The organism is Providencia sp., assembly GCF_052096715.1.
GTDB lineage: Bacteria > Pseudomonadota > Gammaproteobacteria > Enterobacterales > Enterobacteriaceae > Providencia.
The window spans coordinates 115,343-158,859 of the sequence record NZ_JBQDNB010000009.1 but is presented as its reverse complement, the minus strand read 5'-3'; the positions used below and the strand labels follow the sequence as shown (position 1 = coordinate 158,859).

The following is a 43,517-nucleotide window of genomic DNA, read 5'->3' as shown; positions in this document are numbered from 1 at the left end:
CCCAAACTTGGTCTGGTTCCGTGACGGCAAATTGACGTCCGAGATGATTCGGTATTTCAACGTGCTCCTGAGTCGCTTTTTTGTATCGATGCTTCGGTGTTTGACAACTCACTAAACCAAGTGATTTCATCAGTTTAGTTGCACGATAGCGCGTTAAAGGAACCTGTTTTGTTTTTGATACAATGTCAGCAATAGTACGAGCACCAGCAGAACCGTGACTGCTTTCATGAGCTTCTCGAACAAGAGCCCGAAGCCGTATTTGTTCCACTGACGGTCTCTTTGAGCGATGACGCCAGTATTGATAGCTACTGCGATGAACACTGAACACGTTACACAGTTGTTTAATACTAAAGCGCCGGCTGAGTTTCTCGATCAGCGAGAATTGTTCAGAGAGTCCGACATCACCAGCGCTGTAGCCTTTTTTAAGATCTCATTATGCTCTTCAAGTTGCGCGATTTTCTTTTTTAATTCACGGATTTCAACCTGCTCAGGCGTCATGGGTGACGCTTTCGGTGAAATGCCCTTGCGTTCTAGCTTGAGTTGCCGAACCCATTTGTCCATGGTTGATTTACCGACGCCCATGGCGTTGGCAGCTTCGACTACGGAATAATTTTGGTCAAGCACAAGTTGAGCCGCTTCAAGTTTGAATTCAGCACTGAAAAGTCGTCTTATACGTTTTGCCATCATTGTCACCTATCTGTTTATGAGGTGATGATATCACCTCTGACTTGGTGACCAAATTAACTATGCCACTACACTCTACGACAATCCGTGATTACGATGAAAGTACAGAAGAAACTATTCTAAAGAAAATCAAATGGCCCGATAAAGTTAAAAACCTTGAACTCTTAGGTAAACACGTCAAGGTTCAAGCATTTAAAGAGCAAATTGAGGCTAAGATTGAAGCAACACATAACATCATGCCGGTTCCTGCATGTGACAATGTAGACGATTGGGAAAAAGTCGCTCAGCATCAGCAAGGTGAGGTATTAGGTGGATGAATTACAATGTAGTTTGGAAGCCTTTGCCCGGCTCGCAGTCGTTATCATTGAGTTGTAATAGCGGCATTCCTCATGAACCAGATACACATTGGGATTCAGGCTCAAAATCTTGGGAGTTTAATGGTGTTAGGGTTAATACAGACTTAGCCCCTAACTCGCTCTCTTCAGAAGTAAAAGAGGCGCTTAAAAATAATATTTGTATAGTTTGCGGTGAAAAAAACTGTCCATATATTAAAGATAATAAAAACTATAAAGAATTAATAGACTCAATCAATAGGGGAGACAAAGCGGAAGCAAATAAGATTTATACTAAGCATTACGCTCAGTTTAGAAATACAAAGAAATCTACACTTGAGGATCGGAATAATAAAGCTAAAACTGCAAGAGCGCGTCAGGGAGCATGTGGATATTCGGGACCATTTCAATCTAAAAAAGCATTAGCGACACCAGGTCAATGGAGTGAATGGACTGAATTATTTACTAGTTTTCCAAATGAAATAACTAAAACTTCAGATACATATACTGTGAATTTTAACCTCTCATCTAATCTAGAGTCTTCATTTGATGTTGAAATTAAATATCCAACCTCTAGTGGTGTTAAGGTCGTGAATACTATGGGGCTAGGAGCTTACTTAATTGAAGCAACAGGTGGGGGGGGCTTCTTTTATTAGAGTCAAATCGCATTCAATACCTGTTGCTGTTACATTTGATTATCCAAAAAATCAAATTAAACAGGGTGGGTACAATTGTACCTGCCTTAATTTAAATTATTATAATGTTGAATTATATCCAAGGTTACTTTTTCATTTGGTAATAACATTCGATAGCCAGATTCTGAATTTATGCTACTTGCAATGTGAGTTTTTGAAATTATTTGTTTCTTAAAATACGTTGTGACATCTTCATTTACATGCGTTGTAAACAAGGTGTTCAATTTTTCAGCGCAATTAGGTGTTTTATTTAATTGGATATAAATTAATGTATTACTTGATTCATTGTTGAGTTGTTTCAACTCAGAAATACAATCTTTGGTAAGCGAGTAAGATTCATTTTTGAAAACGTATGTAATATCATTATGTTCCATATTTTTCGCACATCCTATAAGTGCATAAGGAATTATACAAAGTAGAATATATTTATTCATATATTTTTATTAACCTCATTGTTTATATGCGTATCAGTTATTCTAGAATTTTTATGTGAAATAATAATCTATTATGATTTTGTTTAATAGAAAAATGACATTTATAAGCGCTATTAACAAAAAAATTATTTTATATTTGAGCTTTAAGGAAAGAAAATAAGAGTTCTTATGGCGAAATTATGGCTTAAATCTAGGGTTTTTTAGTGTTTTATTTATGATATAGCATGCAAAAGCTTACATCATTAGATTCGAAATTATGCGAGTACTGTCGTTAGTAACATTAAAGCTATCTTATGATACTGAGTAATATGGTGATGTTTTTGATGACTAGTTCGAACTTAAAAAACGTCGAATTGCATAAGCTAAAGCGAACGCTCAGTAGTTATCGTTGTATGTGTGTATAGTTTATTGCCACTTAAAATGATCTTTACAGCTAAAACGCTTTCAATATTCTGTATAAAAACAAAGTCATGTTTGTTTTAATAAAGAATTCAATGATGAATATAAAGTAAGAAAGGGAATAGCATGAGTCAGAAGTATTTTAGAGACATGGGTAACTATGAACGTTTACTTATTTTACTTTCTGCTGCCGAAAGAGCAAAAGAAGAATTCGATGATGGGAAAATAACTGAGAATCAGATTTCAGAACGGATAAGCTTAAACCTAAATATCACAGACTATCAACCTGCTTATGCTGCATTGGCGATATAGAAAGAGATAAGTTCTCATAACCCACTCCGGTGGGTTTTTTATTGCACTAAGTGAGGTGTTACTCTAACATTCATTGGACTTAAGCTAAACTTATTAAGGCAATGGAATGAATAAATTACTAGCGTGCTTTTTGAGCATATCGATTTTAAGTTCTACTGGGTGTGTAACTGCGGCAGTTTGGGATTCGAACGCAGCAAAAGAGACCAAAACAAGGGTGAGTGTTGATTTAAAAGATAATATTGTATCGGCTTTTGAATATAAAGATATTAGTGTTAAAAATAAACTAACTAATCAAAAAATAAAAGATATTGAGCTTCCTACTTCAGGTTATGGTTTTTTAGGTGATAAATATATTTATATACTGACTAATGGCTCTGCTGAATTAATGAAATTAAATGAGTTGGTTAAAGTAATTCCATTGTCAGCATTTAATAACCCTGAGGGAGTTATTAGAATAGAGATAAAGCCAGATGAGCGCAGAGAAGGACTAGTAAAATTTAATGACAATTACTTTGTTTATATTGATAAAAAGTACACGTTAAGCCCAGAGCAAGAGAAAAGCCTCAAGGATATTGGTTTTAGTGAGAGGCGATTTGATAATGATAAGTCATGGGTTAAAACAATCCCAATAAGTGGCTATTTATTCGATAGAAATGGAATAACTCTTCCATCAGCATCTAATGCCAAGCTACACCAACCATATAAGGTTGAGTTTTATACTACAGAGGAATATAAATCACTTAGCGCAGGCAAATTGGCTGGTAATGTCATGATTACACCATTTACTATTGCTGCTGATATTATTGCTACGCCAATACTACTTATACTGTATGCAAATTATGTCAATAAGTAGTGAAAAATAGCAAAAACATTGATTAGGTCGCTCATGCGACCTTTTTGTTTGCTTCAATTTGCACTCTCGCTAAGCTAACATAATCTAAACTAATTGATGGGATTTTAGACGTAATACTATATGCTTTATAATACTTAGCCATTGGGTCAAGTGATGTTATAGGTGAGTTGAATGGGGATATATTGCAATATGGGGTTGTATGTTTTTTGTATAGATCCTCTGTAAATTTAATTGCAACACCTTCTTCTAATCTTTGGATATCGACCTTATAATGAGTATGGTATTAAAAATCAATGTGTTAGGTGGGTTATTTTATTGTGGTGTTACGTCACATGGGTTGGGTTGAAGCGGCTGACTTAATCGTTAAAGGTATGGAAGGCGCAATCGCGGCTAAAACTGTAACTTACGATTTCGAGCGTCAATTAGAAGGCGCTAAACTACTGAAATGTAGCGAATTTGGCGACGCAATGATTAAACACATGTAATTTATTACGTGGTGTGATTAATAACGGGAGCCTAAAAACTCCCGTTTTATTTTGTCTAGAAAAATTCTTCTGCAAAACCCCACCAAAACTTCTCCCCAAAATAGGCTAAGAAATAAGCGAGCTAAATTGCAATCACTTGCCATTTTTTTCCACGATCATCATTATACTTATCAGTCATTTTTTGCGATTTATGATCCATATAAAGTGCTATAGCTGTGAATGAAATAAACGAAAAAAAGAATGCAATAGAAAGAGCATATCCTAAGTCAGCCATAATAGATGAATTCCTTTCTAATCGATGTTGTAAGCGCTATACATAAGTTAAATATCTATAGCCATCGATTAGCTGCTGGTGTGTTTTCATTTGTGAAAAAAGCGATACAGGAAATTGGACATCTAGGGTAAAAGAAAGCCCTTCATAGAAGGGCATATTTAATGGAATGTACAAATAGTAATTATTATAGTGTTGCGAGTTATCCATAACTTGCAGTGAGATAGTATCACCAGTTATTACTTAATCCAAATCGGAGTATTAGTTGTGAGCGATGCTCAGCATTGTAACTTACAATTTTAAACGTCAGCTGGAAGGCTCTAAATTACTGAAATTTAGCGAGCTTAGCGACGAAATGATTAAGCACATGTAATTTATTACCTGTTTGTATTACAAATTAACACTGTGGGTGTTCTCTATGATGGTTTTTTTGACTATTGCTATTGCACATTTTATTGCTTTGATAAGCCCTGGGCCAGACTTTTTACTGATAATAAAAAGTACCCTGAATAATACAAAGCGAGTTGCATTTGGTGTTATTTCTGGGATTGTTGTCGCAAATGCGATCTACATAGCTCTATGTATGGCGGGGGTTGGCGCTATATTGGCGCAGTCAATTACGACAATGATTATTATAAAGTTATTTGGTGGATTATTCTTAATATATATCGCATGGCAGGCTCTACGAGCAAAGAAGCAGGATTATGCCTTTTTGATGGCTAATGCAAAAGAATCTAAAAATGAATATATTCAGAGCTCATTCAGCAGAGAATTTATGGTTGGGCTGTCATCAGGCTTACTTAACCCTAAAAATTTATTATTCTATTTAAGTCTATTTACTGTTGTGCTCGATAGTCAGGATAACTCAACTCTGTTTAAAGTCGGTATCGCCGTTTGGATGGTTTTGGCTGTATTGGTCTGGGATAGTCTTGTTATGTACATTTTAACTAGGCCGGTGATTCGTAATCAATTTAGCCGCTGTGCTTATTGGATTGATAAAGTTGCTGGTGTCATCTTAGGTATTATAGGGCTGAAAATTGTGCATTTAGCGTTTAAAGAGACCGCATACTTAAGGTTATTTTTGAATAATAAATAAAATCATTTAAGAGACTCGTAGCGACAGATGTAGAATAACTAGCGATAGAAAAGGTTGGGAATGTAGATATACAAAATTAATATAAATATATTATTTTTATATATTGCAATTTATGAAGTTCAGGAGTAGTAGTTATGTTAATACCTTCTTGAAAAGATGTTTGGTAACCTAGGAGGCATTGCATGCATACTGATAATATAATTTCCCAAGTAGTAGGATGTAACATTAAAAAACTAAGGAAGGACGCAGGCTATACAATTAAACAGCTTGCACAATTAATTAATAAAAGTGAACAACAGTTACATCGATATGAAAGAGGGATAAGTAAAATTGATGTAGATACATTAACAGCTGTATTGAAGGTACTAGATGTTAATATAGCGGACTTTTTTACTCAATTAACAGGGGATGAAATAAATGTTGATTCAACAGGACCTATATTCGTGACTCAAAATAAGTATTTAAATGCCAAGCTAGTCTTCGAAGTTGAGACGGCGGGTATTAACTACTAATCGTGATCGATAGCGCCAGTTGCAATAGTTGGCGCTACCTTTAAAATTTTTTATCAAAATATTCTACAGTTTCAGTTTTTGTGCCGCAGGCTGTTAATTGCAATTCTCCGATATCTCTTGAAGCATTTTTCTCAAAGTTCAAATAATTAATTTTTATTTATCAGATGCTGAATAAGATCTTTGTAAGGTTGATTAAATCCAAAAGGTTGCATTGGATTTGTTTAATTGAATTACTTAATAGCCTCAACTACTTTTTTAGTTGTAGAGGTTTTCTTTTCAATACTATCTTTTTTTTCAAAACTATCATTTTTGATTTTTTTTGAATCAATATCTAAGGCATTATCAATTTTATTCGTTGTTTGTGTTTTAACTGCTTTTTGAGTGTCACAATTACCAGAAATGCCGATTTTTTGATCGAGCATTTTATTTCGAGCTGCTTTTTTAAAATCACATTCAGCAAATGTGTATGTCGATAGTGCAAGTAATGAGATTAACAATCCTACTTTTTTCATAAAAAATATCCGACAGAATAAAAAGGAGATGATAAGTTAAAATTGATATAAAACAAGAAAGTAAATGTTACAGAGTTTTGTTTTTTTAAGATTTTGTCAGTTTATCATATTGTAAGTAAATATACCTAAATGAGTATATTGAAAAGATGAATGATTGTTTATCTGTCAGCTCACATGTGCAGTTACTTATATAAAAACCATACAGCCGTTATTTTGCAGTTTCTCTATAATTTTTGGCTTCTGGGTGAAATTGTTCCATCGTAAGTCGAGCTTGGCTAGCTGTGGCAAATTAATCAGGCTATCAGGTAAAGATGTAAGTTTATTTGCACGTAAATCTAAGTATTGGATGGGTAACATTTCACCTATTGACTCAGGTAATGTAGTTAATTTATTGAATCTAAGATTTATTGTTGTGACGTTTTTTAGTTTAGATATATTTGAAGTGATTTCTTGAATTTTGTTATTATTTAAATCCAAAACTCTAACTTCTTTTAAGTTAGCGATATCATCAGGAATTTCTGTGATCAAGTTATTCATTAAATGTATTTCTCGAGCATTTATAAGTTCTGTTACAGAGCCAGAGATATCCGTTATCTGATTGTTATATAACCTCAATTCTCTCACATTCTTTAATGCAGATAACCAATGAGGTAGTTGTTGTAATTTATTATCAGTTGCATTGAAATATAATAAATTTTGTAGTGCAGAAAAAGAGTCAAGGTAAGTAATTAATGCCATTATCACTGATATAAAGAAATTTTAATTGATGAAGCTTACCTATTTCATTGGGAAAGTGCTTGATGTTGTTATGCCCCAGATCAAGCATTTCTAGATGTTTTAAGTTTTCTATTATTGCGGGAATCCTAGTTAATTGATTACAGGATAGGTTTAAGACTTTTAAATTTTTACATTGACTCAAATGCGATGGAAACAGCGTTAGCATATTGTTATAAGCACTTATTACAGTATATAAAAATGGTGACTCAATGCATGAATCTATTTCTATATGACTCCCTGAGTCTAAATTTAACTCAGATTTTGATGTTGAGTGCTAGTGTAACATACATATTCCTTTTTATCCTATTGCATCGAGTATATATGGTAGGTTACTTCATGAATTTTAAGAAGCTAATAATTTAGCAAAGCAAATTAAAACGGATATTTATTATGCGATAGCTTAGCTTAAAACATAAGATAAATTAATGTCATTTTATTCAGATGCTCCTACAAATTAATGGGTCGTATACTATGTGTAGGTGTATAACTACGTAGAATTTAAGCGTGAAATAAAGTAATAACCTAAGACTGTCTTTAATCAATATTTAAAATGCCAACAAAGATAAAATGTATTGAATATAGGTTAAGGTCATAGTTATACTGGTGTGCATTTGTACAGTATTCATAATTATATGAGGGAACAACAATGTTAAAAGTTATTGCAGAGGATTTTATTAAAACTGAGGCATTAGATATTGTGCGACCACTTTATGCAGAACTGGTGGCAGCAACGAAGCGAGAGCCATTATGCATCAGTTATGATTTATATATTGATCAAAAAATTCCGGGACATTTTATTTTTATTGAAGAATGGCCAAATCAAGAAGCGCTTGATATCCATTGTGCTTCTGAGCATTTCAAACGTTTGGTCCCGATGATTAATCAATATAAAAATGCAGAACCACGGTTTCTTTTGATGAATAGTTTTGACAAGTAATTGTTGATGAGTCACTTTTACTGACATATAGCTAAAGTAGGGGAGAAAGTGAATTTATTTCAATTTTCTCTCTTTATGCATAAGCGTCGATGTCTTTTAGTAAGATAAAGCTAATTTGAACGCTATTTAGTTAAATTTATATCCGCGACTAATTAATCATCAGTTGAACCCTATATAAGTTAGTAAATTAGCTTATATAGGGTATTTTAGTTGCTATATTTTAACTTGGAAAAGTAAGTTGCAATCCAGCGCCGACTTCTTTTACAGGGGCGTATTTGGCTAAATGAATTTTGGCATCGAGATCTGTACAGTGGCACGGGTGAATATGGTCTAAATCTTGTTGATTAAAATAATTTCCGGTCAAGTTTAAAACTTCATCTGATGCTTTCTGTAAATGGAAGCCGCCTATAACAGTTACAATTTTATCTATATTCGTTATTTCTTTTGCATATTCAACGATATTACAAATACCTGAATGTGAGCAACCTGTGATAATGATCAGTCCTTCTGATGTTGTTATTACAAGGGCCGTATCATCCAATACATAGTCATCTATACTGTTATTATTCTGATCTATAGTCGTTCCAATCGGTTCTTTTCCTTCAAAACTATTATTTCGTGGAATTTGCCCTAAGAAAATGACATTGTCGGATATAGGATAAGGTTTCGTGGCCTCAATACACTCAAAATACGCTGAAAGTATATTTTTAGTTGTATTAGTGCCAATGATTTTTGCTTGATAATTTTTTGGACGTAGCGCATCAGGGTGATAAATTAATGACTTTTTTTGTTTTAATTCAATATTTCTGCGGTCAAAATGTTGAAGCAAATGGCTTAGGCCCCAAGTGTGGTCATTATGGCCATGTGAAAGGGCTAAGTCGGTTATATTCGCAAGATCTATATTGAGTATTTGAGCATTATTAATGAAAATATCTGAATAGCCTGTATCAAATAGTATTTTTTTACCATCGGCTTCGATGTAATAGCATACTCCAGGTTCGCCACAGAAATAGCTATCTATTAGTGTATTATTATCAACAAGCACAGTTATTTTTAGCGTCATGTTTTGCTCATACGGTTAAAATTTGAATAATTATTAATGTTATATCAGATAAAATATTAAAAATATTCAATACAATTTAAATAAAAAATCAGATAAGACTAGCTATGTTTAATATGGATGAATTCGACACTTTATATGTGAAAATAGCTAGATATCAGTATGAAATATCGATATCTAGCTATCAGTATAATTCCTTAAGCTAAGGCTTTTACTTTAGATTGATGGTTTTCTTTTGATTCATCTTCAGATTTTTTTTCAAGATGAAAAATAGAAATCACGTTTTCTAATAAATTTGATTGAGACTCAAGAGCTATCAATGAGGTTTGTAATTCTCTCGTCATTGTTGCATTTGCTTGTGTAGTATTATCGAGCTCATTAATGGCTAAATGGATTTGACCTACACCATGAGTTTGTTCATTCGAGGCTAGTGCAATATTTTGGATCATTTCATTAATATTGGATGTATCTTGTGCAATAGATACAATATTATCGTTAGCGTCAGCGGCAAGTTGGAAGCAATGGCTAATTTTATCATTGGAGTTATTGATCAATAATTTGATTTCTTTTGATGCTTGAGTGCAACTAATTGATAATTCGCGAACCTCATTAGCAACAACGGCAAACCCTTTTCCGTGTTCACCAACGCGAGCAGCTTCAACCGCTGCATTTAGTGCTAATAGGTTGGTTTGAAAGGCAATATTATCAATTGTTGAGGTTATTTTGCTAATTTCTTTGGAGAAATCAATAATCTCATCCATATTTTCAACAACATCTGAAATAAGCGCATTACTTTTTTCAATGGTAACACTGGTTTCAGTCATTAATTGGCATGATTTATGGGTGTGAGCGGTATTAAGTTTAAATGATGAGTCGAGTTCTTCCACACTTGCTGCAGTTTCAACAATTGCAGCAGCTTGCTGATCTGCTCGAATAGAGAGATCTTGATTCATCTGGGTAATATCGTTGAGTTCAATTCTTATATGATGGGTATTTGAGTGAATGTTTTTCACAATATCAATAAGTTTACTTTGCATATCAGAGACATGTTGTTTAAGTGATTTTATTTCTGCTAATCCTTTATTATCAAAATTATGATATAAAATTCCTTGGCTTACTTTTTCAATGCCCTCAATGACTTGGTTTAATGGGCGAACAAAGAAGTATTGCAATATAAAACGAATAAATAAGGTCACAACAGTGACGACTAAAAGAATAATAATCATGCCGATAATGCTTTGTCTATAAAGTTGTTCACTAGCGACAGCAATTTGATGATAGTTGTTATTTAATTGCTGATGATAATAATTATAATTTTTTTCAAAGGAATCTTGAAATGCCTGAGTGGGTTGGTTTAAAAAATCATAAGTCTTTCCTTGAGTTAAAAACACCGAGAGCTCATTAAGTGCGGCATAAAGTTCTTTATAGGATTTTTCTAGTTCGGTAAATGTTGCGTTATCTTTATATTGTGAAACGGAAGAGAAAACTTGCCAATGCTCATCTGTTTTAATCATCTTTTTATGATAAAACTGAATTAAACTATCGATGTCAGTATTGGACGTTTGCATTTTATTAATAATAAGTAAATGTCTTGAACTGGCTCGATTAAGTGTATTACGTGCTTGTAATAGCGATTGCCATGTTTCATTCAGTTGAGATTGTTCATTATAAATAGTGTCGAGTTGGTCGAGTGTCGATTGATACTGTTTTAAATAACTGAAAAAAAACCAGCATGACGAGAGCAACAAAGCAATGAGAAGCCCAGAAATAAACCAAACAAGTGTTGTCGTTTTAAGATTCGAAAATGAGAATCGAGCTGATCGAAGTTTTAAATGCTTTGAATTATCAGATATCATTAATTATTTCCTTTCATACCATCGAGTAGCATGTTCTGAATACATACAAATTAAAGACTTATAAACATAACCTTGCTAATCACCTTTAATAGGTAGATTAAAAAGTTATATGCAGTCGCGCGAAAGCATCAGGCGTAGGGACCAATTAAAGGTATCGGCATTAAAGATGGATACTTTATAGTCAATAATATGAGTTATGTCATAAAATTGGCTATAAATAGAAGTTTTCAAAGTTGTTATATTTTTAAACTCAAAAAATGGTAGGAATTATTGTGACTTATTGCTATCCATGAGGCTTTTAATTTTACAGCATTGAGTGATAATGAAAGTATAATTTTAGGGCTTTATCTGAGTATTTTATGTTATCTCTATTATTGAAGTGTCTTATCGGCGCCTTAGCAGTATTTTTTATTGCACTACTTTCTCGTAGCAAAGTCTACTATATAGCAGGGCTTGTTCCCTTGTTTCCAACCTTTGCGCTTATCGCTCATGTGATTGTTGTTCAAGAGCAGGGAGCAGATGCATTAAAAAAAACAGCACTGTTTGGTTTATGGTCTCTCATCCCTTATGCAATGTATTTGCTAACCGTCTATTTATTTGCAACAAAATTACCTGCCTGGACTTGCTTAAGTATTGCAACATTGGTGTGGGTCGTTACCGCTATCATTTTGGTTTATATATGGCAGCTGGTACAGTAAACTTGGATGATAATAGGCGTTAACTCTATTAATAAAAACCGATAATTATTGATTCATTTTTCTTGTCGCAAATTGTTACAAATTAACTATAATAAGTAACAATGTTTCCATTTAGTTTTATTGTGAAAAAATGCTATTAAGATCATTAGTTTTAATTCTTGTCGCTGGTTGTGCATATATCGCCGGTATCATGACAGAAGTCTCGTTAGAATCAGAATATGATACTGAGAGTAAAGTAAAAAGCTCAGTTGAAGACTTTCTTGCGTACCCTGGTGCGGCAAATTATAAGAATGTTAAATACTATGTTCTTACCAAAAGCGAAGAAGGCGAAGAAACGGGATATTATTGTGGTGAAGTTTTCGGTTTTGAACATGAACTTCCCCATGGTTATAAACGATTTATTATTAGGTTACATAAGAATCGAATGGGTAAGGTTATGGTTTCCATTCCTTTTGTCGAAAAAATTGATGATATCATTCCAGCAGAACAGTTTGAGTCAGTTTGGAACCGGTATTGCCATCGCTCTTAATTTGAACATCTAGACTGAAATTTATTCATCAGTCTAGATGTTACGTATTAGCCTATTTTTATCGCTAACGTTGCTAGGAATGTTGGTAGATAATTATCAATAACAAACCGTGGTGTTGGTTGCCAGTCTTCTAAAAAACCTGCAATATTAAAGCCCACGTTTATTTGTCCTCCAATTAAGTCCGTTAATGAATGTCCAAACACAAACGCTTCTTGTTTCTGATGTTTCTGAGCGATTTGTTCTGAAGATAGAGCATCTAATTCAGAGAAAGGCATTTTAAAACGAGGCTTAATAATATCTTGCTCTTCTGGCTTTTTTTCACGGTCATCAACGAATACTATAGGATTAAAAAAGCTGGCTAAGAGTTTTCCATTAGTTTTTAAAACTCTGTGGCATTCCTGCCAGACAGGATTAACATCGGGAATATAAAGATTAGAAATTGGATGAAATATTAAATCAAATGTTTCATTGGTGAAGGCGTGAAGAGAGCGCATATCCCCTTGAACTATTTCGAGTTCAAGATTATCTCTAACTGCAACGAGCCTGTCTTGTTCTAATTGTTTGGTAGACAGGTCAAATACAGTCACTATTGCACCAGCTGCTGCTAATATAGGGGCTTGTTGGCCACCAGCCGAGGCTAAGCATAAAATTCGTTTGCCTTTGATATCACCTAGCCACTCTTTAGGTAATGGTGTTGGTGTTAAATGGATATTCCAATTTCCTTGTTTGGCTTCTGAAATTGTTTTTGTATCAACAGGGGTAGACCATATTTGCTGTGATTCAGCTTGTTTATCCCATGCTTTTTGGTTCGCAGTAATAAAATCAGACATAAAGTGTACCCTCAAATATATTAATAAGTGAAAGTATAACTAATGCCGAGTAAAATTAAAATAAAGTGTACTCAAAAGTACAAAGTAGTGTGGTGTTCAATAAAACTATATTGGTAATTTTTATTTTAAAATGCTTTGATTAATGACTTTGAACTAATAAATATTCAGTATCGTTATAGTTAAATTTGGCTATTTCAATCATGCCTAATTTATGATGTGCCTGTATTGATCTTAGATTATCCGTATTAATAAAAGCGACAGCTTTACCTGTATTTCGGGTGCAAATATATTGATATAGTGGCTCTAGAATATTCTGCCCTCTAAACTTTTTATCAATGCAGACTGGGCCATAAAACCAGTTATGGTTTATGACTGATGGGTATTCTGTCATGATTAAATGCGCGATTGGCGGTAGGGCTGAACTCATTAAGCTGAAACTAAATAGAACCCCGATAATTTTATTGTCTAATCGGGCAACTACGACGCTTAATGAATGAGTAAACATCGCTTCTACTTTAGGTAGGGGGAACTCACCTAATAGGCCACCATGTTGTGATTGTGAGTTGGCTTGTAGGAGTTGAGCAACTTCATTGCAATCTGTTTTTGTCATCAATTGATAGTTTATAATCATTATTTTTCCTATTCAGTTGTTTATTTGGATAAACATTAGGTTAGGCTAAAGTGTATATTAAGACAAATAATGCATGTTTAAATTATGAATTTTTATTCAATGTAGTCGATTGACATCATATTGTAATAGCTCATCATTAATCGCATAATAACGTACATATTTATCTCTTCGTTAACTAGAAAAATGCTAACTAAATTATATCCGATTCTACTGCTGATTATTTCTAATGTATTTATGATGTTTGCTTGGTATGGGCATTTGAAATTTACAACTAAACCTTTGTATAGCGTTATTTTTTTTAGTTGGCTTATTGCATTGATTGAATATTGCTTTGCGGTACCTGCAAATCGCCTAGGACATCAGTATTATAGCGCGGCTGAATTAAAAACGATGCAAGAAGTGATAACATTATGTGTATTTGCTGTATTTTCAGTGCTTTATTTAGGTGAAAGTATCACTATAAACCATATCATTGGATTTATTTTGATTATGGCTGGCGCATTTTTTATTTTTAAAGGTCCTTTTTAAGTGAGTATTATTCCCCTGACTTAACAGGGGAATAAAGAACTAATTAAACCCAGCCTTTTTCTCTAAATTGCTTTAAAACAACCACAAACTGTTCCATTTCTTCAGGGGTTCCGAGAGTTAATCGATTCCAACCGACTGCGGGAGGAAACTCTCTTCCTACCATAATGTGCGCATCAGCCATGCGTTGCTTATACGTTTTTACATCCCCTTTAACTTTATGGAATATGAAGTTAGCTTGAGATGGTGCATATTCTAGATTGAGTTCATCTAATGCTTTCTCTACAATTTTTCTAGAGAGGTTATTAGACTTAAGACTATAAGCAATGAATGGTTTATCGTTTAAAGAGGCAATAGCGGCGATGGCACCAGCGGTATTGGTGTTATCGATAGAGACAAATTCGTCAACAGTCGCAATAACATCAGGTGATGCAATACCATAACCTACACGTAATCCTGCTAAAGCAAATATTTTAGAGAAAGTGCGGGTGACAATTAGATTATTTTGTCCTTGTTTAACGAGTTCAATTGCACTAACAAAGTTAGGATCTTCGACTAATTCAGCATAAGCCTCATCGACAATGAAAAATTGTTTATCTGATACTTTAGTCATCCACTTATTAAGCTGACTATGTGGGGTGATCATAGCGGTTGGGTTATTCGGATTACAGATATAAATAATTGTTAAGCCATTAAAATCATTTGCTAGTTGCTCCATCTTATCAAGATCAAAAGAAAGATCTGATTTTAATGGAACTTTAGTGATCTCAATACCAAGCGGTAGGGAGTATAGCTCGGCATAGTTAAAGGTTGGATCTGGCGTTACTAGCTGTATTTTAAGATTATTTTTTCTAGCTTTGTTCGCAAGCATTGCAACAGTTGCTTGGATTGTTTCAGATGAGCCATTACCTATTGTGACATGCTTATCAGATAACCGATATAATTCGCCCAAATGCGTTATTAATTCAGAGCGGGCATCGTCAGGATAACGAAAAGAACCGGGTAATGCGGCAATAATCGCTTGTTTTGCATTCGCTGACATACCCAGTGAATTTTCATTGAAATTAAGTAGCAATGGATGCTTTTCATCGATGATAAATGGTGATTTATTTTGAGCAACTGCTTGATTTATTACTGAATTTAAAGCTAATCCGCCGGCAATAAGTGAGCTTGATTTTAAAAATGAACGACGATCCATAGTGATTCCATATAATTATTATTTGTAAAGCAATTAGCTTACTTCAAAAAAAATTATTGTAAATATTTATATGAAAAAAATGATTATTTATTCATTTTTCTTTACGAGAAACTGCGGTGAGCGATACCAATTTCACTAGTGGAATAACTTTATTTTAAGATTAACCTTTTTGCTAATCGATGCAAATTAGCTGTATCTATTTCTAATTCGCGCGCGCTGGCAGACCAATTAAAATGATTTTGCTCCAAGGATTGAGTAATTATTTTTCGTTGGAAATCTTCGGTGGCATCACGCAGGTTTTTGATAATGGGTACTGGCATATCTTTAGGTATCACTGAGCTACTATGATTAGTGTTATCAAAAGTAAAATGTTGAGGTTGTAAAATAATATCACCTCTACTACTTGATGCACGGGCTAATACAATGGCACGATGAATGGCATGTTCAAGTTCGCGTACATTACCGGGCCATGAATAGAATACTCGAATGATGGCAGATGCAATTGCGCAAGGTATCAATGAAGCTGACCCTAATGTATCAGTCAAGATTTTTAATATTGCACGTAGTGACAAAAATGATGTTTTAACGCATGTATTTCGTTCTAAAGGAGCCCTAGTAGGCTCATCTACAATGAATAATGTCATGATGCCCAAAATTGCAGGCATGCTTGAAGAGCTAACTGGTTTACGTTTTTGTAATAAAAAAGCTGCTGCATTTGGGAGTTATGGTTGGAATGGTGGCGCGGTTGATCGGGTTCAAACACGTTTAATGGATGCAGGTTTTGAAACTTCATTATCACTAAAAGCAAAGTGGCGACCAGATACAAATTCACTCGATGAATGTCGCGAATATGGACGAGAAATTGCTCGCAAATGGGCGCTAGTACCATTAGCTGTATAGGGATCTTTAATTAACTCGAGATTAAAAAAAATTTATAAAGGATATTAAAATGAAATTAAGAGAAAAATCGCTAGGGCAAATAGTACTTTCAATTCCAAGATCTTCAGCCTTATTTCGTCAGTATGATATTGATTTTTGTTGTGGTGGAAAACAAACACTAGGTAGAACAGTAGAAAAAAAAGGATTAGATATTGAACTGCTAGAAAATCAATTACTAGAACTCTCTGAAGATACTTTAGAAAAAGATTGGCGAGAAGCACCACTTAGCGAAATTATTGATTTTATTATTGTTCGTTATCATGATCGTCATAGAGCGCAATTGCCTGAATTAATTATTCAGGCAGAGAAAGTGGAGCGCGTACATGCTAATAAATTGGCAGTGCCTAAGGGACTAACCAAATATTTAGAGGCGCTTTATGAAGAGCTTAGTAGTCATATGATGAAAGAAGAGCGTATTTTATTTCCAATGATAAAAAATGGGTTGGGAGCTAATGCTGCTGCGCCAATTAGTGTGATGGAGCAAGAGCATGATGATGCAGGTGATATTTTAGAAATAATTAAAAAAATCACTAATAATGTTACGCCGCCAGCAGAGGCCTGTACTACATGGAAGGTATTATATAATGGAATCAACGAGCTAATTGATGATTTAATGATTCATATTAACTTGGAGAATAACTTACTTTTCCCTAGAGCGCTTGCCGGAGAATAAGTGGGTATCTTAATTCTCTTGTTTAATTTTAATACTATGACTTTTAGTCTGATGAATTCTATTACTGACTAGTTTTCGCGACTGGATATTTTTATCAAAAGTAAAATACCCAGTCGCTTAATCATGTCATTTAGTTATATAGCAGAGAAAATAAAGATAAATTGGGTTAATGGCCAATCATTTTGGCATTAGGTATGATATGAAACCAATAATTATCTGGAACAGGGCTTTCCCAAACTCCTGTGTAGGCTGCAAATCCAATTGTGATAAATAGAATCGTCAGAGTTAACGTTGACATAATGATACCTGATAGGACTATTGAGCGTTTTTTAGTTGGTAATGGCAATGAAAAACTTAATGTTGAAGAGACTGGACAAGATTCAACACAGGTCATACAACCTGTACATTCTATGGTTCTTACTTTTATTAGTTTATCGACAGGGATACGGGAAGGGCAATTTTTTGCACATTTTCCGCAATCAATGCAACTTTCTACATTTCGATGTATTTTGAAAGGGGAAAGTAATGAAAATAGCCCTAACAGCGCGCCATAAGGGCAGAGATAACGGCACCATGCGTTATGGATAAATAAGCTAATAACAATAAGTATGATGACGCTAATCAGTGAAACGCCGCTAATATATCGGAAGAAATCAAGCATTTTAACATCGATGATGATGCCGTAGGGTGACATGAGAAAATATTGGATCATCTGTGCAGGCATTGATAGCGCAATATACAAAAAGAAGCCAAGCAGTAAATATTTAAGACTACGTAAAGAGATATCTAACCAACGTGGAAGATTGAATTGAAAGCGAAATATTTTTTTGCCTAAATTCCCAATGAGCTCTGATATAGTACCAATCGGGCACATCCACGAACAAAATGCCTTTTTAAGAATTAGGCTAATTGTAATTAAAGCGACTAGTAGAAGCATTGAAGCCGCATGAATTGGGGGGAGTACACCTGTTTCTAGCGTATATTTTAAGTTCATCAAACCGGCAATGGGTAACCAACCTTCAATACCACCAGGACGAGACATAAAAAAAGTTGTACCACCAGACTCGTAATAACGAACCCAGTAGTAAAAAGTGACACCAATGTAAATATTAATGGCAAGTAGCAATAGTTGTGTTGCTTTACGCCAAGTAGAAGCATTTCGCCAGTCATTCCAAGGTAGTTTACCTCCAATAGTATCAGGACGGCGTTTGTACCTTTGGTGTGTTTTCTCTGTCATTCCTATCTATCTATCTCTTTAACATGTATTTTAAATACCCTAATTCTATGTCAGTTCTTTATCGCGAATATTGATTTATATCTGGCTAGTCTAATTTGTTATTTAATTATTGTTGGAATGAGTGGGTATGAGCAAAGGGTATTGTTTTATGAAAGAGTCTAAAGCATAGATTCTGAAAGAGGTAACGCGATGGGACTATTATTTTAGATAGATTTTATTTGGGAATGGTCGTGTTATTAAGTTTTATTAGTGTCTCACTAGACTGAAAATAAATATTTTAATCTGACAGAATAAGTTAAAGGGCAGCTTTTGCTGCCCTAAATAAGTTATTAATTTTGTGTTTGTGCATTTGGCGTGATTTCAATAACAGAAACTCGTACTTGGTATTGCTTCCCATTTTCACCTTTAGGCACATTAGCAGTAATCTTTTTTAAGGCTTCTTCCGGTTGTGTGGTTTGAACGGTGGTTGAATATTGCATCATTCCACGATGGCGGCCTGAATAATTGGAATGACGGTTATTATCGCAAGGTCTATTATCATATTGTTGCCCATTTTGAGATGAGCCTCTATGCCATGAGCCATCATCGTTCCTATAGCCATCACCATGATATGCTAAAGTTGAAAAGCTGACGGCCATTAAACTAGCTGTAATAATCAGAGGTTTTAAGATATTCATAATTTATTCCTTTTTATATCTGTTGATTATTATTTTGGCAGCTAAATTTAATAATTCAATTTACTTTACCTAAATAAATGAATAAATCATAATTGGGACTATTTTTATCCATTATTTATTCACAATGAAAATTTTCTGTTAATAAATTTAATTTTAAGTTAACGAAATAATAATTCCATCATGTTGATTATTATGTTTACATCCTTTTTTATTATTGACTATCAGAAAAAAACTTTGCTAATTTACTTAATGAAATAATTGATGCCACAGCAATATCTTTATTATAATCATCACATAGATTTATCAGTCTATTAATTGCATCTTGTTGTTCAATAGAGCATTTGTAGTCACCTAATGCATTGATAGCAGCGATTTTAACATCATTATTTGCACCATAGGTTAATTCTACTAAATTTTTTACGATTTTTTCTTTCATGTAATTAATAATTTAAGTATGAGAGTAGAGATTTATAGTATAAAACTATCGTTAAAAATAAAAAATGTTTTTTTTATCAATGATTGACTGATTAATATAGTGGTGACCAATTATATTTATATTAATAATTATATTTAGTAACATAGTTAATCTGATTTATTGTCAAGAGCGGGTATAAATTGACAGATAAGGTAGAAGCGGGTGGATTAATGGCTCATTTTGTTCATCATCAAAGGGGTGATACTATTATAATTTAGGCCATTTCTCATTCTGCAAGAAGGACTGAACGTTGAAACGAATAAAAACTAAGCTGCTAATCGTTGTATTGTTGGCGTTAGGTACATTTTCTTACCAATATTTTACCAGTATTGGTGATTCTGATATTAAAAAAGCTGCACAACAACGCGTTGAGAAAAAACTCGCTTCAACAGAGTCTGTTATATTTGATAATGTGAAAATAGCACAAAAAAACCAGTATAAGGAAGGGGAAAGTTATCGGGTTTGCGGGTTATACCGACTTGCTTCACAAACTGAATTTTTACCTTTTGTGGCAAATATTGATGTGCAGTCTGGGGCATTTTCAGAGCATGACCAATTATTGGTGAGTGAAACGCCAGAAATCAAATTAGCAATCGATAATTTATGTCAGGATACTGATAAAAAATCATAAATTTATATACCAAACATGAAAATAGTGCCCTGAGTATTTTGGGCACTATTTTTATATGTTTAATTAAGGCTTATTTAAAAGTAATTCAGTTTGAATTTTGCATGCTGAAATTGAATCATTTAGAGATGTCATGAAATCTGCTTTATTGGCAAATTGAGATTTGTTCGCGCGTACAGTATCTATAGCTGTTGCTAAATTTTGGCGTAGATCTGTTTCGAGAGTTTCTAATTTGGCTAAATCAACCTTTTCGCTTTTTAAGCGTTCAATTGTATTACGGGTTAATTCACTACTGCTTTTATCCGTGCTGTATGCTTCACTTAGCGTTTGACCTGTAATATCGCAATAATCGCTTGCCAATTCGCTTATATTTAGTGGGGCATTGCTTGCTATAGCAAGGGCAGGAGTTAGGCATAAAGCCAGTAATAAACGCTTCATAGTAATACCTCTAGTTTGTACTCAATGAATGTTAACTTTAAATGATAACGATAAACTACTATAGCAGAATAGCCCTAAAAGGGGGTAGGAAGAGGATTTTTAGCATGATTTCATAAAAAAAAGCCAGTATAAATACTGGCTGCCATAATTAGCAAAAGCAATGTAATGAAAATTACGTTATATACTTTATCATACAGCGAATGAAAATACAGATAATTTATGAGGTCTCTTGAGAAGTTAAAGGAAAATATGATTTTGATCAGCGATGGACACTATCGTTGGATACTAACGTGGGGCTTATTAGGGTTGGCGAATAGAGAAGAATTGTCGTACGTTTCTTAAAAGGTAGCCAAATTGCCCTCATGAAAGAGTTTGCAAGAATTTGGCTACGATATTGGAATTACGCTTTTGACCAGTAGCCATGCTTTAATACGTCTTCGACTAACTCATGCAAAACGATATGTGCTTCTTTGTCATCATGAAAACCACTTGTTGTAAAGGTTGTTGGTCCGCAATCATGAGTCACTTTTAAATTACTACTTGGATAGACTTCTAATACTCTGGCTTTCAACTCAGCAGTGAAAAGGTCATAAGCTTTTTCGGTCAGTTTTGAAACGGAGTCATCTGAAACTTTAATGTTAATTTCCATTTTTTAACCCTTTATCTAAAAACTAAATTTTACTCAGTGTATTGTTATCATTAGTTATAAGCAATAATCTTATTTAGATGATACAAAAAAGAATAATAAATATAGAGTTGGGGTTTTAATATTAACTTTAATTTTTGTTTCTAATTTTAATAATAGTTCTTAACTGAATTTAAATAATTTATTTAGTGTGAAGTTAGTGCTTTAATTAAAATGAAAAACTAATTTATTACTTATTTTTTTTGAATATGAAAGCTATGAGTTAGTTAAAGTTATTAATCATACTTGTTATTTGATTAAAAAAATAGCTAAAAATCAAACGTTTGATTTTTGTCGTGCGTGTGAAGGCTGTTGGTTATGTAGATATTTGAAAATTAAGTATTTTTTTCTTTATCTTTGCGGGGTTATGTTATATTTAATTAAAAGTTAAGAAATTAGTTTAATAATAAAAACAAAAATCAATTTACAAGAAAGATAAAAGAATATAATTTCGACCCCTTGCTGAAGGATGGTGTTTTTTATTTTTAATTTAAAGTTGCATTCATGGTTTATGCGTTTTAGATATTGGCTAATATGGAGCGAAATAATTATCAACTAGATATTTTATTAGTTGATTCAATAAAAAAGGAGCGTAATTTGATAGAATATATAAACTCACTGAGTAATATTATTTGGGGGTCATTGCTTATTTATTTATTACTTGGAGCAGGCCTGTACTTCACGATTAGATCTGGATTTATTCAAATAAGACACTTTAGCCATATGTTTGGTGTTTTAAAAAACAGTAAAAAGTCAGATAAAGCAGGTATTTCTTCATTTCAAGCACTTTGCACGAGCCTTGCGGCTAGGGTGGGAACGGGCAATTTAACTGGCGTTGCTATTGCACTTACTGTGGGTGGACCAGGTGCAATTTTTTGGATGTGGGTTGTTGCATTACTTGGCATGGCAACTTCTTTCGTTGAGTGTACTTTGGCTCAGCTATATAAAACTAAAGATGATCAGGGAAATTATCGAGGCGGGCCTTCGTATTATATGCAAAAAGGCTTAAACCAAAGATGGATGGGGGTATTGTTTTCTATATTTCTTATTATTGCATTTGGATTAGTGTTCAATGCTGTTCAAGCTAATTCAATCGCGCAAGCAACTGCAGTGGCATTTGATTTTAACCCGCTTTACGTTGGAATAGGCTTGGTTTTTTTAAGTGGGATTGTTATTTTTGGCGGATTAAAATCAATTGCCAAAGTTGCTGAATTAGTTGTTCCAGTAATGGCTCTAGCTTATTTAATATTAGCATTTTGGGTCGTGGGGCATCATATTGACCGTTTGCCTGAAGTTTTCATGTTGATTATCCGTAATGCATTTGGATTGCAAGAGGCGGCTGGTGGGGCGGTAGGGTATGGCGTAGCCCAAGCAATGACACAAGGTATTCAACGTGGCTTATTTTCAAATGAGGCTGGTATGGGGTCGGCACCTAATGCGGCGGCTTCGGCATCACCTTATCCTCCACATCCTGCCTCACAAGGCTATGTGCAAATGCTGGGTGTATTTATGGATACCATCGTTATCTGTAGTGCAACGGCGATTATTATCCTATCTTCCGGAGTATTAGAAGGCCCTCTTGATAACATTAATGGAATAGAGCTAACGCAACTCGCACTTTCTTCTGCAGTAGGCAGTTGGGGTTCCACTTTCATTGCAGTCGCAATATTTTTCTTTGCCTTTACATCTATTATTGCTAATTATGCCTATGCAGAAAGCAATATGATTTTCTTGGAAAATAATCATACAGCAGGCTTATTTATTTTTCGCTTAGCAGCCTTAGGTATGGTGATGTTTGGTGCATTAGCTGAAATGCCACTGATATGGAAACTCGCAGATCTGTCTATGGGGCTAATGGCGATTACTAATTTAATTGCGATTCTTTTGTTATCTGGAATTGCGTTTAAATTAGCGAAAGATTATAACCAGCAATTAAGTGATGGAAAGGTACCCACCTTTGATATTAACCAGCACCCTGAATTGAAAAAACAATTTGAAGATGGGATTTGGGAAAAAGAACAAGTGGAGCAGTGGATAAAAAAAGAGACTAGTCAGTAAAATAGCCGTGGAAGTATATCCGATTAGTATTATTTTGTATTGCGCCTCAACAGTGGAATAGTCGCTTTTGGGGCGCAGTTTTTTATGATTAAAAAAATATTAATATTTTTAGATTGGTGATCATTAGTATTATTCATTAAACCATAATAGCCGCTCTGTTGTTATGTGCCTTCTATCTAATTTTATCTATTTTAAAAATAACCTTAGTGAAAATGCTTGATTAATAATCTATTGAGCTTTAAGGTTTTTTTATATGACAATATTATTATCTTAGCGGATTAGAAAGACAGTCGAGAACAACATGAAATTAGGGCAGCATGCAGCAACATTTTACGGCGTAATATCCATCTTATTGTGGAGTACCATGGTTGGATTAATACGTAATGTGAGTGAAAATTTTGGTCCAGTTGGCGGTGCTGCATTAGTTTATACCACTGGGACTATTGTCTTAATGGTAGTGATTGGGTTACCTAAAATAAGCCTTTACCCAAAACGCTATTTATTTTGGGGTTCATTACTCTTTATCAGTTATGAGATTTGCTTTGTTTTAGCGTTAGGGTTAGCCAATAATCGACAACAAGCGATAGAATTAGGTATGGTGAACTATCTATGGCCGAGTTTTACTATCGCTTTGGCGGTCTTTTTTAATCGACAACGATTTACAGTATTACTGTCTATTGGTTTAGTTTTGGCATTCTCGGGGTTGCTCTGGGTTATTTCTGGCGATCAGCCTATCTCGTTTGATGCAATTATTAATAATATTAAAAGTAACCCGCTTTGTTATCTTTTAGCTTTTATTGGTGCCATTTTATGGTCTTTTTATAGCAATGTAACTAAACGAATTTCAGGTGGTCATAATGGAATGGTGTTATTTTTCATGATGACATCATTAGGGCTTTGGGGTTTGTATCTATTTGAAGAGCCAACCGTATTTAATGTCACATTTAACAGTGTTTCTTTATTGATATTAGCTTCAATTGCAACGGGTGGGGCGAATGCACTTTGGACTTTAGCGGTTATCAAAGGCAATGTTGCTTTTTTAGGGACGCTATCTTATTTTACTCCTGTTATATCAACGGCTTTTTCATCAATATTACTCAGTACTGCGTTGACGTTAGGATTTTGGCAGGGGGTGCTAATGGTGACTATAGGCTCTATCACTTGCTATATTGCAACACGTCAATATTCAAATAAAAAGCACATTAATTAAGTTAGTCGTTTTCACCGTAAAACGCTCGTTAATACGAGCGTGATAATGATTGTCAACGTTATTGGTTTTCGGGATTAATAAACTTATTGATTGCGATGGCAACGCCGTCATCATCATTCGTTTTTGTCACAAACTTAGCCAATTTTTGAATATGTTCCTGTGAGTTACCCATCGCAACTGAAACACTCGCATACTTTAGCATTTGAATGTCGTTATTTTGGTCACCAATACTCATGACTTTATCTGGAGTGATACCCAGTTTTTCACAGATAACTTGTAGCGCAGTCCCTTTATTTGACGTGTTGTTCGATATTTCGAGGTAATAGGGGCTAGTTTTAATTAATGAGTAATTTTCGTACGTATTTTCTGGAATATAACTGATACCGATGTCTAATTTTTCTGGGCAATCAATCATCATGATTTTGGTAAATTTTAGCGATGATTCCATTTCATTAACTGGGCAGTAAACAAGCGGAGAATTGGTTAAATAAGCATCATGAATAGTATAGTGACTTATATGTCGATTAGCCGTAAACATTGTATTATCTGCAAGGGCGTGCAAATGAACACCAATATTTCGTGATAGCTCTTCAAAGTAAAGATAGTCAGCAAAATCTAATAGATTTTCAACTAAGTGGCTACCATCATGGGCTTGATGGATGACACTACCGTTATTGCTGATGCAATAATCATTTGCAGTATCAAGGCCAAGCTCTTTTAGATAGGGTTGAATGCCGGTATAAGGACGGCCGGAAGCGAGAATGACCTGTATGCCTTTTTGTTTAGCTTGCGCGATAGCGGCTTTAACTGCTGGGGATATTTGGTGTAGCGAATTTAGCAAGGTACCATCTAAATCAATAGCGACTAGTTTGATAGACATCAACGCCTCCTATAATTGAGAGTTTTTATCCAAATACCTTACTCTAAATATTAAAAATGTAAATTGACACAGAACTGTCGTGTAGTAATAAGTGTGATTGAACAGCACGTTTTAAAGCGCTTGTTCAATATCCATTGTTTATTACTGCTGTGGCTCAATACTATTGTGATCGCTTCTTGTCCCATGGAAATGATGATGGCTTAGCGCATTAAAATGTCAGACAGGGGATTTTAATGCGATTAAACATATTCACTCGTATTCATGGGTTAGATGTAAAGGTTGCTTAACTTCTAAATAAATTTGCTCATTTTGTCTAAAATCAAATGGTGTAATGTCATATTCTTTACGGAACATGTAAGTAAAATGTGATTGTGAACCAAATCCAAAATCTAAGGCAATATCAAAAATAGATTGGGTACTGTTTCTTAGTAGGTTAACTGCGCCAGCGAGGCGACGTTGGCGAATATATTTTCCCAACGAAATTCCAGTCACTTCTTTGAATATTTTTTGCATATGCCAAAGTGAATAGCCAGAGTAGGCGGCAAGCTCTTCTAAGTGAATAACTCGGCCTAAGTGTTCTTCTATCCATTTACTCAAAGCATAGACAAGTGCTAAATGATTATCTTGTGGCATCTCAAATTATTTCTAGTTTTACGGTAACCGAAGTATACACAACTTCATTTCACCATGACAAAGGCTGCTTGTGCGGTATCATCCATTTTTTGAATAAAAAAAGCACAATCAGAATAAGTTAATGCTTGATTGCGGTTAAAATGAACAGTTATTTTATGAAAATACGTGAAATGCTCATTTTCCTCAAATTTCAATCAAGGGCTTAGGGTAGTATTCATTTTCTGAATGTATTACAGGTGATTCTTAAGTGATACCAACTAAAGCTTCTGAAGTTTTAACATTGTAATCATTTGAGTAAGAAAAATCATCAGTGAAAGTTTTAAGGAATATCGGTGTTTGGAAGAAAGCTAGTATTTATCGTGAGTATCATCATTATCTGTGTATTTCTTTATCTTTTAGCCATGGATAGCCTCTGCGATCAGGGGGGGGAGAACTTTATCTTTGGTATCTGTCGCATAACAGACTTGTTACCGTTTTGAATTTGTTTTTTAATACGCCATGCTGATATTTTGTCGTCATCATTATCAATAATGGCTATTGTGTAATATTATGAAAAATAAAGACAAGGACTAAATCAGCTTTTAAGTAGTGTTAATCAGAGAATTCAAATAAACTTATCGATTATCACGACTTTGGACGATAACAAGCAAGTAACAGGACGAAAAGGGTAAAGTTATGGCGCAACAGCAACAAACGCTAAAGCGTGGATTAAAAAATAGACACATCCAATTGATTGCTTTGGGGGGCGCTGTTGGTACAGGGCTGTTTCTTGGAATAGCGACAACAATACAAATGGCAGGGCCATCTGTATTGTTAGGATATGCATTGTGTGGTTTTATTGCCTTTCTGATCATGCGTCAGTTAGGGGAAATGATTGTACAAGAGCCCGTTGCAGGTTCATTTAGTCATTTTGCATATAAATATTGGGGTGGTTTTGCAGGCTTCTTATCCGGTTGGAATTACTGGGTAATGTTTATTCTGGTTGGAATGACAGAACTGACAGCCGCAGGCAAATATATGCAACATTGGTGGCCAGAACTCCCTATTTGGGTTTCTGCGGCTGTCTTTTTTATTGCAGTAAATGCCATAAATTTAGTGAATGTTCGTTCTTATGGCGAAACTGAATTCTGGTTTGCATTGATTAAAGTTGTCGCTGTTGTGGCAATGATTATTTTTGGTTGTTATTTATTGTTTAGTGGTCATGGTGGCCCTCAAGCGAAAGTCAGTAACTTATGGGAATATGGCGGATTTTTTGCTAAAGGCTCTATGGGTTTATTTATGGCTCTCGCCATCATAATGTTCTCTTTCGGTGGATTAGAACTCGTCGGGATCACCGCCGCTGAAGCGGAAGATCCAGAAAAAAGCATTCCTAAAGCGATTAATCAAGTTGTTTACCGTATTTTAATATTTTATATCGGTTCACTTGCTGTGTTACTGGCGCTATTTCCATGGGTCGACCTTGATGGAAAAACCAGTCCATTTGTGTTGATATTCCACGAGCTAGGTGACTTGCTTGTAGCAAACGCATTGAATGTGGTGATATTAATTGCGGCACTGTCGGTTTATAACAGTGGTGCGTATTGCACTAGCCGCATGTTATATGGCCTTGCTCAACAAGGTAATGCCCCTAAGTTTATGGCGAAAGTCAATAAAGGCGGTGTACCTGTCATGGCTTTAGTTATTTCAGGTATTGCGACCTCGGGTGGTATTTTAATAAACTTTGTGATGGAAGGGCGTGCCTTTGAGTTATTGATGTCCTTAGTGGTGACCACGTTAGTGATCAACTGGATTATGATTTGTATTTCTAACTTGAAATTTAGAGCTGCAATGGACAAGGATGGGGTTAAAACTAAGTTTAAAAGTATTTGGTATCCCTATGGAAATTACTTGTGCTTAGCTTTCCTTTCGCTGATCCTTATCATTATTTTGATGATGGATGGATTACGAGTCTCAGTGCTGATTATGCCATTGTGGATTGCGGTACTGTGGATTGGTTATCAGTTTTCAGGAACTAAAAAACAAAATTTAGCTGATGATACGGCAAAATAAAAGTGCTTGAAATGTAAAATAAAAAAATGGCCGGTAGATTTAATCTCCGGCCATTTTTTATTTAATTAAGATCACCACTGCCAGCGTAACCAGGCAAATAACACGTTACCGTTATTGTAGGTACCAGGAATATAGGTTGCTTGTAGAGATAGCCTATCATATTCCACTGACACTAATGGCAGTGGAACAGGTATGGGAATATAGTGATAATCATCACGAGCTGTAATACTTAATGTAAAACCCGCACCCATGCGAAAACCATCTAGCTCACCGGGTATCCACATTTTTTGGAAGCCATATCCGACAATAGGCTCAAATTTATTATGTGAATCTTTAAACATCATCGCGTATAGGGCGTGCCAATCATTATCTTCATCAAAACGATATTTACCGAAACCAATGCCCCATGGTTGTTCATTGTAGCTATCCGTTTTCTTTTTATCGTAAGTAAAGCGGTTATGCCATGTGAAAGCAGGAACATAAAGTTCGTAGTTGTCAGACTGCCAAGTCGTACTAACATTATTAGTAAATTTGTCCCATAGCCCTGTGGACTGCTCTTCAGCTAATGCAGTTGACGATGTGCAGATGATAGTCGTCACGAGTAGTGATTTAGCGACTACTGATTGTATATTTTTAGTTACTCTCATTGTAAATCCGTCTTGTTTATCTTTTGGATAAAAATTTTATATTGATGAAGATAATCGGCTTGCTAATAATGATTATATTAGCATTTTTGTAATTATTATGAATAAACATTATTTTAAATAAGATAAATGGAAGATGACAGCATTTATTGCATTATGTAGCACAATGGTTTAAAAAACGCGTCAAAATAGTTTATTACCTAAAAATGAATGTAAGTCTCTTGTTGTCTACCCATTTAAGTCAAAGAAACCAATAAATGCGTCAATTTAAAAAATAAATTGAGAGCAACTCCAGTAATGATGATTCAAATCAAATACTAGCAAGTAGCAATGCGCTGAAATGGTGATATTAAGTAGCAGCAATGAGCAGTAGGTTCTTGCTGCAATGTTGATTTTGATTGTATTAGCGCTTTTAAGCGCCAATTAAAAATACAGAGGCATTGATATGATGAAGCGTCACGACGTATTAACCGAATACCAAGCCAAGTGTTTGTCCATTGCTACTGATACCTTGTTATCGCCAAAACAGAAAGCTAATTTTCTGGCATTAGAAGCTGAAAATAATATTCCTTATTTAGCATTAAGCGAACCGTTGAAAACTGCTTTGGATACACGTGTTATTTGTGACATGTATGAAGGTCATGCGCCGTATAAACCTCGCTATGTACTGCCTGATTATGAGCGTTTTCTACAACTGGGTTCTGCCTATCTAGAATTAGCACCAGCGGAAGATTTTGATGATGCACTTAATCATTTGATGATCCTGTATCATCACGTGCCTTCAGTAACCGGATTTCCAGTTTTTCTTGGGTATTTAGATAGATTGTTAATGCCATACGTTGCAAATTATACTGAAGAACAACTATATCCTAAGCTAAAACGGTTTTGGGTTATGCTTGACCGTACGCTACCTGATGCCTTTATGCATGCCAATATTGGGCCTGAAGATAATATTATTTGTCGTCTGATTTTACGCATCGATGCTGAACTTAAACAGGTCGCACCAAATTTAACCTTTGTATATCACCCACAACGCACGCCTGAATCGCTATTTTTACAGGCTATCGAAAATATTTGTGAATGTAGCAAACCGCATATTGCTAACGATATTATTCACAGCGCAGCGTTTGATGAAAAAGGTTATGGCATAGTTAGTTGTTATAATTCACTTCCTATAGCAGGGGGCGGTAGCACGTTGGTGCGTATCAATTTACGCGAGGTCGCCTTGCGTAGTGAAAATTCTACCGATTTTTTAACTGTGCAATTGAAAAAGTATTGTGATCTGCAAATGGAATTGATTGAGAAACGAACGGCTTTCTTATACGAAGAGTCTAATTTCTTTCAAACAAGTTTCCTTGTACATGAAGGGTTGATTGCACCCGAACGTTTTGCCCCGATGTTTGGTATTTATGGCTTAGCAGAAGCAGTCAATATTTTGATGGAAAAAGAGGGCACCACAAATCTTTATGCACCGGACTCACCGGCATTACCTCTTGCTTATCAAATTAGTGAACAATTAGCGGACTTCGTTGAATCCACTCCTGTTAAATATGGCTTTAATCATAAAGCGATGTTGCATGCACAATCAGGTATTAGTTCTGATAGTGAGACAACGCCAGGTGCACGTATTCCTTATGGTGAAGAGCCTGATCCAGTTTCTCATATCATGACGGTTGCACCTCACCATCAATATTATGTGTCGGGGATCAGTGATATTCTGACTATTGATGAAACTATCAAACAAAATCCTCAAGCACTTTTACAGCTCTGTAAAGGGGCCTTTAGTCATGGTATGCGCGAGTTCACGGCTAATGTTGCGAATAATGATTTAGTACGCGTCACCGGCTATATGGTGAGATTATCGGATATTGAGAAATTTAAAACGGAAGGTTCAAGAAATAACACTACGTGGTTAGGGGATGAAGCAACAAAAAATTGCAAAATTCAGTCGCGTCAACAACGAGTGATAAGCCATGAGCAATCGATGCGCTACACTCAATAAACTGATTCCATTTTCTTGTGTCGATGGGCCTGGTAATCGGCAAGTGTTATTTTTGCAAGGATGCAATCTGCGCTGTTTGAATTGCCACAACCCCTATACTATGGCGCTATGTGACGACTGTGGGGATTGTGTTCCCACTTGTCCACATGGTGGATTATCTTTAATCGCGGGCAAAGTGGTATGGGATAACATCGCGTGTCAGCAATGTGATACTTGCCTGCAAACTTGTACCAAAAACGCCAGCCCGATGACGAAGCAGCTTAGTGTCGACAGTATGATTCAAAGTTTAACGAAGAATGTCGCTTTCCTTAATGGCGTTACTATCAGTGGCGGGGAAGCTACGACACAACTGCCTTTTATTATCAATTTATTTAATGAGATAAAACAGTCACCAACTCTGTCTCATTTGACCTGTTTTATTGATAGTAATGGACATTTATCATCCTCTGGATGGCATAAAGTATTACCGAATACCGATGGTGTCATGATCGACCTAAAAGCGTGGGGGAATGAATGCGCCTTAAAACTCACGGGTAGAGATAATCAGAAAGTATTTGATAGTATTAATTTATTAGCGCAAGCCGGAAAATTATACGAATTACGTTTGTTATTTATTCCTAATCAAACGGATTATCTCGAAAATATTGATGTTTTAGCCGCGTTTTTACGTCAACTTTCTTCGTCTACACGAATTAAAATCAATGCCTTTCAAAATCATGGTGTCACCAACGAAGCCGCAAGTTGGCCAGCGGCAAAGCAAGTTGAAATTGAATCTTTTGCCCAATCATTACGTGGCCGCGGTGTGACCAATCTACATTTACCTAATGTCTATTTGTAATTTCTATCCCTTCAAATAAATTTAGCCTATTTTCAATTAAGTTTTCCCTCAGTAAAAATAGCGAGTGGGAAATACTGGTATTTGTGAAAACATGTGCGACAATCAAGTAAATCTTATTATCTGATTTAATACGCTTTTTTATTCATAACTGAAATGCGTTGAGAATGTTAAACGGTAAAGTTGAAGGTTATGATTTCTAAACTTAAATAATCACCCAGTATATGAATAGGAGTGGCAATTAATGAGAGTCAATGCGCTAACCATAGCCGGAACTGATCCTTCAGGGGGCGCAGGTATACAAGCAGATTTAAAAGCATTCTCTGCGTTAGGTGCTTATGGAACAAGTGTCATTACGGCATTGGTCGCGCAAAATACCCTTGGGGTTCAGTCTGTCCATAATTTGCCAGAAGAATTTGTTGCCGCGCAACTTGAGTCTGTATTGAGTGATGTTCGAATCGATAGCGCTAAAATTGGTATGTTATCAAATCAACGCAATATCTTTGTAGTTGCTGAGGCTTTAAAGCAATATTCAATTCCTTATATTGTTCTCGATACCGTCATGGTTGCAAAAAGTGGCGATCCGTTATTACTGCCCGATGCAGTTGATGCATTGCGCCAAGAATTATTACCTACAGTTTCTTTGATTACGCCTAATTTGCCAGAGGCGGCAGTATTGTTGAATCAAAAAATGGCTGAAACTGAAAGCCAAATGCTGAGCCAAGGTTATCAATTATTAGACTTAGGTTGTCAGGCTGTTTTAATGAAAGGTGGTCATTTAAGTGATGCACAAAGCCCTGACTGGCTTATTACCAGACAAGGTGAATGGCGATTTACCTCACCGAGGGTAAATACAAAAAATACGCATGGAACTGGTTGTACGCTCTCTGCCGCATTAGCTGCGCTTAGACCTCGTTATATTGATTGGCAGACGACTGTAGTGGAAGCTAAAGCCTATTTACAAGCTGCGCTAGAACAAGCAGATAGTCTAGAAGTTGGGCGGGGGATAGGTCCTGTTCATCATTTCCATGCTTGGTGGTAATAGGTAACCGCCCTCTAATAATGTAGTGCTATGAGAAATGAGGGCGATTACGTAAATGCAATATTGTTAAGAAAAAGGCTCACTACAGTAATAAATTACATTGTGGTGGTAGCCGACAACGCAATGCATTGGGGATCAATGTAAAGGTAAAATTATCCCCAGAAAGTGGCTCACCATCGAGGTTTAAAACCATATTATGAGGCGATGAAATTTTTATCCATGTGCTGGTTTTTTCAATGAGATGCTGATTTTTATCAGAAGAAAATAGATTAGTTAGTAAAGCGGGTATCACATCTCTTGCGGGCACAATTAATAGATTTAAAACGCCATCATTAATTAGCGCCGCAGGTGTTAATTGCTGACCACCGCCGGCTTGGCGGCCATTTCCGATAGCAACGACTAACGTTTCGCCTTCCCAACTGAAATTGTCAGCTTCAATCTTACAGATATCCGTTTTCAATGTATCAGGGCGCAATAATCCATTAATTACATATGCTGCACCACCTAAAGCTGATTTTAATGCTTCGGGTGTTTCCGTGGTAATGCGTGTACCAAAACCACCGGTTGCCATATTCATAAAATAATAATGTTCATTGACTTGGCCTAAGTCAATTTCCACGGCTTTTCCTTTTACCGCTAAAGCGAGAGCTTGTTCGATATCAGCCGGGATATTTGCGCTCGTGGCAAAATCATTGGCGGTTCCCATGGGTAAAATACCCATAATTGGACGGTTCTTGGCGGGCAGTTTCATTAAAGCGGAGGAAATCGCGTTGATGGTGCCATCACCGCCCGCTGCAACAATGGTATCGATTCCTTGGGTGAGTGCTTGTTCAATAAACACATCGGTATCTTTAGGCTCCCAAGGGATGCGTACGATAATTGTGTGTCCTTCATCGCGAAGATGAGTAATTGCCTTACGAAGCTCAGGGTTAGCTGATTGCTTGCCATTAAGAATAATCATAGCTGATGGGAGGTTATTCATACGCAAGTTTTCCTTATTCGTTTTATCTTAATTAAAAGTATAAAGGCTTTGTGGTGAGAAAAGGGAATATTTGCATTATTTTTACAGAAGGGAGAGAGATAAAACGTGGATCGAAGAGTAGATAAAAGAAATGGCTAGCTCAAGGGAGATTGAGCTAGCCAAGGAGGTGGTTCCTAGTCTTATTTTACGACTTTCTAGTTCTTCGTTTTCGATAGTGACTATACGATATTGAATAGCCAATTGATGTGATCTATTGCATAAAATTAGATATTCAGTGCACTTTTACACTAAGTTGTCAATAACGAGAATGGTTCTCATATGGACTATCGCATGAAATGTTAGGTTAATAAGACATTAATCTATTTTTTAATAACAAAAAGCCAAAAATTCAATCAGCTAGCAATAAATTAAGCTAGATATGAACTTTTGGCTAATGGGTTATTTTTAGTCGTTAGGCTTTGGCCGCGGCATCTGCTAGATGAGGATCACGGGTTGTTGTTCCTGGTAAATTACGAATTAACAAACCAAAACTGACATCAACATCGTCAGGAATTGGTAGATAGACAATATGGCCATTCCCCGGAGCAACCTCAATCGATTCACCTTTACGGTTGGTTAGTGAATCTAAGGTAAAGACAATATTGCCCGCAGGCGTCATCATTTCTAAACTATCGCCGACACTAAATTTATTTTTCACATCAACTTCAGCAAGACCATTAACTCGCTTACCGGTAAATTCCCCGACAAATTGTTGAGTATCGGAAACAGAATAGCCGTATTCATAGGTTTGATATGAATCATGGGTATGGCGGCGCAAAAAACCTTCTGTATAGCCACGATGAGCTAAACCTTCTAGTGTTGATAATAAGGTCGGGTCGAAAGGTTTACCAGCAACTGCATCATCAATGGCACGGCGATAAACTTGTGCAGTGCGTGCGCAATAATAAAAAGATTTAGTACGACCTTCAATCTTGAGGGAGTGAACACCCATTTTTGTTAGATTTTCAACATGTTCAATAGCTCGTAAGTCTTTTGAGTTCATGATGTAAGTGCCATGTTCATCTTCGAAGGCGGTCATATACTCGCCTGGGCGCATGGCTTCTTCTAACATGAAGACTTTATCTGTCGGTGTACCTTCACCAAGCGTCGGTGCTACATTTTTCACCGCAATAGGTTCATGGACATGGACGATATTGCCAATTTCGTCTTCTTTGCCTTCTTGAACTTTATATTCCCAGCGACATGCGTTAGTACAAGTCCCTTGATTAGGATCACGCTTATTAATATAACCGGAAAGCAAACAACGACCTGAATAGGCCATGCACAGGGCACCGTGAACGAAAACCTCTAATTCCATTTCAGGAACTTGTTGACGAATCTCTGCAATTTCATCAAGAGAAAGTTCGCGAGATAAGATAACGCGGGTGAGTCCCATCTGTTTCCAGAATTTGACCGATGCCCAGTTAACTGCGTTCGCTTGTACGGATAAGTGAATGTCCATTTCAGGGAAGGCTTCACGCACCATCATGATCAATCCGGGGTCAGACATAATTAAGGCATCAGGACCCATTTCAATCACAGGTGTTAAATCGCGGATAAAGGTCTTTAGTTTGGCATTGTGTGGTGCGATATTGACGACCACATAAAATTTCTTGCCAAGGTCATGGGCTTCTTGAATGCCTTTAGCTAGATTTTCATGGTTAAATTCGTTGTTGCGAACACGTAGGCTGTAGCGAGGTTGTCCCGCATAAACAGCATCAGCACCATAGGCGAAGGCATAACGCATGTTCTTCAAAGAACCTGCTGGGGATAATAATTCGGGTGTAAACATGATAATTCTCAGTCTGATGTCAGGTCAGTACTCACTCAATAGAGTCAGTATTTATACCTATTAAAATTCAAGTTACATCGGTGATAGATATCTTGAATTATTTAGGTACATAATAAAATGAAGGGGGATTTTAACGCTAAAATCGGGAAATGCCAAATTTCCCTTGTAAAAAATAAGGTTATAATTTTGTTATCAAATAAAAGGGTAATTTATCAGTATTCATCCCATCTGTAGCCTAATCCATAAATTGAGCGAATAAATGTTTTTTCGTTATCCAGATATTCCAATTTTCGTCGTAAGTTTTTGACATGGCTATCAATTGTTCTATCAGTCACCACGCGGTGGTCATCATATAAAATATCTAATAGTTGATCGCGTGAATATACGGTACCCGTATTATCAGACATGAATTTTAATAGACGAAATTCAGCTGGGGTCAATTCTAAAAGTTTATCGCCATAACGAACTTGGTAGGCATTTTCATCAATAATTAATTGTGTATGATTTTTTTCAGGTGTAATAGTCCGTTGGCAGCGGCGTAAAATTGTTTTAACTCGAGCGACTACTTCCCGTGGGCTAAAAGGCTTACAAATATAGTCATCCGCACCAATTTCTAAACCTAATAAGCGGTCAATTTCTTCTGTTTTTGCTGTCACCATGACGATGGGGACTTCACTAAATTTGCGCAGTTCACGACAAACCGCTAGTCCGTCCATTCCTGGTAACATTAAATCCAGTAAAATTAAATCAGGTGGTGTGGCTTGCACATAATCGATAACTTCATCGCCTCGAGCAAGTAAGGCGGGTAAGTAGCCCGCCGCCTGTAGGTAATCAAATAAAAGTTGTCCAAGTTTTGGTTCATCTTCGACGATGAGAACATGTGCACTGGTTGAGTCAGTTGTTATCACTATTCTTTTTCCTTCGATGGGATAGGTAGCCGAACGGTAATGCGTACGCCGCCTAAATCAGACGAGCTTGCTTTTATGCTGCCATTATGCGCCTCAACAATATTATAGCAAATCGCTAGCCCTAAACCGGAACCACCACTGGCGCGATTACGCGATTCATCCACTCGGTAGAAACGTTCGAATAGATGGTTACATTGCTCTACTGTTAATCCGGGGGCGCTATCTTCCCAGTTAATGACCAGTTGGTTATTTTCTTGTGTCACCTGAATGATAATTTTACCCATAGGGTCGGTATAACGTAGGCTATTTTCCATTAAGTTATAAAATAGCTGGGTAAGACGGTCAGGATCAGCAAAAACAATGCATTGCTCGATAAAATGACGTTCTAAGGTCAATTTTCTATCTTCTAATCGCCAGCGGGCTTGACCTATAGCCATATCAATAAGAGGAATGATATCAACAGGTTGTTTACGATAAACTAATGAACCTCTATCTGAGAGCGACAGCTGGTGGAGGTCATTAACCAGTTTAATAAGCGTTTGCGTTTCCATTAAGAGAGAGTTAATGGTTTCGGGCGTTGCTTGACGAACCCCATCTTGCACCGCTTCCAATTCACCTTGTAATACCGATAATGGCGTACGTAATTCATGAGAAATATCGGCCATATAATCGCGGCGCATTTGTTCATTTTTTTCAAGTGTTGAGGCCAGATGATTAAAATCTTTGGCTAATTGGCCGAGCTCATCACGCCCCACATCGGGAACTCGAGCAGAAAAGTCGCCTCTCGCAAGTTGGTTGGTGCCTTCCAATAGCCGTTTGATTGGCCTTAAAAATCCACGGGCAAGGAATAGGGTCGCAATCAGAGCAACAAAGAGGGAAAGACCGGCGATAATCCAACTGGTATACAGTTGTTGTTCATCAAAGCGTTGATCAAGCTCGTTATTGATACCATTTTCATAGCTCGCGACTAACCAACCCACGGTATCCCCATTACCCGTGACTACGGGCTCACGAATAACATTGTTAGGTAAGGGAACATCACGACCAAAAATTAACCGATCTTTGTTGTCATAAACCCAAAAAACTGTACGCCAGCGCTTATGATTATTGGGTTTGCTATTGCGATGTTGATGTTCAACTGCACGCAATATATTGAAAAAAGCGCGGTCATTGCTTAATAAAAACATCCAATTTCCGGAGAGTTCATATTGTTCGGCTAATGCACTTGAAATAAGCTCTGCACGCTGCTGGTCATTTTCTTTGATGTAGCCAAGAAAGCCGTGCTGAAAGCTCATTCGCACCCCTTGGTGCATCGTGACCACTAATAATAAGCATGTTGCGAAAATGGCTAGGAAAAGGCGTGTGCTGACGCTATTTAACCTAAACTTCATTATTTGCCTCCGGTGCTTTATCGGTCAGCTTATTTTTTCGTGCGAAACGTTGTCTTAGGCTATCGAAACTGAGATAAACGACCGGCGTTGTAAACAGAGTTAATAACTGGCTCATAATTAACCCACCGACAATAGTGATCCCAAGAGGTTGACGTAACTCAGCGCCATCACCGCTGCCTAAGACAAGCGGTAATGCACCGAAGATGGCAGCTAAGGTTGTCATGACGATAGGGCGAAAACGCAATAAACTTGCACGGAAAATAGCTTCACGAGCGGTTAATCCGGCATTTCGTTGAGCTTGAATAGCAAAATCAACCATGATGATGGCATTTTTCTTGACGATACCTATCAATAGCATAATGCCGATGAGGGCAATTAAACTAAATGGTGTGTCAAATAATTCAAGTGCCAGTAATGCGCCAACCCCTGCTGACGGTAACGTTGATAAAATGGTGAGTGGATGAATATAGCTCTCATAGAGAATACCAAGCACTAAATAAACCGTCACAATAGCGGCAAAAATCAAAAATAATTGCGATTTTAACGTATCTTGGAATATCTGCGCAGTACCCGCAAATGTGCCACGCACTGCGGAAGGCACGCCTAAAGCTGTCATGGTTTTTTCAATTTCAGAAATCGCGTCATCAAGGGTATAACCGTCAGCCACGTTAAATGCGATGGTTGATGCGGCTGATAGCCCTTGGTGATTGACACTCAACGGCGCATTTGCCGGCTCCCAACGTGCAAAGTAGGATAGCGGGATTGCTTGACCTTGGCTGTTAATCACAAACATTTTATCTAATGAGCTGACATCTTGGGTATATTCAGGAGCAACTTCCATTACCACTTTATACTGATTCATCGCTTCATAAATGGTTGAGATTTGACGTTGACCAAAGGCATTATTCAGTAAATTATTGGCCTCGCGGACATCTATACCTAACTGCGCCATCAGATCTCTATCATAGGTCAGCGCCATTTCAGCACCTTTATCTTCTTTATCTGAGTTAACATCGGTCAGTTGCGGTAATTCTCCGAGTGCTTTACGAATGGCTGGTTCCCAATCTCGTAGCGCAGATAATTCATCGGCCAGTAGCGTGAATTGATAACTGGCATTGGCTTGCCGTCCACCGACCCGAATATCTTGAACGGGCATCATAAATAAATTCGCACCGGGCTCATTAGCCAGTTTGATTCGTAAGCGGTTCATGACACTGGTTGCGCTTTCATTTCGTTCATTAAGATCTTTTAATGAAATAAACATGAAACCGCTATTCACACGGCTACCTCCGGTGAATCCGGTCACATTATCGACCGCGGGGTCCGCATTGATTTGCTGCATAAAAGTGGTCATTTTCTGTTTCATGGATTGAAACGAAATACTTTGGTTTGCGCGAACAAAGCCCATGATGCGTCCCGTATCTTGCTCAGGGAAAAAGGCTTTAGGGATCGCAATATAGAGGTAAACATTTAGCCCAATAGTCATAAATAAAATAGCTAACACACTACGGCGATGAGACAGCACCCAATTTAATGTGACACCGTAACTTTCTTGTAAGCGCATAAGTACTCGACCAAAACCGCGATTTTTTGCTTTGGTTTTATTACCTCGCTTTTTGAGCAAATAAGCACACATCATGGGGGTCAATGTCAAAGAGACAACCAATGAAATCCCAATAGCGGTGGCGAGGGTGATAGCAAATTCACGGAATAATCGACCCACTAATCCATCCATTAATAATAATGGAATGAAAACAGCGACAAGCGAAATACTCATAGAAACGACGGTAAAACCGACTTCATGAACCCCTTTAATCGCTGCAATAAAGGGCTTTTTCCCATTTTCGATGTGTCGTGAAATATTTTCGAGTACGACAATGGCATCATCGACAACAAAGCCCGTTGCTACCGTTAATGCCATCAACGAGAGATTATTTAGGCTAAAACCGCACAGATACATGGCGGTGAATGTACCGATAAGCGAAACTGGCACTGCAATAGCAGGGATTAAGGTTGCACGCCCAGAACGTAAGAACAGTAAAACAACCAATATGACGAGGGCAATAGCAATTAATAATGCGCGCTCGACTTCGGCAAGAGAGGCTCTGATTGTCGGTGTTCTATCTTGGGCAACTTCTAAATTAATCGCCGCAGGGATCATGTCTCTAAATTCAGGTAACTCATCGCGAATACGATTGACGGTCTCGATAATATTAGCGCCAGCTTCGCGGCGGATCACAATCAAAATAGCGGGTTCCCCACCGGCCATACCGGCAGCTCGAACGTTTTCAACAGAGTCTTTAACGACAGCCACATCACTGAGTTTGACCGCATTACCGGCATTGTAATGAACAATGATAGGGCGATAATCAGCTGCTTTTTTTAATTCGTCATTTGTTTGTACCTGATACCGATTGTCATCGTTATTAATGTAGCCTTGGGGCTGACGAACGTTGGCACTGCTAATCGCGGAGCGCACCGCATCCAATGAAACACCTTGGTTAAACAATGCGGTAGGATTAAGTTCAACGCGTACGGCAGGCAATGAGCCCCCACCGACAGATACCTCACTGACACCTTCAATTTGGGCGATCCGCTGGGCTAATCGCGTTGAAGCAATATCATAAATTTCACCGGTATTCATGGTTTTTGACGTCAGTGTCAAAATCATGATAGGGGCGTCTGATGGATTCGATTTGTAATAACGCGGTCGGCTTGGCATACCACTTGGGAGCAAAGATTGTGCAGCATTGATAGCGGCTTGAACTTCTCGCGCAGCATTATTAATATTTTTATCGAGATTAAATTCTAGGGTGATGGTTGTGCGGCCTTGCGCGCTACTGGAGGTCATTTCACTGATCCCCGCAATACTGCCTAAAGAACGCTCAAGGGGCGTTGCGACGGATGAGGCCATCGTTTCAGGTGACGCACCTGGAAGTGACGCTGTCACGTTTATGACGGGGTAGTCAACCTGTGGCAAAGGCGCCACAGGTAAGAACATAAAGCTTAATGCACCGCAAAGAGTGATAGCCACACTAATTAACGTGGTCGCAACGGGTCTACTGACAAACAGAGCGAAAAAGCGTTTCATTATAGTTCCTGCGCCTTGTTTGCTTGAGAACGCGTTTTCCAGCGGTTTGATAAGCCGTCAAACAACAGGTAAATCACCGGCGTGGTAAATAACGTCAAAATTTGGCTCATAATCAAACCACCCACCATACAAATTCCTAATGGTTGACGTAATTCAGCGCCGACACCAGTACTTAACATCAGTGGTAATGCACCTAGCAAGGCTGCCATTGTGGTCATGAGGATTGGACGAAAACGTAATAAGCAAGCCTGATAGATAGCATCATAAGGCGACATGCCTTTATCTCGCTCGGCCGCGAGAGCAAAGTCAATCATCATGATGGCGTTCTTTTTCACGATACCAATTAGCAAAATAATACCGATGACGGCAATCACATCGAGATCTTTACCTGCCATCATTAATGCGAGTAGTGCTCCGACGCCCGCAGTTGGTAGCGTTGAGAGAATAGTGATCGGGTGAATAAAACTCTCGTATAAAATACCTAATACGATGTACATAGCTAAAATTGCGGCGGCAATTAACCAAATAGTACTGCTGAGTGCGGCTTCAAAGGCGAGAGTCGCTCCTTGGAATTGAGTGGTAATCGATTTAGGCATCGAAATTTGTGCTTCAGCATTTTTGACGGCTTTAACGGCAGATTCAAGTGAAGCATCGTCAGATACATTAAATGAAAATGTCACCGCAGGGAATTGGTCAAGATGATTGATAGAGAGTGGTCCATAACCCTCTTTAATATTTACTAAGGTAGATAATGGCACAATGGCACCATCCGTCCCTTTTAAGCGAACATCATTTAATGCATCCATTCCATCCCGAGTTTGGGTATCGTGCTCCAAAATGACGCGATATTGATTCGATTGTGTATAAATGGTTGAGATCATCCGTTGACCAAATGCATTATACAGAGCGTTATCAATCGCTGACATGGTAATACCAAAACGGCTAGCAGTATCTCTATTAACGTTGACATAAGCGACTAAGCCTTTGTTCTGCCAGTCGCTACTGATATCCGTTAATTCAGGTTGTTTCTCAAGCTCATTCAATAATTTAGGTACCCAAGTGCTTAATTCATCAAGGGAACCTGCTTGCAGTGTAAATTGATATTGTGTACGAGCGACTTGTGTATCAATCGTTAAATCTTGCATGGGTTGCAAGTATAAATTGACGCCAGAAATATTATCTACAGCGCTTTGTAAGCGAGTAATAATCGCGCTAACCCGATCTTCACGGTCATCGAGCGGCTTTAAGGTAATTTGAATGCGAGCATTGTTCAACGTGGCATTACTACCATCAACTCCCACATATGTGGTGACGTTATCGACGGCAGGGTCAGCGAGTATTTTAGTGGCGACTTCTTGCTGCTTCTGCGACATAGCAGAAAATGAAATAGATTGATGGCTTTCAATCGAACCTTGAATAATTCCACTGTCTTGCAAAGGGAAAAAGCCTTTAGGTATCCACATATACAGCAAAACGGTCAGTACCATAGTGCCTAAAGCAACAGATAACGTCAGCCACTGGTGATTAAGAACACGTTTAAGCCATATCGCATACCCTGCAACTAATTTGTCGAAGAAGCGTTCGCAGGCAAGCTCAAAACGGTTGTGTTTGTGCTGAGATTCAGGTTTTAGCAAGCGAGCGCACATCATCGGTGTGAGTGTGAGCGACACCACAGCAGAAATTAAAATTGCCACTGCCAAGGTAATCGCAAATTCTCTAAATAGGCGACCGACAATATCCCCCATAAATAATAGCGGAATTAGCACTGCAACAAGGGAAAATGTGAGTGAGATAATCGTAAAGCCTATCTCGCCGGCACCTTTTAATGCGGCAACGAGTGGTTTATCTCCTTGCTCTAAATAGCGTGATATATTTTCAATAACAACAATCGCATCATCGACAACAAAGCCTGTAGCAATGGTTAATGCCATTAGCGTCAGGTTATTGACGGAAAAACCACAAAAATACATTACTGCGAATGTGCCAACTAGCGATAAGGGCACCGCAATACCGGGAATTAGTGTGGCAATACCGTTACGTAGAAATAAATAAATCACCATAACAACCAATGCAATGGCTAATAGTAATTCAAATTGCACATCATTGACCGAGGCGCGGATCGTGCTAGTGCGGTCGGTTAAAATTTCAACATTGACGGATTTTGGTAAACTTTCAATTAATTCAGGTAGTAAAGAACGGATCGTATCCGTTGTTTCTATCACATTCGCACCAGGTTGGCGCTGAACATTAATAACAATTGCGTGTTCTGTATTTGCCCAAGCGCCAAGGTAGGCGTTTTCAGCGCCTTGTTCTATGGTGGCTATATCACCAAGGCGAACGGGTGCGCCATTTTGGTATGCGATAATAAGCTTGCGATAGTCCTCAAGGGATTTCATCTGATCGTTAGCTGAAAGAGTGACCGAGCGTGTTGGCCCATCAAAACTGCCTTTTGCGGAGTTCACATTGGCATTATTAATTGCACTGCGGATCGTTTCGCTATCTAAACCTTTAGCTGCCATTGATTGGGGATTTAAATTTACGCGAACCGCAGGGCGTTGCCCGCCAGCAAGTGTTACTAAACCA

The 43,517-nt window shown here is 37.0% G+C and carries 43 protein-coding genes and 4 pseudogenes (1 of these 47 cut by a window edge); 21 read left to right on the top strand and 26 right to left on the bottom strand.

The window, feature by feature from the left end; translation table 11 throughout:
- Positions 1–684, bottom strand: a pseudogene (locus tag ACTH6U_RS09815) (transposase); the annotation flags it as partial.
- Between the two features lie 74 nt (positions 685–758).
- On the opposite strand from ACTH6U_RS09815, the pseudogene ACTH6U_RS09810 reads away from it, so the two are divergent.
- Together ACTH6U_RS09810 and ACTH6U_RS09805 are read left to right on the top strand one after the other, a co-directional pair.
- Positions 759–1,001: pseudogene (locus ACTH6U_RS09810) on the top strand (terminase small subunit); the annotation flags it as partial.
- Positions 998–1,672, top strand: coding sequence for a colicin Z family toxin (locus ACTH6U_RS09805; protein ID WP_441832102.1), 675 nt, complete (start codon positions 998–1,000; stop codon positions 1,670–1,672). The pseudogene ACTH6U_RS09810 and the gene ACTH6U_RS09805, both read left to right, overlap by 4 nt.
- Positions 1,673–1,758: 86 nt before the next feature.
- Here the strand turns inward: ACTH6U_RS09805 and ACTH6U_RS09800 are convergent, their stop codons facing one another.
- Entirely contained in the window at positions 1,759–2,145 is a 387-nt protein-coding gene (locus ACTH6U_RS09800; protein ID WP_294105664.1) for a hypothetical protein, read from the bottom strand.
- 525 nt (positions 2,146–2,670) lie between these two features.
- On the opposite strand from ACTH6U_RS09800, the gene ACTH6U_RS09795 reads away from it, so the two are divergent.
- From ACTH6U_RS09795 to ACTH6U_RS09785, 3 genes and pseudogenes are all read left to right on the top strand, one after another.
- Positions 2,671–2,856, top strand: coding sequence for a hypothetical protein (locus tag ACTH6U_RS09795; protein ID WP_294105667.1), 186 nt, complete (start codon positions 2,671–2,673; stop codon positions 2,854–2,856).
- Positions 2,857–2,962: 106 nt separating this feature from the next.
- Complete coding sequence (locus tag ACTH6U_RS09790; RefSeq protein ID WP_441832101.1) at positions 2,963–3,709, top strand: hypothetical protein; 747 nt, start codon at positions 2,963–2,965, stop codon at positions 3,707–3,709.
- Between the two features lie 317 nt (positions 3,710–4,026).
- A pseudogene (locus ACTH6U_RS09785) lies at positions 4,027–4,194 on the top strand (NADP-dependent isocitrate dehydrogenase); the annotation flags it as partial.
- 121 nt (positions 4,195–4,315) lie between these two features.
- Here ACTH6U_RS09785 and ACTH6U_RS09780 read toward each other — a convergent pair.
- Positions 4,316–4,468 carry a hypothetical protein gene (locus ACTH6U_RS09780; RefSeq protein ID WP_434719082.1) on the bottom strand — a complete coding sequence of 51 codons (153 nt, stop codon included), beginning with the start codon at positions 4,466–4,468 and terminating at the stop codon, positions 4,316–4,318.
- 415 nt (positions 4,469–4,883) lie between these two features.
- On the opposite strand from ACTH6U_RS09780, the gene ACTH6U_RS09775 reads away from it, so the two are divergent.
- Positions 4,884–5,561, top strand: coding sequence for a LysE family translocator (locus ACTH6U_RS09775; RefSeq protein ID WP_441832100.1), 678 nt, complete (start codon positions 4,884–4,886; stop codon positions 5,559–5,561).
- Between the two features lie 182 nt (positions 5,562–5,743).
- Positions 5,744–6,073, top strand: a complete 330-nt coding sequence (locus ACTH6U_RS09770) for a helix-turn-helix domain-containing protein (protein ID WP_434719080.1) — start codon at positions 5,744–5,746, stop codon at positions 6,071–6,073.
- Between the two features lie 230 nt (positions 6,074–6,303).
- Here the strand turns inward: ACTH6U_RS09770 and ACTH6U_RS09765 are convergent, their stop codons facing one another.
- From ACTH6U_RS09765 to ACTH6U_RS09755, 3 genes are all read right to left on the bottom strand, one after another.
- The gene (locus tag ACTH6U_RS09765) at positions 6,304–6,585 is read right to left on the bottom strand and encodes a hypothetical protein (RefSeq protein WP_294105677.1); all 282 of its coding nucleotides are present in this window, start codon (positions 6,583–6,585) and stop codon (positions 6,304–6,306) included.
- A 186-nt stretch (positions 6,586–6,771) separates the two neighbouring features.
- Positions 6,772–7,323, bottom strand: coding sequence for a leucine-rich repeat domain-containing protein (locus ACTH6U_RS09760; protein WP_441832099.1), 552 nt, complete (start codon positions 7,321–7,323; stop codon positions 6,772–6,774).
- A complete protein-coding gene (locus tag ACTH6U_RS09755; protein WP_441832098.1) occupies positions 7,301–7,528 on the bottom strand; it encodes a leucine-rich repeat domain-containing protein in 228 nt (75 codons plus the stop codon). The genes ACTH6U_RS09760 and ACTH6U_RS09755 overlap by 23 nt, the downstream gene beginning before the upstream one ends.
- A 480-nt stretch (positions 7,529–8,008) precedes the next feature.
- Between ACTH6U_RS09755 and ACTH6U_RS09750 the strand changes: the two genes are divergently transcribed.
- Complete coding sequence (locus ACTH6U_RS09750; protein ID WP_294105683.1) at positions 8,009–8,299, top strand: putative quinol monooxygenase; 291 nt, start codon at positions 8,009–8,011, stop codon at positions 8,297–8,299.
- Between the two features lie 220 nt (positions 8,300–8,519).
- On the opposite strand, the gene ACTH6U_RS09745 is transcribed toward ACTH6U_RS09750, so the two are convergent.
- Positions 8,520–9,362 carry an MBL fold metallo-hydrolase gene (locus ACTH6U_RS09745; RefSeq protein ID WP_294105686.1) on the bottom strand — a complete coding sequence of 281 codons (843 nt, stop codon included), beginning with the start codon at positions 9,360–9,362 and terminating at the stop codon, positions 8,520–8,522.
- Between the two features lie 194 nt (positions 9,363–9,556).
- Positions 9,557–11,215, bottom strand: a complete 1,659-nt coding sequence (locus ACTH6U_RS09740; RefSeq protein WP_441832097.1) for a methyl-accepting chemotaxis protein — start codon at positions 11,213–11,215, stop codon at positions 9,557–9,559.
- A 359-nt stretch (positions 11,216–11,574) separates the two neighbouring features.
- Between ACTH6U_RS09740 and ACTH6U_RS09735 the strand changes: the two genes are divergently transcribed.
- Complete coding sequence (locus ACTH6U_RS09735) at positions 11,575–11,913, top strand: GlpM family protein (RefSeq protein WP_294105692.1); 339 nt, start codon at positions 11,575–11,577, stop codon at positions 11,911–11,913.
- A gap of 130 nt (positions 11,914–12,043) precedes the next feature.
- The gene (locus ACTH6U_RS09730) at positions 12,044–12,442 is read left to right on the top strand and encodes a hypothetical protein (protein ID WP_294349883.1); all 399 of its coding nucleotides are present in this window, start codon (positions 12,044–12,046) and stop codon (positions 12,440–12,442) included.
- A 47-nt stretch (positions 12,443–12,489) separates the two neighbouring features.
- Here ACTH6U_RS09730 and ACTH6U_RS09725 read toward each other — a convergent pair whose 3' ends face one another.
- The gene (locus ACTH6U_RS09725) at positions 12,490–13,272 is read right to left on the bottom strand and encodes a class I SAM-dependent methyltransferase (RefSeq protein WP_441832096.1); all 783 of its coding nucleotides are present in this window, start codon (positions 13,270–13,272) and stop codon (positions 12,490–12,492) included.
- 139 nt (positions 13,273–13,411) lie between these two features.
- A complete protein-coding gene (locus ACTH6U_RS09720; protein WP_294105699.1) occupies positions 13,412–13,903 on the bottom strand; it encodes an N-acetyltransferase in 492 nt (163 codons plus the stop codon).
- Positions 13,904–14,086: 183 nt separating this feature from the next.
- On the opposite strand from ACTH6U_RS09720, the gene ACTH6U_RS09715 reads away from it, so the two are divergent.
- Positions 14,087–14,431, top strand: coding sequence for a DMT family protein (locus tag ACTH6U_RS09715; protein ID WP_294105701.1), 345 nt, complete (start codon positions 14,087–14,089; stop codon positions 14,429–14,431).
- A 43-nt stretch (positions 14,432–14,474) separates the two neighbouring features.
- On the opposite strand, the gene ACTH6U_RS09710 is transcribed toward ACTH6U_RS09715, so the two are convergent.
- On the bottom strand, positions 14,475–15,626 hold the full coding sequence (locus tag ACTH6U_RS09710) for a pyridoxal phosphate-dependent aminotransferase (RefSeq protein ID WP_441832095.1): 1,152 nt from the start codon (positions 15,624–15,626) through the stop codon (positions 14,475–14,477).
- 149 nt (positions 15,627–15,775) lie between these two features.
- Positions 15,776–16,144, bottom strand: coding sequence for a transcriptional regulator (locus ACTH6U_RS09705; protein WP_441832094.1), 369 nt, complete (start codon positions 16,142–16,144; stop codon positions 15,776–15,778).
- On the opposite strand from ACTH6U_RS09705, the pseudogene ACTH6U_RS09700 reads away from it, so the two are divergent.
- Together ACTH6U_RS09700 and ytfE are read left to right on the top strand one after the other, a co-directional pair.
- Positions 16,104–16,523, top strand: a pseudogene (locus ACTH6U_RS09700) (flavodoxin domain-containing protein); the annotation flags it as partial. The gene ACTH6U_RS09705 and the pseudogene ACTH6U_RS09700 overlap by 41 nt on opposite strands.
- Before the next feature lie 52 nt (positions 16,524–16,575).
- A complete protein-coding gene (ytfE, locus tag ACTH6U_RS09695) occupies positions 16,576–17,238 on the top strand; it encodes an iron-sulfur cluster repair protein YtfE (protein WP_441832093.1) in 663 nt (220 codons plus the stop codon).
- A gap of 166 nt (positions 17,239–17,404) precedes the next feature.
- Here the strand turns inward: ytfE and ACTH6U_RS09690 are convergent, their stop codons facing one another.
- The 3 genes from ACTH6U_RS09690 to ACTH6U_RS09680 all read right to left on the bottom strand — a co-directional run bounded on the left by ACTH6U_RS09690 (position 17,405) and on the right by ACTH6U_RS09680 (position 19,588).
- Positions 17,405–18,475 carry a 4Fe-4S binding protein gene (locus ACTH6U_RS09690; RefSeq protein ID WP_441832092.1) on the bottom strand — a complete coding sequence of 357 codons (1,071 nt, stop codon included), beginning with the start codon at positions 18,473–18,475 and terminating at the stop codon, positions 17,405–17,407.
- A gap of 329 nt (positions 18,476–18,804) precedes the next feature.
- Positions 18,805–19,152: a hypothetical protein gene (locus tag ACTH6U_RS09685; RefSeq protein WP_294105714.1), complete on the bottom strand. Its 348-nt coding sequence runs from the start codon at positions 19,150–19,152 to the stop codon at positions 18,805–18,807.
- A 211-nt stretch (positions 19,153–19,363) separates the two neighbouring features.
- A complete protein-coding gene (locus tag ACTH6U_RS09680) occupies positions 19,364–19,588 on the bottom strand; it encodes a HEAT repeat domain-containing protein (protein ID WP_294105716.1) in 225 nt (74 codons plus the stop codon).
- Between the two features lie 289 nt (positions 19,589–19,877).
- Here ACTH6U_RS09680 and ACTH6U_RS09675 point away from each other — a divergent pair, with 289 nt between their 5' ends.
- Positions 19,878–20,258, top strand: a complete 381-nt coding sequence (locus ACTH6U_RS09675; protein ID WP_294105722.1) for a hypothetical protein — start codon at positions 19,878–19,880, stop codon at positions 20,256–20,258.
- A gap of 63 nt (positions 20,259–20,321) precedes the next feature.
- Here ACTH6U_RS09675 and ACTH6U_RS09670 read toward each other — a convergent pair whose 3' ends face one another.
- Positions 20,322–20,693 carry a hypothetical protein gene (locus ACTH6U_RS09670; protein ID WP_294105725.1) on the bottom strand — a complete coding sequence of 124 codons (372 nt, stop codon included), beginning with the start codon at positions 20,691–20,693 and terminating at the stop codon, positions 20,322–20,324.
- Between the two features lie 400 nt (positions 20,694–21,093).
- A complete protein-coding gene (locus tag ACTH6U_RS09665) occupies positions 21,094–21,342 on the bottom strand; it encodes a penicillin-binding protein (protein ID WP_294105727.1) in 249 nt (82 codons plus the stop codon).
- A gap of 633 nt (positions 21,343–21,975) precedes the next feature.
- Here ACTH6U_RS09665 and ACTH6U_RS09660 point away from each other — a divergent pair.
- Both ACTH6U_RS09660 and yddG read left to right on the top strand, forming a co-directional pair.
- Complete coding sequence (locus tag ACTH6U_RS09660; RefSeq protein WP_441832091.1) at positions 21,976–23,436, top strand: alanine/glycine:cation symporter family protein; 1,461 nt, start codon at positions 21,976–21,978, stop codon at positions 23,434–23,436.
- 301 nt (positions 23,437–23,737) lie between these two features.
- The gene (yddG, locus tag ACTH6U_RS09655; RefSeq protein ID WP_441832090.1) at positions 23,738–24,646 is read left to right on the top strand and encodes an aromatic amino acid DMT transporter YddG; all 909 of its coding nucleotides are present in this window, start codon (positions 23,738–23,740) and stop codon (positions 24,644–24,646) included.
- Between the two features lie 58 nt (positions 24,647–24,704).
- Here the strand turns inward: yddG and yidA are convergent, their stop codons facing one another.
- Together yidA and ACTH6U_RS09645 are read right to left on the bottom strand one after the other, a co-directional pair.
- Positions 24,705–25,526 carry a sugar-phosphatase gene (yidA, locus tag ACTH6U_RS09650; protein ID WP_441832089.1) on the bottom strand — a complete coding sequence of 274 codons (822 nt, stop codon included), beginning with the start codon at positions 25,524–25,526 and terminating at the stop codon, positions 24,705–24,707.
- 249 nt (positions 25,527–25,775) lie between these two features.
- A complete protein-coding gene (locus ACTH6U_RS09645; protein ID WP_336429886.1) occupies positions 25,776–26,159 on the bottom strand; it encodes a helix-turn-helix domain-containing protein in 384 nt (127 codons plus the stop codon).
- Between the two features lie 332 nt (positions 26,160–26,491).
- On the opposite strand from ACTH6U_RS09645, the gene mgrB reads away from it, so the two are divergent.
- Both mgrB and ACTH6U_RS09635 read left to right on the top strand, forming a co-directional pair.
- A complete protein-coding gene (mgrB, locus tag ACTH6U_RS09640) occupies positions 26,492–26,638 on the top strand; it encodes a PhoP/PhoQ regulator MgrB (RefSeq protein WP_336431509.1) in 147 nt (48 codons plus the stop codon).
- Between the two features lie 196 nt (positions 26,639–26,834).
- A complete protein-coding gene (locus ACTH6U_RS09635) occupies positions 26,835–28,208 on the top strand; it encodes an amino acid permease (protein ID WP_294105739.1) in 1,374 nt (457 codons plus the stop codon).
- 71 nt (positions 28,209–28,279) lie between these two features.
- On the opposite strand, the gene pagP is transcribed toward ACTH6U_RS09635, so the two are convergent.
- Positions 28,280–28,855: a lipid IV(A) palmitoyltransferase PagP gene (pagP, locus tag ACTH6U_RS09630; protein ID WP_336429888.1), complete on the bottom strand. Its 576-nt coding sequence runs from the start codon at positions 28,853–28,855 to the stop codon at positions 28,280–28,282.
- A gap of 442 nt (positions 28,856–29,297) precedes the next feature.
- On the opposite strand from pagP, the gene ACTH6U_RS09625 reads away from it, so the two are divergent.
- From ACTH6U_RS09625 to thiD, 3 genes are all read left to right on the top strand, one after another.
- Entirely contained in the window at positions 29,298–30,854 is a 1,557-nt protein-coding gene (locus ACTH6U_RS09625) for a YjjI family glycine radical enzyme (protein WP_434719070.1), read from the top strand.
- Positions 30,826–31,692, top strand: coding sequence for a YjjW family glycine radical enzyme activase (locus tag ACTH6U_RS09620; protein WP_441832088.1), 867 nt, complete (start codon positions 30,826–30,828; stop codon positions 31,690–31,692). The genes ACTH6U_RS09625 and ACTH6U_RS09620 overlap by 29 nt, the downstream gene beginning before the upstream one ends.
- Before the next feature lie 241 nt (positions 31,693–31,933).
- A complete protein-coding gene (gene thiD / locus ACTH6U_RS09615) occupies positions 31,934–32,731 on the top strand; it encodes a bifunctional hydroxymethylpyrimidine kinase/phosphomethylpyrimidine kinase (protein ID WP_336429892.1) in 798 nt (265 codons plus the stop codon).
- Positions 32,732–32,813: 82 nt separating this feature from the next.
- Here the strand turns inward: thiD and yegS are convergent, their stop codons facing one another.
- The 6 genes from yegS to ACTH6U_RS09585 all read right to left on the bottom strand — a co-directional run.
- Positions 32,814–33,713, bottom strand: coding sequence for a lipid kinase YegS (gene yegS, locus ACTH6U_RS09610; protein ID WP_434719067.1), 900 nt, complete (start codon positions 33,711–33,713; stop codon positions 32,814–32,816).
- 451 nt (positions 33,714–34,164) lie between these two features.
- Complete coding sequence (gene trhP / locus ACTH6U_RS09605; protein ID WP_294105753.1) at positions 34,165–35,544, bottom strand: prephenate-dependent tRNA uridine(34) hydroxylase TrhP; 1,380 nt, start codon at positions 35,542–35,544, stop codon at positions 34,165–34,167.
- Positions 35,545–35,756: 212 nt separating this feature from the next.
- Positions 35,757–36,449, bottom strand: coding sequence for a two-component system response regulator BaeR (gene baeR / locus ACTH6U_RS09600; RefSeq protein ID WP_434719631.1), 693 nt, complete (start codon positions 36,447–36,449; stop codon positions 35,757–35,759).
- Between the two features lie 2 nt (positions 36,450–36,451).
- Positions 36,452–37,843 carry a two-component system sensor histidine kinase BaeS gene (gene baeS, locus ACTH6U_RS09595; protein ID WP_441832087.1) on the bottom strand — a complete coding sequence of 464 codons (1,392 nt, stop codon included), beginning with the start codon at positions 37,841–37,843 and terminating at the stop codon, positions 36,452–36,454.
- Positions 37,833–40,934: a multidrug efflux RND transporter permease subunit MdtC gene (gene mdtC / locus ACTH6U_RS09590; RefSeq protein WP_441832086.1), complete on the bottom strand. Its 3,102-nt coding sequence runs from the start codon at positions 40,932–40,934 to the stop codon at positions 37,833–37,835. Before mdtC ends, baeS begins: the two co-directional genes overlap by 11 nt.
- A protein-coding gene (locus ACTH6U_RS09585; protein ID WP_441832085.1) for an MdtB/MuxB family multidrug efflux RND transporter permease subunit crosses the window boundary here: on the bottom strand, positions 40,934–43,517 show its 3' portion. It continues 539 nt past the right edge of the window; only the last 2,584 of its 3,123 coding nucleotides appear in the window; its start codon lies beyond the right edge, outside the window; it ends in the stop codon at positions 40,934–40,936. Before ACTH6U_RS09585 ends, mdtC begins: the two co-directional genes overlap by 1 nt.

What these genes read in the sequence shown, in the direction of transcription:
- ACTH6U_RS09670 (WP_294105725.1), bottom strand. Translation starts at nt 20,693, where the DNA reads ATGAAGCGTTTATTACTGGCTTTATGCCTAACTCCTGCCCTTGCTATA.
- ACTH6U_RS09740 (WP_441832097.1), bottom strand. Translation starts at nt 11,215, where the DNA reads ATGATATCTGATAATTCAAAGCATTTAAAACTTCGATCAGCTCGATTC.
- ACTH6U_RS09665 (WP_294105727.1), bottom strand. Translation starts at nt 21,342, where the DNA reads ATGGAAATTAACATTAAAGTTTCAGATGACTCCGTTTCAAAACTGACC.
- ACTH6U_RS09725 (WP_441832096.1), bottom strand. Translation starts at nt 13,272, where the DNA reads ATGTCTGATTTTATTACTGCGAACCAAAAAGCATGGGATAAACAAGCT.
- ACTH6U_RS09745 (WP_294105686.1), bottom strand. Translation starts at nt 9,362, where the DNA reads ATGACGCTAAAAATAACTGTGCTTGTTGATAATAATACACTAATAGAT.
- ACTH6U_RS09685 (WP_294105714.1), bottom strand. Translation starts at nt 19,152, where the DNA reads ATGAATATCTTAAAACCTCTGATTATTACAGCTAGTTTAATGGCCGTC.
- yidA (WP_441832089.1), bottom strand. Translation starts at nt 25,526, where the DNA reads ATGTCTATCAAACTAGTCGCTATTGATTTAGATGGTACCTTGCTAAAT.
- ACTH6U_RS09800 (WP_294105664.1), bottom strand. Translation starts at nt 2,145, where the DNA reads ATGAATAAATATATTCTACTTTGTATAATTCCTTATGCACTTATAGGA.
- ACTH6U_RS09760 (WP_441832099.1), bottom strand. Translation starts at nt 7,323, where the DNA reads ATGGCATTAATTACTTACCTTGACTCTTTTTCTGCACTACAAAATTTA.
- ACTH6U_RS09790 (WP_441832101.1), top strand. Translation starts at nt 2,963, where the DNA reads ATGAATAAATTACTAGCGTGCTTTTTGAGCATATCGATTTTAAGTTCT.
- ACTH6U_RS09750 (WP_294105683.1), top strand. Translation starts at nt 8,009, where the DNA reads ATGTTAAAAGTTATTGCAGAGGATTTTATTAAAACTGAGGCATTAGAT.
- ACTH6U_RS09710 (WP_441832095.1), bottom strand. Translation starts at nt 15,626, where the DNA reads ATGGATCGTCGTTCATTTTTAAAATCAAGCTCACTTATTGCCGGCGGA.
- ACTH6U_RS09620 (WP_441832088.1), top strand. Translation starts at nt 30,826, where the DNA reads ATGAGCAATCGATGCGCTACACTCAATAAACTGATTCCATTTTCTTGT.
- ACTH6U_RS09805 (WP_441832102.1), top strand. Translation starts at nt 998, where the DNA reads ATGAATTACAATGTAGTTTGGAAGCCTTTGCCCGGCTCGCAGTCGTTA.
- ACTH6U_RS09755 (WP_441832098.1), bottom strand. Translation starts at nt 7,528, where the DNA reads ATGCTAACGCTGTTTCCATCGCATTTGAGTCAATGTAAAAATTTAAAA.
- yddG (WP_441832090.1), top strand. Translation starts at nt 23,738, where the DNA reads ATGAAATTAGGGCAGCATGCAGCAACATTTTACGGCGTAATATCCATC.
- ACTH6U_RS09720 (WP_294105699.1), bottom strand. Translation starts at nt 13,903, where the DNA reads ATGATTATAAACTATCAATTGATGACAAAAACAGATTGCAATGAAGTT.
- yegS (WP_434719067.1), bottom strand. Translation starts at nt 33,713, where the DNA reads ATGAATAACCTCCCATCAGCTATGATTATTCTTAATGGCAAGCAATCA.
- pagP (WP_336429888.1), bottom strand. Translation starts at nt 28,855, where the DNA reads ATGAGAGTAACTAAAAATATACAATCAGTAGTCGCTAAATCACTACTC.
- ytfE (WP_441832093.1), top strand. Translation starts at nt 16,576, where the DNA reads ATGAAATTAAGAGAAAAATCGCTAGGGCAAATAGTACTTTCAATTCCA.
- ACTH6U_RS09770 (WP_434719080.1), top strand. Translation starts at nt 5,744, where the DNA reads ATGCATACTGATAATATAATTTCCCAAGTAGTAGGATGTAACATTAAA.
- ACTH6U_RS09625 (WP_434719070.1), top strand. Translation starts at nt 29,298, where the DNA reads ATGATGAAGCGTCACGACGTATTAACCGAATACCAAGCCAAGTGTTTG.
- ACTH6U_RS09730 (WP_294349883.1), top strand. Translation starts at nt 12,044, where the DNA reads ATGCTATTAAGATCATTAGTTTTAATTCTTGTCGCTGGTTGTGCATAT.
- mdtC (WP_441832086.1), bottom strand. Translation starts at nt 40,934, where the DNA reads ATGAAACGCTTTTTCGCTCTGTTTGTCAGTAGACCCGTTGCGACCACG.
- thiD (WP_336429892.1), top strand. Translation starts at nt 31,934, where the DNA reads ATGAGAGTCAATGCGCTAACCATAGCCGGAACTGATCCTTCAGGGGGC.
- ACTH6U_RS09795 (WP_294105667.1), top strand. Translation starts at nt 2,671, where the DNA reads ATGAGTCAGAAGTATTTTAGAGACATGGGTAACTATGAACGTTTACTT.
- ACTH6U_RS09780 (WP_434719082.1), bottom strand. Translation starts at nt 4,468, where the DNA reads ATGGCTGACTTAGGATATGCTCTTTCTATTGCATTCTTTTTTTCGTTT.
- ACTH6U_RS09680 (WP_294105716.1), bottom strand. Translation starts at nt 19,588, where the DNA reads ATGAAAGAAAAAATCGTAAAAAATTTAGTAGAATTAACCTATGGTGCA.
- ACTH6U_RS09635 (WP_294105739.1), top strand. Translation starts at nt 26,835, where the DNA reads ATGGCGCAACAGCAACAAACGCTAAAGCGTGGATTAAAAAATAGACAC.
- ACTH6U_RS09690 (WP_441832092.1), bottom strand. Translation starts at nt 18,475, where the DNA reads ATGACAGAGAAAACACACCAAAGGTACAAACGCCGTCCTGATACTATT.
- baeS (WP_441832087.1), bottom strand. Translation starts at nt 37,843, where the DNA reads ATGAAGTTTAGGTTAAATAGCGTCAGCACACGCCTTTTCCTAGCCATT.
- ACTH6U_RS09645 (WP_336429886.1), bottom strand. Translation starts at nt 26,159, where the DNA reads ATGCCACAAGATAATCATTTAGCACTTGTCTATGCTTTGAGTAAATGG.
- ACTH6U_RS09775 (WP_441832100.1), top strand. Translation starts at nt 4,884, where the DNA reads ATGATGGTTTTTTTGACTATTGCTATTGCACATTTTATTGCTTTGATA.
- trhP (WP_294105753.1), bottom strand. Translation starts at nt 35,544, where the DNA reads ATGTTTACACCCGAATTATTATCCCCAGCAGGTTCTTTGAAGAACATG.
- ACTH6U_RS09715 (WP_294105701.1), top strand. Translation starts at nt 14,087, where the DNA reads ATGCTAACTAAATTATATCCGATTCTACTGCTGATTATTTCTAATGTA.
- ACTH6U_RS09735 (WP_294105692.1), top strand. Translation starts at nt 11,575, where the DNA reads ATGTTATCTCTATTATTGAAGTGTCTTATCGGCGCCTTAGCAGTATTT.
- ACTH6U_RS09765 (WP_294105677.1), bottom strand. Translation starts at nt 6,585, where the DNA reads ATGAAAAAAGTAGGATTGTTAATCTCATTACTTGCACTATCGACATAC.